The organism is Muricoprocola aceti (assembly GCF_025567005.1).
Lineage (GTDB): Bacteria > Bacillota > Clostridia > Lachnospirales > Lachnospiraceae > Marvinbryantia > Marvinbryantia aceti.
Window position 1 is genome coordinate 115,343 of sequence record NZ_JAOQKE010000004.1, and the last position, 57,671, is coordinate 173,013.

55 protein-coding genes and 1 pseudogene are annotated in these 57,671 nt (G+C 44.6%); 3 read left to right on the forward strand and 53 right to left on the reverse strand.

Annotated features, from left to right (window positions below; translation table 11 throughout):
• The first annotated feature begins 155 nt into the window (after positions 1-155).
• Positions 156-419 carry an autorepressor SdpR family transcription factor gene (locus tag OCV47_RS05675; protein ID WP_256296923.1) on the forward strand — a complete coding sequence of 88 codons (264 nt, stop codon included), beginning with the start codon at positions 156-158 and terminating at the stop codon, positions 417-419.
• Positions 420-423: 4 nt separating this feature from the next.
• Entirely contained in the window at positions 424-1,065 is a 642-nt protein-coding gene (locus OCV47_RS05680) for an SdpI family protein (RefSeq protein ID WP_256296925.1), read from the forward strand.
• A 14-nt stretch (positions 1,066-1,079) separates the two neighbouring features.
• Here OCV47_RS05680 and OCV47_RS05685 read toward each other — a convergent pair whose 3' ends face one another.
• From OCV47_RS05685 to OCV47_RS05765, 17 genes and pseudogenes are all read right to left on the reverse strand, one after another.
• Positions 1,080-2,282 (reverse strand): class I SAM-dependent rRNA methyltransferase, encoded by a 1,203-nt coding sequence (locus tag OCV47_RS05685; RefSeq protein ID WP_262654274.1) that lies wholly within the window; start codon positions 2,280-2,282, stop codon positions 1,080-1,082.
• A 9-nt stretch (positions 2,283-2,291) separates the two neighbouring features.
• Complete coding sequence (locus tag OCV47_RS05690; protein WP_256296929.1) at positions 2,292-2,762, reverse strand: HD domain-containing protein; 471 nt, start codon at positions 2,760-2,762, stop codon at positions 2,292-2,294.
• Positions 2,763-2,768: 6 nt separating this feature from the next.
• A complete protein-coding gene (locus tag OCV47_RS05695; RefSeq protein WP_262654275.1) occupies positions 2,769-4,439 on the reverse strand; it encodes a hypothetical protein in 1,671 nt (556 codons plus the stop codon).
• 64 nt (positions 4,440-4,503) lie between these two features.
• A complete protein-coding gene (locus OCV47_RS05700; protein ID WP_262654276.1) occupies positions 4,504-6,519 on the reverse strand; it encodes a GGDEF domain-containing protein in 2,016 nt (671 codons plus the stop codon).
• Between the two features lie 212 nt (positions 6,520-6,731).
• Positions 6,732-6,905, reverse strand: coding sequence for a hypothetical protein (locus OCV47_RS05705; protein ID WP_262654277.1), 174 nt, complete (start codon positions 6,903-6,905; stop codon positions 6,732-6,734).
• Between the two features lie 200 nt (positions 6,906-7,105).
• Positions 7,106-7,756: a phosphate signaling complex protein PhoU gene (gene phoU / locus OCV47_RS05710; RefSeq protein WP_117447735.1), complete on the reverse strand. Its 651-nt coding sequence runs from the start codon at positions 7,754-7,756 to the stop codon at positions 7,106-7,108.
• A gap of 1 nt (position 7,757) precedes the next feature.
• A complete protein-coding gene (pstB, locus tag OCV47_RS05715; RefSeq protein ID WP_256296937.1) occupies positions 7,758-8,507 on the reverse strand; it encodes a phosphate ABC transporter ATP-binding protein PstB in 750 nt (249 codons plus the stop codon).
• A 17-nt stretch (positions 8,508-8,524) separates the two neighbouring features.
• Complete coding sequence (gene pstA / locus OCV47_RS05720) at positions 8,525-9,361, reverse strand: phosphate ABC transporter permease PstA (RefSeq protein WP_262654278.1); 837 nt, start codon at positions 9,359-9,361, stop codon at positions 8,525-8,527.
• A gap of 2 nt (positions 9,362-9,363) precedes the next feature.
• Positions 9,364-10,227, reverse strand: a complete 864-nt coding sequence (pstC, locus tag OCV47_RS05725; RefSeq protein WP_262654280.1) for a phosphate ABC transporter permease subunit PstC — start codon at positions 10,225-10,227, stop codon at positions 9,364-9,366.
• A gap of 24 nt (positions 10,228-10,251) precedes the next feature.
• Positions 10,252-11,079 carry a substrate-binding domain-containing protein gene (locus tag OCV47_RS05730; protein ID WP_262654366.1) on the reverse strand — a complete coding sequence of 276 codons (828 nt, stop codon included), beginning with the start codon at positions 11,077-11,079 and terminating at the stop codon, positions 10,252-10,254.
• Positions 11,080-11,341: 262 nt separating this feature from the next.
• Positions 11,342-11,473 (reverse strand): annotated as a pseudogene (locus tag OCV47_RS15995) (metal-sensitive transcriptional regulator); the annotation flags it as partial.
• Positions 11,474-11,475: 2 nt separating this feature from the next.
• Complete coding sequence (locus OCV47_RS05740; protein WP_256296953.1) at positions 11,476-12,381, reverse strand: dihydroorotate dehydrogenase; 906 nt, start codon at positions 12,379-12,381, stop codon at positions 11,476-11,478.
• On the reverse strand, positions 12,374-13,093 hold the full coding sequence (locus OCV47_RS05745) for a dihydroorotate dehydrogenase electron transfer subunit (RefSeq protein ID WP_262654282.1): 720 nt from the start codon (positions 13,091-13,093) through the stop codon (positions 12,374-12,376). Before OCV47_RS05745 ends, OCV47_RS05740 begins: the two co-directional genes overlap by 8 nt.
• A 20-nt stretch (positions 13,094-13,113) precedes the next feature.
• Positions 13,114-14,379: a dihydroorotase gene (locus OCV47_RS05750; RefSeq protein ID WP_262654283.1), complete on the reverse strand. Its 1,266-nt coding sequence runs from the start codon at positions 14,377-14,379 to the stop codon at positions 13,114-13,116.
• A gap of 56 nt (positions 14,380-14,435) precedes the next feature.
• Positions 14,436-14,879, reverse strand: coding sequence for a YwiB family protein (locus tag OCV47_RS05755; RefSeq protein ID WP_117447726.1), 444 nt, complete (start codon positions 14,877-14,879; stop codon positions 14,436-14,438).
• 61 nt (positions 14,880-14,940) lie between these two features.
• The gene (murI, locus tag OCV47_RS05760) at positions 14,941-15,765 is read right to left on the reverse strand and encodes a glutamate racemase (protein WP_262654284.1); all 825 of its coding nucleotides are present in this window, start codon (positions 15,763-15,765) and stop codon (positions 14,941-14,943) included.
• A gap of 86 nt (positions 15,766-15,851) precedes the next feature.
• Entirely contained in the window at positions 15,852-16,496 is a 645-nt protein-coding gene (locus OCV47_RS05765) for a YigZ family protein (RefSeq protein ID WP_262654286.1), read from the reverse strand.
• A gap of 167 nt (positions 16,497-16,663) precedes the next feature.
• Between OCV47_RS05765 and OCV47_RS05770 the strand changes: the two genes are divergently transcribed.
• The gene (locus OCV47_RS05770; protein WP_262654287.1) at positions 16,664-19,450 is read left to right on the forward strand and encodes a transglycosylase domain-containing protein; all 2,787 of its coding nucleotides are present in this window, start codon (positions 16,664-16,666) and stop codon (positions 19,448-19,450) included.
• 172 nt (positions 19,451-19,622) lie between these two features.
• On the opposite strand, the gene OCV47_RS05775 is transcribed toward OCV47_RS05770, so the two are convergent.
• From OCV47_RS05775 to rpmJ, 36 genes are all read right to left on the reverse strand, one after another.
• Positions 19,623-20,555 (reverse strand): ROK family glucokinase, encoded by a 933-nt coding sequence (locus OCV47_RS05775; protein WP_317244140.1) that lies wholly within the window; start codon positions 20,553-20,555, stop codon positions 19,623-19,625.
• Positions 20,556-20,575: 20 nt separating this feature from the next.
• The gene (hprK, locus tag OCV47_RS05780) at positions 20,576-21,511 is read right to left on the reverse strand and encodes an HPr(Ser) kinase/phosphatase (RefSeq protein WP_256296973.1); all 936 of its coding nucleotides are present in this window, start codon (positions 21,509-21,511) and stop codon (positions 20,576-20,578) included.
• A gap of 98 nt (positions 21,512-21,609) precedes the next feature.
• The gene (gene uvrC, locus OCV47_RS05785) at positions 21,610-23,451 is read right to left on the reverse strand and encodes an excinuclease ABC subunit UvrC (protein ID WP_117447721.1); all 1,842 of its coding nucleotides are present in this window, start codon (positions 23,449-23,451) and stop codon (positions 21,610-21,612) included.
• Between the two features lie 21 nt (positions 23,452-23,472).
• Complete coding sequence (locus OCV47_RS05790; protein ID WP_262654290.1) at positions 23,473-24,735, reverse strand: N-acetylmuramoyl-L-alanine amidase; 1,263 nt, start codon at positions 24,733-24,735, stop codon at positions 23,473-23,475.
• 67 nt (positions 24,736-24,802) lie between these two features.
• The gene (gene ftsZ / locus OCV47_RS05795; RefSeq protein WP_256297300.1) at positions 24,803-25,957 is read right to left on the reverse strand and encodes a cell division protein FtsZ; all 1,155 of its coding nucleotides are present in this window, start codon (positions 25,955-25,957) and stop codon (positions 24,803-24,805) included.
• Between the two features lie 109 nt (positions 25,958-26,066).
• Positions 26,067-27,113: a cell division protein FtsQ/DivIB gene (locus OCV47_RS05800; protein ID WP_262654292.1), complete on the reverse strand. Its 1,047-nt coding sequence runs from the start codon at positions 27,111-27,113 to the stop codon at positions 26,067-26,069.
• 31 nt (positions 27,114-27,144) lie between these two features.
• Complete coding sequence (gene murA, locus OCV47_RS05805; RefSeq protein ID WP_117447718.1) at positions 27,145-28,413, reverse strand: UDP-N-acetylglucosamine 1-carboxyvinyltransferase; 1,269 nt, start codon at positions 28,411-28,413, stop codon at positions 27,145-27,147.
• 46 nt (positions 28,414-28,459) lie between these two features.
• The gene (locus tag OCV47_RS05810; RefSeq protein ID WP_256296981.1) at positions 28,460-29,512 is read right to left on the reverse strand and encodes an FtsW/RodA/SpoVE family cell cycle protein; all 1,053 of its coding nucleotides are present in this window, start codon (positions 29,510-29,512) and stop codon (positions 28,460-28,462) included.
• 42 nt (positions 29,513-29,554) lie between these two features.
• Positions 29,555-30,922 carry a UDP-N-acetylmuramoyl-L-alanine--D-glutamate ligase gene (gene murD, locus OCV47_RS05815; protein ID WP_256296983.1) on the reverse strand — a complete coding sequence of 456 codons (1,368 nt, stop codon included), beginning with the start codon at positions 30,920-30,922 and terminating at the stop codon, positions 29,555-29,557.
• Between the two features lie 58 nt (positions 30,923-30,980).
• Positions 30,981-31,937, reverse strand: a complete 957-nt coding sequence (gene mraY / locus OCV47_RS05820; protein ID WP_256297302.1) for a phospho-N-acetylmuramoyl-pentapeptide-transferase — start codon at positions 31,935-31,937, stop codon at positions 30,981-30,983.
• A 77-nt stretch (positions 31,938-32,014) separates the two neighbouring features.
• The gene (locus OCV47_RS05825; protein ID WP_262654296.1) at positions 32,015-33,763 is read right to left on the reverse strand and encodes a peptidoglycan D,D-transpeptidase FtsI family protein; all 1,749 of its coding nucleotides are present in this window, start codon (positions 33,761-33,763) and stop codon (positions 32,015-32,017) included.
• A gap of 59 nt (positions 33,764-33,822) precedes the next feature.
• Entirely contained in the window at positions 33,823-35,943 is a 2,121-nt protein-coding gene (locus OCV47_RS05830) for a peptidoglycan D,D-transpeptidase FtsI family protein (protein ID WP_262654298.1), read from the reverse strand.
• Positions 35,944-36,020: 77 nt separating this feature from the next.
• Positions 36,021-36,551: a hypothetical protein gene (locus OCV47_RS05835; RefSeq protein WP_256296989.1), complete on the reverse strand. Its 531-nt coding sequence runs from the start codon at positions 36,549-36,551 to the stop codon at positions 36,021-36,023.
• 12 nt (positions 36,552-36,563) lie between these two features.
• Positions 36,564-37,502, reverse strand: coding sequence for a 16S rRNA (cytosine(1402)-N(4))-methyltransferase RsmH (gene rsmH, locus OCV47_RS05840; protein ID WP_117447712.1), 939 nt, complete (start codon positions 37,500-37,502; stop codon positions 36,564-36,566).
• A 15-nt stretch (positions 37,503-37,517) separates the two neighbouring features.
• Positions 37,518-37,949: a division/cell wall cluster transcriptional repressor MraZ gene (gene mraZ / locus OCV47_RS05845; protein WP_256296991.1), complete on the reverse strand. Its 432-nt coding sequence runs from the start codon at positions 37,947-37,949 to the stop codon at positions 37,518-37,520.
• Positions 37,950-38,244: 295 nt separating this feature from the next.
• Complete coding sequence (locus OCV47_RS05850) at positions 38,245-38,394, reverse strand: aspartyl-phosphate phosphatase Spo0E family protein (RefSeq protein ID WP_256296993.1); 150 nt, start codon at positions 38,392-38,394, stop codon at positions 38,245-38,247.
• Positions 38,391-39,290: a prolipoprotein diacylglyceryl transferase gene (gene lgt, locus OCV47_RS05855; protein WP_262654300.1), complete on the reverse strand. Its 900-nt coding sequence runs from the start codon at positions 39,288-39,290 to the stop codon at positions 38,391-38,393. Before lgt ends, OCV47_RS05850 begins: the two co-directional genes overlap by 4 nt.
• A 4-nt stretch (positions 39,291-39,294) precedes the next feature.
• Complete coding sequence (gene ychF / locus OCV47_RS05860) at positions 39,295-40,392, reverse strand: redox-regulated ATPase YchF (protein WP_262654302.1); 1,098 nt, start codon at positions 40,390-40,392, stop codon at positions 39,295-39,297.
• A gap of 167 nt (positions 40,393-40,559) precedes the next feature.
• Positions 40,560-41,207, reverse strand: coding sequence for a thiamine diphosphokinase (locus OCV47_RS05865; protein ID WP_262654304.1), 648 nt, complete (start codon positions 41,205-41,207; stop codon positions 40,560-40,562).
• 23 nt (positions 41,208-41,230) lie between these two features.
• Positions 41,231-41,887 carry a ribulose-phosphate 3-epimerase gene (gene rpe / locus OCV47_RS05870; RefSeq protein ID WP_262654306.1) on the reverse strand — a complete coding sequence of 219 codons (657 nt, stop codon included), beginning with the start codon at positions 41,885-41,887 and terminating at the stop codon, positions 41,231-41,233.
• 1 nt (position 41,888) lies between these two features.
• Positions 41,889-42,767 carry a ribosome small subunit-dependent GTPase A gene (rsgA, locus tag OCV47_RS05875; protein WP_262654307.1) on the reverse strand — a complete coding sequence of 293 codons (879 nt, stop codon included), beginning with the start codon at positions 42,765-42,767 and terminating at the stop codon, positions 41,889-41,891.
• Positions 42,768-42,770: 3 nt separating this feature from the next.
• On the reverse strand, positions 42,771-44,723 hold the full coding sequence (pknB, locus tag OCV47_RS05880) for a Stk1 family PASTA domain-containing Ser/Thr kinase (RefSeq protein ID WP_262654309.1): 1,953 nt from the start codon (positions 44,721-44,723) through the stop codon (positions 42,771-42,773).
• A complete protein-coding gene (locus tag OCV47_RS05885; RefSeq protein ID WP_256297005.1) occupies positions 44,723-45,460 on the reverse strand; it encodes a Stp1/IreP family PP2C-type Ser/Thr phosphatase in 738 nt (245 codons plus the stop codon). Before OCV47_RS05885 ends, pknB begins: the two co-directional genes overlap by 1 nt.
• 15 nt (positions 45,461-45,475) lie before the next feature.
• Positions 45,476-46,522: a dual-specificity RNA methyltransferase RlmN gene (gene rlmN / locus OCV47_RS05890; protein ID WP_256297007.1), complete on the reverse strand. Its 1,047-nt coding sequence runs from the start codon at positions 46,520-46,522 to the stop codon at positions 45,476-45,478.
• Between the two features lie 10 nt (positions 46,523-46,532).
• Positions 46,533-47,888 (reverse strand): 16S rRNA (cytosine(967)-C(5))-methyltransferase RsmB, encoded by a 1,356-nt coding sequence (rsmB, locus tag OCV47_RS05895; protein WP_262654312.1) that lies wholly within the window; start codon positions 47,886-47,888, stop codon positions 46,533-46,535.
• The gene (locus OCV47_RS05900) at positions 47,881-48,606 is read right to left on the reverse strand and encodes a zinc metallopeptidase (RefSeq protein WP_117447703.1); all 726 of its coding nucleotides are present in this window, start codon (positions 48,604-48,606) and stop codon (positions 47,881-47,883) included. Before OCV47_RS05900 ends, rsmB begins: the two co-directional genes overlap by 8 nt.
• Before the next feature lie 31 nt (positions 48,607-48,637).
• Positions 48,638-49,573, reverse strand: coding sequence for a methionyl-tRNA formyltransferase (fmt, locus tag OCV47_RS05905; RefSeq protein ID WP_256297013.1), 936 nt, complete (start codon positions 49,571-49,573; stop codon positions 48,638-48,640).
• A gap of 34 nt (positions 49,574-49,607) precedes the next feature.
• The gene (gene def, locus OCV47_RS05910; protein WP_117447701.1) at positions 49,608-50,090 is read right to left on the reverse strand and encodes a peptide deformylase; all 483 of its coding nucleotides are present in this window, start codon (positions 50,088-50,090) and stop codon (positions 49,608-49,610) included.
• A gap of 94 nt (positions 50,091-50,184) precedes the next feature.
• Positions 50,185-52,407 (reverse strand): replication restart helicase PriA, encoded by a 2,223-nt coding sequence (gene priA, locus OCV47_RS05915; RefSeq protein ID WP_262654315.1) that lies wholly within the window; start codon positions 52,405-52,407, stop codon positions 50,185-50,187.
• A 34-nt stretch (positions 52,408-52,441) separates the two neighbouring features.
• On the reverse strand, positions 52,442-53,920 hold the full coding sequence (locus tag OCV47_RS05920) for a UDP-N-acetylmuramoyl-L-alanyl-D-glutamate--2,6-diaminopimelate ligase (protein WP_262654316.1): 1,479 nt from the start codon (positions 53,918-53,920) through the stop codon (positions 52,442-52,444).
• Between the two features lie 120 nt (positions 53,921-54,040).
• Positions 54,041-54,577 carry a bL17 family ribosomal protein gene (locus OCV47_RS05925; protein WP_262654318.1) on the reverse strand — a complete coding sequence of 179 codons (537 nt, stop codon included), beginning with the start codon at positions 54,575-54,577 and terminating at the stop codon, positions 54,041-54,043.
• 74 nt (positions 54,578-54,651) lie between these two features.
• On the reverse strand, positions 54,652-55,611 hold the full coding sequence (locus OCV47_RS05930; RefSeq protein WP_262654320.1) for a DNA-directed RNA polymerase subunit alpha: 960 nt from the start codon (positions 55,609-55,611) through the stop codon (positions 54,652-54,654).
• Between the two features lie 86 nt (positions 55,612-55,697).
• Complete coding sequence (gene rpsD / locus OCV47_RS05935) at positions 55,698-56,291, reverse strand: 30S ribosomal protein S4 (RefSeq protein WP_117447697.1); 594 nt, start codon at positions 56,289-56,291, stop codon at positions 55,698-55,700.
• 16 nt (positions 56,292-56,307) lie between these two features.
• Entirely contained in the window at positions 56,308-56,703 is a 396-nt protein-coding gene (gene rpsK, locus OCV47_RS05940; RefSeq protein ID WP_117447696.1) for a 30S ribosomal protein S11, read from the reverse strand.
• 27 nt (positions 56,704-56,730) lie between these two features.
• The gene (gene rpsM, locus OCV47_RS05945; RefSeq protein ID WP_117447695.1) at positions 56,731-57,099 is read right to left on the reverse strand and encodes a 30S ribosomal protein S13; all 369 of its coding nucleotides are present in this window, start codon (positions 57,097-57,099) and stop codon (positions 56,731-56,733) included.
• A 321-nt stretch (positions 57,100-57,420) separates the two neighbouring features.
• Positions 57,421-57,534 (reverse strand): 50S ribosomal protein L36, encoded by a 114-nt coding sequence (gene rpmJ, locus OCV47_RS05950; protein ID WP_003497809.1) that lies wholly within the window; start codon positions 57,532-57,534, stop codon positions 57,421-57,423.
• Positions 57,535-57,671: the final 137 nt, after the last annotated feature.

Below are 57,671 nucleotides of genomic sequence, written 5' to 3' on the forward strand. Positions count from 1 at the left end.
TTTAGGAATGAGGATGTTGACAGGGCATCCTCATTTTCCCAAATTAGTATTTAGATATTATTCTAAATAGTTGTTGACTTTTTATCACTCCATGTATATACTGTATTTAGAAATATTTCTAAATAGTTTTTAAACCATTTGAAAGAGGTGATGCTATGGCTTTTGCGGATACCTTTAAGGCTCTGTCTGATCCGGTGCGTCGGGAGATTTTACAGCTTCTGAAATCCGGTAAAATGTCTGCCGGGGAAATCGGCAGTCATTTTAACATGACGGGTGCCACTGTCTCCTACCATCTGAAGATTCTGAAAAAAGCAGATCTGATATGGGAAACCAAAGTGAAAAATTATGTCTATTATGAATTGAATACTTCGGTTGTAGAAGAGCTTCTTCTATGGCTGAAAGACCTGAAAGGAGAATGATCTTATGTTGAATATGATAAAAAAATATAAATGGTCGCTGCTGTTTGGCAGCCTGCTTTCTCTAAGCCCGATACTGATAGGACTGCTTCTTTGGAACAAACTTCCGGCACAGATCCCTACCCATTTTTCCACTGGCAATGTACCGGATGGCTGGTCTAATAAATCTACTGCTGTCTTTGGTCTTCCTGCCTTCCTGCTTGTACTTATGTGGTTCTGTATTCTGATCACCAGCGCAGATCCAAAGCGCCAAAATATCAGTTCCAAACTGATTCGGGCACTGATCTGGTTCATGGCTGTCCTTTCGCCAGCTGTCGTATGTTCCAGCTACGCTATCGCCCTTGGGATCCATGTGAACATCTCGATGATCGTCTATCTGATTATCGGAGTCATGTTCCTTATAATTGGAAACTATCTGACAAAAGTAAAGCAGAATTACACTGCTGGAATACGAATTCCATGGACACTGTACAGCGAAGAGAACTGGAACCGCACTCACCGTATCAGCGCCTGGACATTCGTTATTGCCGGGATTGCCATGATCGTCAATGCATTTGTTGATTCTGATATCATTCTGTTCACAATCATTATTGCATTGCTTGCAATACCCTATGGATATTCTTTTTTCCTTTACAGGAAAGGGATTTAATAATTGCCTGTTTTTTACTTCTCATCTACTACTTGAAAAATGTAGAACTTAAGATAATAGGACTCGTCTGCCGACCACAAAATCGGATGGTCTGCCGCCTGCGTACGGAACTCCACCTGACGCAGGCGCTTATGGGCACTGGCCGCTGCCTGATGAATGACCCTGGTAAAATTCTCATAATCCATATAATGAGAACAGGAACAGGTGGCAAGATAACCGCCATCTTTCACCAGCTTCATACCACGGATATTGATCTCCCGGTATCCTTTCATGGCATTTTTAATGGTATTTTTTGCTTTGGTAAAAGCCGGTGGATCCAGGATGACCACATCGTATTGTTCCCCTGCCGCTTCCAGCTTTGGCAGTTCATCAAAGACATCCGCTGCCCGGAACTTCACGACATCCTGCAGTCCGTTGCGGATTGCATTCTCGGTCGCCTGCTGCACTGCGTATTCTGAAATATCCAGTCCGGTCACTTCTTTTGCTCCGGCAATCCCTGCATTTAAAGCGAAAGTTCCCATATGGGTAAAGCAGTCCAGCACACGTTTGTCTTTGCAGATCCGCTGAATCGCCAGACGATTGTATTTCTGATCCAGGAAGAACCCTGTCTTCTGTCCGTCTTTCACATCTACCAGATACTTCACTCCATTTTCCACAATCTCCACATTGGTATCAAACTCTGGTCCAATGAAGTCTTTCACTATTGGCATGCCTTCTTTTTTCCGTTCTTTGGCATCACTGCGCTCATAGACACCACGAATCTCAATACCATCTTCTGCCAGAACTTCTTTCAGAAGACTCACGATCGTCTCCTTCATCTGCTCCATGCCAAGTGCCAGGCACTGCACCACCAATACTGTTTCGTATTTATCTACTACCAGCCCCGGAAGAAAATCTGCCTCTCCGAAGATCAGCCGACAGCTGGATGTATCTACGGTATTCTTACGATATTCCCAAGCATTTTTCACCCGCATACGAAGGAATTCTTCATTGATCTCCTGATCTGCCTTTCTGGTCATCATCCGGATGCGGATCTTTGAATTCTGATTGATAAATCCACGCCCCATCGGGTAACCGTCAAAATCATGCACCAGCACAATGTCTCCGTTTTTAAAGCTTCCTGTAATCGTGGCAATCTCGTTATCGTAAATCCAGAGACCTCCGGATTTGATGGTGCGTCCTTCTCCTTTTTTTAGGGTTACAATTGTATGATTCATGCTTTTCTCCTACCTTCTTCGAATAGTCTCTTCCAGTGCACTCAGCTTGTCTGCAAGACAGACCAACACACTTTCTTTATACTTTGGCGGCTTCAGATTCAGCGGAAACATATGCTTCTGAATCACATCCTGCTCAATCTCTCCCAGCTGAAAATCCTTTTTTGCATTTTTCAGTGCTGCTCTGGCATGAGAAAATCCATGCCATCTGTGACTGTCATCTTTTTCATGCCAGTCATACAGGAAATAATCATGAAGCAGAGCCCCCCGCATCATGGCCTCTTCGTTTACCTTCACCCGCAGCAGCTCTGCCAGAAAAAGGCTCAACACTGCTACTCGCACAGAATGAGTATACACCGACACTTTTCCGTGTTGAAGGAACTTTTTTTCCTTTTGCATATTGGCAGACTTCAATATATCTGCGCCCCTCTTATGCACCATTCGCTCCCAGTGTGCCCGGCGCTTTTTCCAGTGCTCGAACATCTCTCTCTACTCCATTTCCTTACTTTTTATCTGATATACCTGCAGATAGCCAGCTTCTTTTACCAGTTCTGCCTCCACATTTTTCTGGTAATGCTTTTGGATATATTTCACAGTCAGATCAATCTTATTATCCACCAGATAAACGTGCTCTTTGTCTGTCAAATCCCGATAAGGATTCACGATGCCATACTCTGCCATTTTGTTCTGCCACAGTGGATTTCCCATTTCCCATCCACCATACCATACCACATTTTCAAATCTTCCTTCTGGAACTGCATCCAAAATGCCATATCCAGTATAGGTAATTGTTCCCACTTTTGCAAGGTATAATCCTTCCGGATCCGTCTCCACAGCCTCTATGAAAGAGTCCCGTAGATAGTCCCGATCCACTTCCTTCTGCACGGTCAACGCTCTCCAGCATTCCTTCCAGGTGCTCTGCCCTGCCAGTAACAGACCTCCCAGTGCAATCAGCGCATATTTTTCCGTGATTCCTGTCTTCCTTCTATCATAAAACCAGATCACCACCAGTGTAATCGCAAACCAAAGTCCGGTTTCCACCCGATTCTCAAGATACCGTCCTGCATAGTACAGATAAAAATCAATTGCTCCCATGGCACAAATCTCATATCCTACAATCACCCAGACCTTCCATCCCTTTTGTCTCCAGAACAACCACAGAAATGCCAGCAAAAGGAAACCATAAAATGTTGGTATTTTCAGGTATCCGATCGGGAATTCTTTGAAAAAGTTCATTACCAGCAATTTACTCAGCCGATTTCTCGGACGCAGCTGCTCAATTTTTTCTACGGTCTCCAGTGGAAATATATCCGGATCATAAAAATTCAGTCCATTTTTGAAAATACGGTATGCTGTCTTATCGATCCCCATCTCCTGATAGGCCTCTTCATTTCCCTTATAAGGTGCCATGCTGTAATCTGTCAGATTACTGCGCAGATCATTATACTTCATATAGGTATTCCATTTCGGATCAGAAGCATAGATCTGATGATCGAATACTTCTGTCCCCACCATCAAAAGTCCAGTCAGCCCAAATACAGCGATCAATGTAATCAGTTTTTTCCTGGTCATAAGAAAATAAAGTCCAATTCCTGCCATCAACACACAACAGATCGCTGCTTCTTCAAATCGGTACAGAGATCCTGCCACAGCCAGTATAATCCCCCAAATCATTCCTCTGACAGAAGCTTTCTCTTTTTCCACCTCATAAAACAGCAACAATGCTCCAGCTGCCATCATAATCCCAGCTGTTTTGGTATATTGCATCCGGATATAACATTCATATCCAAAATAAATCAGCAGAATGCCATTCACCAGCCAGGCCTGTGCCCGCTGCAACTTCTGGAACCAGACCCATGTTACAGTTGTCAATGCAGCAAAAATCGCCGCAAACTGTATGATGGCATACCATGGTATCCGCCCATGCCCAATTCTGTAAAACAGGCTATACAGCAGCCCCAGCAGATAATTCTGGCAAATAACATGAGGATCATGCACACCCCATGCGCCATTTACAATCATAGAAATACTGATATCATCATTTGTTTCAAATGCCGATCGAAGCAGAAGCATCATTCCTGCCAACACTGCCAGATTAAAAAAACAGGAAAACCAGACTGCTCCGGCTTTCCTGTCCAACCACTTTGCAACTTTTTTCATCTCAGGCTCTCCGTCTCTTCTTGTATTTTTCTCGCCTACTTATCATACCTATTTTATGGACGGATTACAATTCATTATTTTTCTTTTTTATGGATTTTCTTCTATTCTTTTTTGCTTCATACAGAATCTGGTCAGCACTGATGTTCGCCAGCTGAATATCTTCATAGTTTTCCAGTTCAAAGGTCTGAATTCCAACAGACAGTTCCACATAATATGGCTTCCTGGAACGTTCGTTAAACTCCTTACAGGCCTGTATAATCCGATCCTTCAAAATGGTATCAAAGGTATCCATCTCAGAAAAGACCAGACAGGAAAACTCATCCCCGCCTATTCTTGCAATCATATCACTGCCACGGATACAGCTTTTCAGAATATCTGCACATGCTTTTATGGCAAAATTACCTTCTGCATGTCCCCAGGTATCATTGATCTCCTTCAGATGATCCAGATCTCCATACAACAGATGTGCCTTGCGCCGCTTGCCATCTTCGCAGATCTTCTTTGTCCTCTCTGTAAAGCCACGCAAATTCAGCAAACCTGTCAGCTGATCATAAGCAGACTTCATATCCAGTTCTCTGTTCTGTTCTCTGATCCTCTCCATGTCCTGGAACAGCTGTTGTCTGTGTAACGCTTCGATCTTATTCAACTCATAATTGTGCAGTGCCAGTCCTATCTGAAGACTGACCACATAATAAAAGGAAAGATCCTTAATCGGCACCTCGCAGACCAACAGGCCATACTGTCTTTCGCTGGAAAACAGCAGGTATACCATATACTGATGGTCTCCTCCATCCTCTGTCATCTGTGCGATTCCACGTTCTCTGGTCACCAATGGCCGTTCTTCCAGTGAATAAGCAAAGGTCTCGCCATTCCGGCAATGGGCTGCAAGACGCAGATTCTCCGGACAGGTCCAGTCACTTTCGCCATCATAAACAATCGGCTGATCCAGCAGAAACAAATAACTGCTCGATACCCCCATTACCTTCATAGTGTCCATAATCCGCAGACAGAATCCCCTCTCATCGTCCACGCACTCGTTCAGCTCTCTGACCATCATCGGAAGCAACCAGGACTTTCTCTGGAATTCCACAAATTGCTGCTGTTTTTCAATAATCTCATGCCGCAGCCGCCCAGTCTCCTCAGACCTGTCTTCTTCACTTTGAATCTGTTCATTATTCTGGCGCATGCACCCACAGGATTCCCGAACCACCAGCTTGGTTGGATATCTGCAAAATGGGACCTCTTCCCCATTTAAAATACACATCATATTACGGACAGCCAGCTCTCCCATCGCCTTTCCATCCTGCAGAACCGTTGTCAATGGCGGATCTGTCTGTCTCGACAGCTCGCCGTTATCAAATCCGGTAAGAAGAATATCCTTTCCCACCTGCAATCCTCTTTTTCTACATACCCGACAGCCGGAATATGCCATCTCGTCATTAGCAAAAACAATTGCATCCGCATCTGGATTGTGGTCCAGAAGTTCTTCCACACTCTCATCTATAAATTCTGAATAATCGCCCTGCGCAATCATCTGTGGCTGCACCGTCAGGTCATGTGCCTTCATTGCATCCTGGTAACCCTGAAACCGCTCATTGGAATCTGTATTTCCCACTGGTCCTTTTACAAATAAAATTCTTTTGCATCCATGTTCCGTAATCAGATGTTCTACCACACTGTAAAGTCCCTGATAATTATCTGATATGATGGAATAACAGTTTGCCACATTAATCTTTTCTGTCAGAAATACAGATGGCAGGTCATTATAACGCTGTGCAAATATTCTTACATTGTTCTCTTTCAGATAGGTACCAATCGTACCATAGTTGATCAATAATCCCTGCAGACCTCCGATCTGACTGTAATCATAGATCGTATTGAACTGATAATCATAAAACGCATTACTGTGTTCTCCGAGTACCTGCTTCAAAAAAACCTTTGTCTGCATCCCCAGGAAGAAGAAGATATTTATATGTTCTTTTTCTGCCTCTTTTGAAATCCCCCGAATGATTTCTTTTGGGAAGTATGTATGAACGCCACCAATCAGGACCCCCAATGATGTATGCACACGGTTCTCCATAAAAAACACCTCAAATTTTGTCATTTTTCACAAACACTACTTTTTATATAGTATCATATTTGGGCAATGATTTCAATTTTTTCTGCAATTTTTTTGTTTAATTATCGCATTTGTATTTTACAGGGCGTGATTTCCTGTGAAATAAAAAATAACCCGGAGGATTCCTTTGAGGTTTTCTTCCAGGTTATTTTTATACTTTTTGGAATTGCTGTTTATAAATTCAATATCCAGATCAGAACCAGCACACCACTGACCAATGTCACCAGTGAAAGAATTGTGTCTGCGTAACACCATAAGCCAATCACCGAGATAAACGCCGCTGTCAGGATTACCACTCCGATCACCAGCAAAACTGCGGTAAGTAATGCTGCCGTTTCCTTTGACATTTTTATTTTTTCCTGCATAAATTCATACATCATTCTCATATTCGCCTGCCATTCCCTTTAACTTTGACCTTATTCTAGCAATGCCATGTAAAGTTCAATACCATTTTTATGTAAAATGTATGTAAGTTTTTTCTAAAAATGTCTTCTGTTCAGTACTTTCACAGTGGGGTCTGAGTAACTAGAAAATGCTTTCTGTTTCGTCATGCAATCTCCGGATGTTCTCCTGTGATATAAAACAGAACCCATTCTGCAATATTGGTAGCGTGATCTCCGATACGTTCCAGGTATTTGATGATCATTAAAAGGTCGGCTTCCTGTTCGCCCCCCTCACTGCTCTCATTGATCTGACGGATGATTTCTTTTTTAATATTAGAAAAATATTCGTCCACCACATCGTCCTGATGAATGACTTTCACTGCTTTCTGTGCATCTTTTTCAATGTAGGCATCCAGACTGTCTTTCAGCATATGCGTGGTCTCTTCAGCCATTTTCTTTACATTACTCAGGTCATGAGGATAACCTGACTGTACCAGCTGCAGAGTAATATCTGAGATATCTGCTGCATGGTCCCCGATGCGTTCCATATCCGTAACCATCTTAATCGCAGATGAAATCTGTCTCAGATCAGTAGCAACCGGCTGCTGGGACAGCAGAAGCTGCATACAGAGATCCTCGATCTTCTTCTGCTGATGATCCACTTTTTCATCATCTTGGATGATCTGCCTGGCCTTTTCCTGATCTTTCTGCAATAAAGCCGTCATAGCTTCTTCAATGGCCGCTTCGATCATCTGTCCCATCTCACTCATCAATTGTTCCAGTTCTGACAATTGTCTGTTATAATAATCTCTCATATCAACCAAACCTTCCTGTGATATAATCTTCTGTTCTCTTATCAAATGGCTTGGAGAACAGTTTCTGGGTGTTGCCATATTCTACCATTTCTCCAAGAAGGAAAAATGCAGTATTATCAGAAATACGCACAGCCTGCTGCATATTGTGAGTCACGATTACGATCGTGTAATTCTTTTTTAATTCCAGTGCCAGATCTTCGATCTTGGATGTGGAGATCGGATCCAGTGCAGAAGTCGGCTCATCCATCAGAAGCACTTCCGGCTGTACTGCCAGTGCTCTGGCAATGCAGAGTCTCTGTTGCTGTCCACCGGACATACCCAGTGCACTTTTCTTCAGACGATCCTTAGTTTCTTCCCAGATGGCTGCATCTCGAAGAGACTTTTCTACAATATCATCCAGCTTTTCTTTAGAACGGATCCCATGAGTACGTGGTCCATAGGCAATATTATCATAGATACTCATTGGAAATGGATTGGCTTTCTGAAATACCATTCCCACACGCTTTCTTAAAAGATTCACATCCATATCGCCATAAATATCTTCTCCATCCAGACGGATATCTCCCTCAATACGACATCCCTCTACCAGGTCATTCATACGGTTCAGGGATTTTAACAGGGTAGACTTTCCACATCCGGAAGGTCCGATAAATGCAGTAATTTTATTTGGTTCAATATCCAGATTCACGTCTTTTAATGCATGGAAATCTGAATAATAAAGGTTCATATTTTTTATCTCAATCTTGTTCATTCTAACTTTCTCTCCCGTCAGCTCTTCGCCAGTTTCTTTGCCACAAATCCTGACAGACTGTTAATCGCTACTACCAATATCAGAAGTACTACAGCTGTGGCATAGGACTCATCCACATGAAGTCCTTCACTGGATAAGTTATACATATGTACCGCAAGGGTACGTCCGGATCCCATCAGGAACTGTGGAATCTGTGCCACAGTTCCTGATGTATAGATGAGGGCTGCTGTCTCTCCCACAATTCGTCCCACCGCCAGAATCACACCGGCCAGAATACCAGGAATTGCGGTTGGTAATACAACACTAAATACGGTGCGAAGCTTTCCTGCGCCCAGTCCAAAGCTTCCTTCCCTGTAAGAATCCGGTACAGATTTTAAAGCTTCTTCTGTAGTTCTCATAATCAGTGGCAGAATCATAATTGCCAGAGTAAATGCGCCGGCCAGTATGGAGTTACCCCATTTCAGATAAGTGACAAAAAACAGAAATCCAAACAGACCATATACGATGGAAGGAATTCCAGAAAGTGTCTCTGTGGTCAGGCGGATCACTTTCACAAATTTATTGCCACGCTTTGCATACTCTACCAGATAGATGGCAGAGAAAATACCAAACGGTACGGCAATCACCAGGGACACCAGCGTCATAATCAATGTATTGATAATCGCCGGCATCATGGATACATTATCTGAGGTATATTCCCATGCGAACAGGGATGGCTTCAAATGAGGTACTCCCTTAATCAGAATATAGGCAATCAGAAACAATAATACGGAAAAGGTAATTACCGCTGCCAGGATCACCAGAATCACCAGAATCAGTGAACCGGGATGTCCTTTATATTTTTTTAAATTCATTTTTATGCATCCCCTTTCCGGTTATTCAGACAGGCAATGGTAAAGTTGATAATCAGAATAAAGATAAACAGTACCACTGCAGTTGCAATCAGTGCTTCTCTGTGGAGTCCTGTCGCATAGCCCATTTCCAGTACAATGTTCGTAGTCAGTGTCCGCACGCCCTGCAAAATGCTGTTCGGCACACGAGCCTGGTTGCCGGCTACCATCATTACTGCCATGGTCTCTCCAATGGCACGTCCGATTCCCAGTACCACACCTGCCATGATACCAGACTTTGCCGCCGGAATCATTACAGTAAAAATGCTGCGTTCCTTCGTTGCTCCCAGTGCCAGTGCTCCTTCAAAATAAGCTCTTGGTACTGTACGGATGGAGCTCTCTGTTACTCCAATGATGGTTGGCAGAATCATCATGCCAAGAAGAATGGAGGATGTTAAAATACTGCTTCCATTGGTTTTTCCCTGGAATAAAGTACGGATTATCGGAACCAATACTACCAGTCCGAAGAATCCATATACAATAGAAGGAATTCCTGCAAGAAGTTCAGTTGCCATCTTCAGAGGTCTGTAGATTTTCTTCGGGCAATACTCTGCCATAAATACAGATGTTAAAATACCGACCGGTACGCCGATTACAATGGCTCCGGCTGTTACATAGATACTTCCAAGGATCATAGGGAAAATTCCGTAAATATCATTTCCCGGTTTCCATTTTGTTCCAAGTAAGAATTTGAATACACCGATTTTTCCCATAGCCGGCAGACCATTTACGAACAGAAAAACGCAAATCAGAACAACTGCCAGTATAGAAGCACAGGCGGCAATGAAAAATACCGCCTGCATCAGTCTTTCTTTATATTTTGCTTTCATATGACTGCTCCTGTTTGGGTTTCCTTATTTTGTAAGGTCTCCCCATGTTGTAGTTTCACCTACATAGATGCTCTTTACCTGATCCACACTCAGATCATCTGTTGGGTTGTCATTGTTTACAATGATTGCAATACCATCATTTGCAATTGTGGTAGATGTAAGACCTGCTTCCAGTTCTTCGTCTTTCAGTTCTCTGGATGCCATACCGATATCGCAGATACCATCGATTGCAGATGTCATACCTGTGGTAGAATCACTCTGCTGGATTTCAATCTCTGCATTTGGATTTACTTCTGCATAAGCTTCTTTTAATTTTTCCATAACCGGTGTTACAGAAGAAGAACCAGCTACTACAACTTTACCTTCTGGCTGTGTGGATTCTGCATCTTTTACATCATCAATGGAAATATAGCCGTTTTCTTCAATGACTGCCTGACCTTCCGGGCTTAAGATATAGTCGATAAAATCCTGAGCCACATCGCTGACTTCTCCGTTTGTTGCAATGTTAAATGGTCTGGATACTTTATATTCTCCGGATTTGATGTTTTCTGCAGTTGCTTCTACTCCGTCGATCTTAACTGCCTTTACACTGTCATTTAAAGATCCAAGGGAAATATATCCGATGGCATCTACATCACCTGCTACAGTAGACATCATAACTGCTGTATTATTTGTAATTTCTGCTTCTTCTGTTGTATTATCTACTTTGTTACCATCTGCATCTTTTTCCTCTACGCCAAACAGTTCAATGAAAGCTCCTCTTGTACCTGATCCATCCTCACGGGATACTACTGTAATTGGATCACTGCTCATATCTGCTGCCATAGTTGGTACTGCCATTCCTGCTGCCATTACTGCTGCTAAAGCCATCACTGCTATTTTTTTCATAACGATTATCCTCTTTCTGCAGGGTCTCTAATTTTTATTATTCTTTTTTCGTTTTTCTTTTCTCTCAATCACCCTACGCCAGTTATATTAACAGTGCTATGTAAAATCCGTTATCAGCTGAATGTAAAATATGTGTAAGTTTGTGGTAAAACCTTTATATAAAGTGCATTAAAAAAGGCTGACTTTTGTGCAAGCACAAGTCAACCCTTTCTTTTCGATGTTGTAATTATGACATATTTGCAAATCTTTCGACCGCTTTGGTGAAGTCTTCTACTGTTTTATCGGCATCGCCGTGTTCGATTCCTTCTCTTACGCAATGTTCGATATGCCCCTCCAATACAATCTGTCCACATTGATGGCCTAAATGATCCCTCGAATCTCTTCGATACTTTCGTATCCGTTGTCTTCCAGATATTTTTCCATGCCTTCTATGATGTCCATGCTGATATCTGGCTTCATGAAAGTTGCTGTTCCCACCTGTACTACAGTAGCACCTGCCAGGATAAATTCGATAGCATCCTGCCAGGAGGTGATGCCTCCCAGTCCCATTACCGGGATGTTGACTGCATGGCTGACCTGATGTACCATGCGCAAAGCAATTGGCTTGATAGCCGGACCGGAAAGACCGGCATAAGTATTGTTAAATACTGGTTTTTTCTTCTGCAGGTCAATAGCCATAGCCAGGAAGGTATTGGTCAGGGATACCCCGTCTGCGCCTTCCTCCTCACACATCTTTGCCAGTGAAACGATATCTTCGGCATTTGGTGATAACTTTACAACAAGCTTATGTCTGCAGATTTCACGAATTTTTCGAACAATCTCTCTTGCCACTTCGGTTTTGGTACCGAAATTCATACCACCACTCTTTACATTCGGGCAGGAGATATTCAGCTCCAGAATATCCAGCTCCACCTGATTCAGCTTTTCCATTCCTTTCAGATAATCTTCGATAGAGTGGCCGCCCAGATTCACAATATTCACCAGATCCTTGCTGTTCACCCAGTCCAGATCTTTTTCAATGAACGCATCTACCCCAGGATTCTCCAGCCCAACACTGTTCATAATACCGCTTGGAGTCTCCCAGATACGGATTCCGTCATTTCCACCATGGGGATGTTCCAACAGTCCCTTGGAACATAAGCCGCCCAGGCGTTCGATATCAAAGTATTCATTCAATTCTCTTCCGAATCCACAGGTTCCGGAAGCAAGTACCACCGGATTCTTAAATTCCACTCCGGCAAAAGTTGTCTTCAGTCTGTTACTCATTTCCAAATACCTCGCTTCCCAGGAATACTGGTCCGTCCTTGCAGACCTTCTTGTTACCGCCGGATGTCTTACAGGTACATACCAGGCAGGCTCCAATACCACATGCCATACGGTTCTCCATAGATACATACAGAGGAGCGGCTGCTCCCACTTTCTGGCATTTGTCATATAATACTTTCATCATGATGCCAGGGCCACAGGTACAGATGGCATCGTATTCGCATGGATTAATGTCATCCGTTACAAAGCCTCCCACATTCACAATTACCTGGTCTGCCACTTTCTTATACTCATCAATCAGAATCGGTTCACCGGAAAATCCCAGATACACATCCACCTGCGTTTCCGGATCTGCTGATTTGTAGGTCTTTGCAGCCAGAAACAACGGTGCAATTCCCACGCCACCGCCTACCAGAGCAATCTTTTTCTTGCCGGTCAGCTCAGGGAAACCGTTCCCATGAGGTCCATCAAGGGTAATCTCTTCTCCTGCTTCCAGTTCAGAAAGCATCTTTGTTCCTTTTCCGATTACCTTATATAAGAAGCTTACAGTCTGTCCGTCTGCATCAAACACACTGATCGGTCTGGACAGTACCGGATAGGTATCCCATGCCCGAAGCATATAGAACTGTCCCATACGTGCTTTATTTTCCTGTTCTACTGTCATCAGGTAAAAATCCTGATCTACTTTTTCATTACTGCGTATCTTTCCCATTTTATGTTTTCTCCCATCTGTTATCTTTCAAAAATCACCTTACCACCACAGATGGTATACTGCACCTGACCGGTCAGTTCCATGCCGATGAATGGTGAATTGGATGCCTTAGAATAAAACTGCTCTTCAACTACCCATTTTTTCTCCGGATCAAAGAGCACCAGATCTGCCGGTCCCCCCTCTGTCAGCCGTCCTGCATTCAAATGATACAACATAGCAGGATTGATGGTCATCTTTTCCAGCAGATCCATCAGCTCCAGCTCGCCAGTCTTCACCAGATTCGTAATTCCCAGTGCGAGAGAGGTCTCCAGTCCAATCATACCGCTCGGTGCATCTTTGAGATCTTTTGCTTTCTCCTCCCTGCTGTGAGGCGCATGGTCTGTGGCGATGATATTCAATGTGCCATCCTTCAGACCTTCTATAATGGCCTGCCGGTCTGTTTCCGTCCGAAGAGGTGGATTGACTCTGGCCAATGCTCCTTTTTCCAGCACCAGATCCTCTGTTGCAGAAAAATGTTGTGGTGTCACCTCTCCGTAGATCCGACCGCCCTTTTTCCAACACTGGCGCACTGCCTCCACAGACTCTGCACTGCTGATATGCTGAATCACCGTCCTGGCTCTGGTCTGAAGTGCCAGTTCACAGTCCCTGCGTACCATCTCATATTCTGATTTGGCAGGTGCACCGCCATAATGAAGCTTCTCAGAGACTTTTCCCTGGTTCACTCCAGGGGATACTATCAACTCTGGATCTTCCTCATGAAGGCTGATCGGCACATCCAGTGCTGCCGCCATCTCCATGGCTGCCTTAACCGTCCCGGCATCCTTAATTGGAATTCCGTCATCGGTAAATCCAATGGCTCCTGCCTGAAGCAGTGCCTGAAAATCTGTCAGATTCTTTCCATCAAAAGACTTTGTCACTGCTGCCGTAGTATAGACATGAATATTGGTCTTTTTCCCTTTTTCCACCACATAAGATACGGTATCCACGTTATCTCCTACCGGTTTTGTGTTGGCCATACAGACTACCGAAGTAAAACCTCCTGCTGCCGCAGCGTGAGCACCGGTATAAATATCTTCCTTATAAGTAAGTCCCGGATCCCGAAAGTGTACATGGGTATCCACCAGCCCCGGTGCAGCTATCAGTCCGCTTCCATCCAGGATCTGATCTTCTTTTCCTGCTTTCACGCTGCCGATCGTCTTAATCTTTCCATTCTCTATGCTGATATCCCCGGTCATATCGGTTGCCGATGCCGGATCCAGAATTCTTACATTTTTTATAATTAACATCTGTATACTCCTTCGTGTTTTACTGACATCAGTGTCAGCAGCCATCTGGTGAATATCTAATTCAGATGGAACTCTCCGTTATTCTTGGACTTAATACTCATATTCAGGGTACAGTCTGCCATATGCTCATAATTCACATCCAGCACATAGCGCACCTCAATATCCATATTCTCCTCTCCATTTGTCACATCAATATTGGTGGCAGAAATGCCAACCAGCAGATTGCCAAACGGGGTCTCATAACAGGTCATATTCTTTTTATCTTTTTCAAATACCATATGCACATTGGTCAGTCCCTTTTTGGTGACCTCCATGCCATTCTCGTCCAGTTTAATCAGGTTCTGAATCGTGCCTTCCATACCTTCTACCACTTCTTCATAGGTGATGTAGTGCTTATTGCCTTTCTTCAGATACTTTCCACTGGTCACAATCTCTACCTCATCCTGATCTTCCGGCATCATCTGCATGCCTTTGATCGTTACCAGAACTTCTTCTGTCATATGTTTTCCTTTCGTATCTGTTCAGCCACTTCACAGTGGGTTCTGAACAGTTGCATTCTCTTTAATACTCTTCTATGTTAATCTTCTTCGCACGATCAATATCGATCGGCAGAATCGCATTGGCAAAATCCCGGAAGCTCTCTGCTGCATCACTGACGTAAAATTCATATGGATTCTCCCCCTGCGGCTTCGTATCACTGGCAATTCCATGTTCCTGCAGCAGTTCTTTCAGTTGCAGTGCAGTCTCATACGCCGGATTCACCAGTGTTACCTGATCCCCCATAATATCTCCGATCAGGGATCGAAGAAGCGGATAGTGGGTGCATCCAAGAATCAGTGTATCAATATCCTTATCTTTTAATTCTTCCAGATAACGGGCCGCCACCTCTCTGGTTACCGTATCCTTACGCCATCCTTCTTCTACCAGTGGCACAAATAACGGACAGGCCTTGCCGATCACCTCAGCCTCCGGACGGATCTGATGAATAAAATCTGTATACAGACCGCTGGAAATCGTTGCCTTTGTGGCAATGACTCCGATTCGATTATTCCTCGTAGTCTTGCAGGCTACCTTTGCACCAGGCTTCACCACACCGATAATCGGTATATCTACCTCTTTCTGTATCGTCTCCAGTGCCAGTGCACTGGCTGTATTACAGGCAATCACCAGTGCCTTTACATCTCTGGTCTGCAGAAAATGCAAGATCTGTCTGGAAAATCTGATAATGGTTTCTCTTGATTTATTTCCATATGGAAGTCTGGCCGTATCTCCAAAGTAGATGATTCTTTCATCTGGGATATTACGCATGATCTCCCGTACAACCGTCAGACCTCCAATACCAGAATCAAACACTCCGATTGCCTTATCTTTTTCCATTTCTAACATGGTTACTTTCCCCTTATCTATTTTAAATCCATATTCATTTTGAGTATACTGCACGTCCACTTAAAATTCAACCGCAGGACTGCAGTTCAGAATATGACAGGTTCCTTCTCAACAAATGCAAAGGAAACTCCCTTTTCCTCTTCCCATCCGGCTCTTCCGCTGGTCGCCTCCGTCACCGCCTCATGGAGCTCTGTGACTGTAGATTCTTCCACCAGAAGCTCCAGCTTTACCACGTCCGTATACTGGGAATCTACAATCGGAATTCCCCGCTGTCCCAGCAGATACTGCAGCTTTCCAACCCCGTTGTAATCCGTCTGAATCGTGATCCGGCTCCCCTTTGTCTTCTCAATAATCGTACTGGCTTTCAGCCCCAGCTGCACACTTCTGGAATAAGCCCGTACCAGTCCTCCGGTTCCCAGCAAAATTCCTCCGAAATACCTGGTCACTACAACAGCTGCATTATGCACATCTTCTCCCAGCAGTACATCCAGCATCGGTCGTCCGGCTGTCCCCTGCGGCTCCCCGTCATCACTGCACCTTTGGATCTCCTGTTGCTCCCCGATCACGAAAGCAAAACAGTTATGTCTGGCATTCCAGTATTTCTTTTTTATGGCAGCAATGAATTCCAATGCTTCTTCTTCTGAATCCACAGGCTTTACAGTCGCAATAAAGCGGGATTTTTTCTCAATCAGTTCCTCTTCCCCACCATCAAATACAATCTTTGTTCCCATATATACTCCTACATTTGTATCTTGTTCCCATCTGTTTTGTGAACAATCATTTTATTTTAACATATTTTTTCCGGTTCGAACAGACCTGCTCTTTTTTTTATCCGCATATTTTGTTATACTATAGGATATATTACTATTCACAGACACGAAAGCAGGTTATTTACCATATGAGATACGGAAGACAGGATATTCAAAAGAAAAAGCGGAATATGACAGCTGAAAAGATTGAACAGAAAGCCGGTATGACTCTCGCCCGCCTGATGATTCTTGCAGCCGTTACGCTTCTGGTTGGGCTGATCTGTGGTGGCTATGGCATTATGCAGGGCCTGATCAAAAGTGCACCAGATATTACAGATCTAAGCACCGCGCCGGTGGAAGCAGCCACTTATATTTATGATACAGACGGCCATCAGCTGCAGAAGCTGACTGCCCCTACTTCCAACCGTACTCCGGTCTCTATCAGCCAGGTGCCGGAGAATTTGCAGCATGCCGTAGTTGCCATTGAGGATGAACGTTTCTATGAGCATAATGGAATCGATGTCCGGGGCATTCTCCGGGCCTTTGTCGTAGGAGTCACAGGGGGAAGTTTTTCTGAGGGTGCCAGCACCATTACCCAGCAGCTTCTGAAAAACAGCGTCTTTACCAACTGGGTCAGTGAATCTTCTCTGATCGAGAGTTTTAAACGGAAGTTTCAGGAACAGTATCTGGCACTGGAACTGGAAAAAAATATGGAAAAAACAGCTTCCAAGTCAGAAGTAAAACAAAAGATCCTGGAAGATTATCTGAATACCATTAACCTGGGCGCCGGCACTTACGGGGTGCAGGCTGCGGCCAAACGCTATTTTAATAAAGATGTATCCGAGCTGACACTGTCGGAAAGTACGGTGATTGCCGGTATCACTCAGAATCCTACCGGATACAATCCCATCACCAATCCGGAGGCAAATGCCAGACGGCGGGAAAAAGTTCTAAATGCCATGCTGGAACAGGGCTACATTACAGAAGCTGATTATCAGGCAGCAATGGACGATGATGTCTACTCCCGGATCCAGGAAGCTTCTTCTGAAACGGAAGATAACGGCGTCTACTCTTATTATACCGATGCCATGATCGAGCAGATTCTGGAAGACCTGATAAAGGAAAAAGGATATTCCAGTACCCAGGCTTACCGTGCACTTTATTCCGGCGGTCTTCGTATCTATAGTGTGCAGGACGCCGCAATTCAGCAAATCTGTGATGAAGAATTTGCCAACAGTGCCAACTATCCGACAGAAACCCTGATCGGTCTGGATTATGCGCTGAGTATTCAGAAGACTTCAGGTGAAACGATTCATTATGGCAGCAACGATGTACAAAACTACTTTGAACAGCAGGACGATTCTTTCAATATGATGTTTTACGATGAAGATACTGCCCGTTCTTATGCCGAACAGTTCAAATCTGCTATGACAGCCGAAGGAGACACTGTTCTTGGTGAGCGAATCTCACTGGTTCCACAGCCGCAGGCTTCTGTGGTCATCATTGATCAGTCTACCGGCTATGTAAAGGCTATTGTAGGCGGACGTGGTTCCAAGGAAGCCAGTCTGACTCTGAATCGTGCTACCGCCACCAGACGACAGCCAGGGTCTACGTTCAAGCCAATTGCCGTCTATGCCCCGGCTATTGAACATAATGGGAAAACACTTGCTTCTGTGTATGACAATGCTCCGTATCAGTATGAATCTGGTGCGGAGCTGAAGAACTGGGACAGTGATTATGGATACAGCGGTCTTGAGACCATTCATACTGCACTGATGAAGTCGATTAATGTGGTAGCCGTCAAAGTACTGACGGAAATTACCCCACAGGTAGGTCTGGATTATCTGGAACAGCTTGGCATCACCACCCTATATGATAACGATACCGACGCGGATGGCAATGTGCTCACCGATGCCTATCAGCCACTGGCTCTTGGCGGCATCACCGATGGGGTGGTGAACCTGGAACTGACTGCCGCTTACGCTGCACTTGCCAATGGTGGCAGCTATATCAAACCAAAGTTCTATTCCCGTATTGAAGACAGCAATGGAAATGTGATTTTGGACAACACCTGCACTGCCACTCAGGTATTCCAGCCAACGACCGCTTACCTGCTGACCAAAGCCATGCAAGATGTGGTACAAAATCCTCTTGGTACTGCATATCAGACTATCAGCCTTGGAGATATGCCGGTTGCCGGGAAAACCGGAACCACAGACTCCTCCAAGGATATCTGGTTTGAAGGTTATACTCCATATTATACCTGTGGTGTCTGGGGCGGCTATGATAACAACGAAGCGCTTCCAGACACGGATAAGAGCTACAGCAGATATGCCAAAGTTTTATGGAATGCCATTATGACTCGCATTCATGCAGAACTTTCGGTGGCAGATTTCACTCAGCCGGAAGGCATTACCACCGCACAGATCTGTAAGAAATCCGGTAAGCTGGCTGTCAGTGGTCTGTGTGACGCAGATCCGCGGGGCTCCCAGATTATGACCGAATATTTCACTACAAATACCGTTCCAACGGATACCTGTGATGTTCATGTTTCTACAAAGATCTGCAATCAGACAGGGCTCCTGGCTTCTGCTACCTGCCCATCGACTACCACAAAGGTCTTTGTCAAACGTCCAGATGGCAGTACCGGAACCACCGATGATTCCAATTACACTGCACCGACTGAAGTATGCCCAGGTCATGGATCCGGCGTTAAGATTGAAGGAAGCAGTGAAGCTCAGAGTGAAACACAGAACAATAGCTCCCAGGATGGTATCATCGATATCGGAAACGCAGGGAATCAAACCGGAGGCACAACAGATTCCTCCGGAAGTTCCTCTAACCCGGTAGAAAATGGTGCAGCCAGTGGCGGCAATTCCTTTGAGGACATTCCATCGGATGATTATTATGACGACGGAATTATACGAATCTACTAGCCATTGGGGACGGTGTTTTCTGGCTTTCTTTAAGACTTGATCGACATCTAAAATAAGCAAAAAAACGGCAGGGATGAAAATGTAGTATGTTAACTCCACATCTTTCTTCCCTGCCGGGTTTTTTGACGCTTATTCATTTCACAAAGAGCCAGAAAACTCCGTCCCCAGTGGTCTACAGCAGCATCTTTGCTGCGCCATAGATTCCTGCGTCATTTCCAAGCTTGGCCAGTGCAAAACTTGCCTGCTTACAGGTCATGAATGCATACTGTGCATAGTATTTCTTAATGTAATCCAATATTATCTGTCCGGCTTTGGATACCCCGCCGCCAATCACAAAGACTTCCGGATCAGCCACACAGGCAACTGAGGCCAGTGCTGTTCCGAGATATTTGCCAAATTCTTCTGCGACTTCTTTTGCCAGTTCATCTCCTGCTTTTACTGCATCGAATACCGTCTTGGCATTTACTTCGCCACCTCGCAGCATGGATGGTCTATCGTCTTTTTTCAGTCTGCGATTTGCCAGATAGGTAATTCCAGTAGCGCTGGTTACCTGTTCCAGACATCCATGATTGCCACAGTTACAATTGCATTCCACATCATCCGTCACATGAATATGACCGATCTCTCCGCCTGCTCCATGAGCACCGGTTACGATTTTTCCATTATTGATGATACCACCGCCGACACCGGTTCCCAGTGTTACCATAACAATACTCTGGCATCCGGCACCGCCGCCCTTCCACATTTCTCCAAGTGCTGCTACATTGGCATCGTTACCGGCTTTTACCCTTAATCCGGTCATTTTTTCCATGTCACCGGCCAGATTCACATACCCCCAGTGCAGATTCACGGCACCTGGTACTTCGCCCTGTTCATTTACCGGTCCTGGTACACCGATTCCGATTCCTGCGATCTCTTCTTTCGCCAGTCCCTTTTCCTGAATCTTCTTCAAAACAGTATCTGCCACATCCGGCAAAATCGCTGCTCCATTATTCTCGGTTCTGGTTGGAATCTCCCATTTTTCCAGCAATTCTCCCTTCACAGTAAATAACCCACATTTTACAGTCGTTCCCCCGATGTCAATTCCAAATACATATTTTTCCATTATGTAAAAGCCTCCCGTTTTTAGTTTTCTCTTCTCTTTACCAGATTCTGCTGTACTCTATTGTACAATTCCTGTGCTGCATTATATCCCATCTTTTTCTGTCTGTGGTTGACCGCTGCGGTCTCAACAATAATTGCAAGATTTCGTCCCGGGCGAATCGGAATGGAGTGGCATACAACTCGATTTCCCAGGAATTCAGTATATTCCTCTTCCAGCCCCAGTCGATCATATTCTTTATCCCGATCCCACTCTTCCAACTTGATCACCATGTCGATCGTCTGGTTATCTTTTACACTCTCCACACCATACAATGTCTTGACATCGATGATACCAATTCCACGCAGTTCAATAAAATGCCGGGTAATATCCGGTGCTGTTCCCACCAGAGATACATCGCTGATCTTACGGATCTCTACCACATCATCCGATACCAGACGGTGTCCACGCTTGATCAGTTCCAGGGCGGCCTCACTTTTACCGATACCACTCTCCCCCATGATCAGCACGCCTTCGCCAAATACATCCACCAGTACTCCGTGAATAGATATACACGGTGCCAGTTCTTCATTCATCCAGCGAATGATCTCTGCCATGAAATTAGAAGTGGCTTTTTCTGTCCAGAATACCGGTACTCCATAGATATTGCACAGATTCAACAATTCCGTATCCGGCTCTGTCTTGGATGTAAATATAATACACGGTATCTTGAACGATACAAACTTCTCATAAATGGGAAGTTTTTGCTCCATTGGAATTCCCAGCAGATAGGTATACTCCACATATCCTACGATCTGTACACGCTCATAAGCGAAATGATCAAAATATCCTGTCAGCTGAAGTGCCGGACGATTAATATCCGGAACATGTACTTTTATCTGAGAAATGTCGATCTCCGGAGTCACATTCTTCAGATTCATCTGTTGTACCATTTTTGTCAGCGGAATACAGCTTGCCATTTGATTTCTCCTTACTTCATTACATACTTTCCATTTTTCAGATCTCATTTTTGTGCGATCTGACTATAGTTTCAGTATAACACATCCCTATTTTAACATCAATGAAAGAAATCATATACTTTCTCTGCTGCTGCCCTGTTCATGGATTCTGTCTGTTCCAGTTCCTCCAGCGAGGCATCACGTATTGCTTCCAGGGACTTGAATTTTCGCATCAGTGCTTTTCGTCTGGTTTCTCCGATTCCTTCGATATCATCCAGCACAGAATGTACCTGCTGTTTTCCTCTCAAAGAGCGATGATATTCAATGGCAAACCGATGCGCCTCATCCTGGATTCTGGTAATCAGATGAAAGCCCTCCGATCTGGTGTCAATCGGAATTTCTTCATTCTGATAATACAGGCCACGGGTTCTGTGATGATCATCTTTGACCATGCCACATACAGGAATCGCCAGTCCCAGTTCGTCCAGCACCCGAAGTGCCACATTTACCTGGCCCTTTCCACCATCCATCATGATCAGGTCCGGGAAACGGCTGAACTTGCCATAGGCTTCTTTTCCTTCCTGCTGCTCTGCCATACCATGGGTAAATCTCCGGCGTAATACTTCTTCCATGCTGGCATAATCATCTGGTCCCTTGACCGTTTTTATCTTAAACTTTCTATAGTCACTCTGTTTCGGTTTGCCTTTCTCATAGACAATCATGGATCCTACCGATTCAAAACCGCTGATATTGGAAATATCAAATGCTTCTACCCGCATCAGATGCTCCAGTCCCAGCCAGTTTCCGATCTCTTTTAAGGCTCCAATCGTACGACTTTCTTCCCGCTTGATTTTTTCACTGTCCTGAATGAGTACCATACGGGCATTTTTTTCTGCCAGTTCCACCAGTTTTTCCTTTGTACCTCTCTGTGGAACACGAATATAAACTTTTCCGTTTCGTTTTGTGCTAAGCCACTGCTCAAGCACTTCCCGATCTTCGATTTCTTCCTGCAGCATGATCTCTTTCGGAATAAACGGTGTACCGGAGTAAAACTGCTTCAGAAAGCTATTGATGATTGTACTCCGGTTGTCGTGAGGCGCCACCTGCAGATAAAAATGTTCCCGCCCGATGAGTCGTCCATTCCGGACAAAAAATACCTGTACCACAGCTTCTTTTCGATCTGTAGATACCGCAATGACATCCTTATCTTCTCCATCACTGGCTGTAATCTTCTGCTTCTGAGCCACCTGTTTCACACTGTTTAACAAATCCCGCAGTTCAATAGCCCGTTCAAAATCCAATGCTTCTGAAGCTTCCATCATCTGTTTCTCCAGCATCTGCAAAATAGGCTTATAATTGCCATTGAGAAACTCCAGTGCCTGATCTACCTGTTCGCGGTATGCTTCCCTGCTGATATATCCCTGGCACGGCGCATCGCACTGCTTGATATGATAATTCAGACATGGCCGTTCCAGCCCGATATCCCGCGGCAGATTCCGATTGCATACCCGCAGACGAAAGAGCTTATTCATCAGTTCAATGGTGTCTTTCACTGCCCCTGCACTGGTATAAGGTCCAAAATATCTGGACTTATCTTTTTTCATAGTTCTGGAAAAAAGAATGCGCGGAAACTCTTCGCCTACTGTCACTTTAATATAAGGATAAGTTTTATCATCCTTCAACATGGTGTTATATTTCGGTCTGTGTTCTTTGATCAGATTGCATTCCAGTACCAGAGCCTCCAGCTCAGAGTCCGTGACAATATATTCAAACCTGCGTATTCTGGTCACCATCTGTTCAATCTTTGGTCCTTTATTTCGGCTGCTTTGAAAATACTGCCGGACACGGTTTTTCAGACTGATCGCTTTTCCCACATAGATAATGGCATCTTTTTCATCATGCATAATATAAACTCCCGGCTTAGCCGGGAGTTTTTTTAATTCTTCCTGAATATCAAACATCTCTGTCTCCACATTCATTCCTTATTTATTCGTACATACACCCTTTTTATCGAAAGTATATTTCTTACCCTTAATGGTCTTCTTGCAATTCAGATACGGGGTACCGTTCTTATTCAGATAATACCATTTGTTATTATATTTCAGCCAATAATTCGTTAAGAGACGACCGTTGGTCTTACTGAAATAATAACGCTTTTTCTGAATGGTCACCCATTTCTTTTTCATTACTCCTTTACTGGTAAAGTAGTACTTATACTTTCCGATCTTCTGAAGGCCAGTCTTTGCTGCCCCGGTCTTTTTATCAAAGTAGTATTTCTGGCTGTTGATCTTCTTCCATCCCAGGGAAAGCTTTCCTTTGGCTGATGCATAGTAATAATGGTTCGCATATTTTACCAGACCTTTCATGGTCTTACCGTTTTGATCATAGAGATATAGTCTGTTTCCCTGTTTTACCACACCTTGCTTTTCTGCCGTATTACCAGTATCTGCATTGTTGTTATTATTATTCGTGTTGTCAGAACTTCCTTTTTTGCTTAAGCCGTAGTATTTGGCAATTCCAGCTGCATCCGCCACACCCAGCTTCTTAATCTGTGCATCGGAATTGATATACTTCTTGCAGTCATTCTTATTGTTTACAAAGCAATGCTCCACAATAAAACTTGGAATCTTGGTATTAATCGTACTCTTGGACATTCCCCAGCTGGCTGCCTGTGCTGCTGAATAGTTACTCTTCTGTCCAAATACAATGATTCCCAGTTCATCATCGATCCAGTAACCGTTATTCTTCAATCCCACCTGGCTGTTCAGTTCTTTCAGAATGGTGCTGGCCAGCGCTCTTGCTTCTTTTGCTGTCTCACTCTTGCTGTCCGGATACTTGCTCCTGGATGGTACACAGCAGTATGCACCGGTACTGGAAGACTGGGCATCCGCTCCTGTTGAATTGATATGTAAGCTGACCAATGCATCTGCGTTTCTCTTTTTTGCAATATTCAGTCTGGTCTCTCGATCCTGACTGGGCTGTGTTACACTGGTTCTGGTCATGTAGACCGTTACTCCCTCATAAGTCTCCAGTTCTGCCTTACAGTAATTAGCAATCTTCTGATTAATCACTTCTTCTTTATAGGTCTTCCCATTCCAGCTGCGGGTAGCTCCTGCTTCACTTCCTCCATGCCCCGGATCCAATACAATCACTACATTGGCCTGTGCCTTTGCCTGTGGCATCACACACCATGTGCACACCAGAAACAGCAGAGCCAGTCCAATCTTTTTTTTCCACTCTCTCATTTTCTTTTTCCTTTCCTATCACCATAAAACGAAAAGAGGCTGCCCATACAGCCTCTTCTATACCTTTTTATCTTCTCTTTAAGAAATCCGGAATCTGGATATCTCTTTCCTGTACTTTGCTCTCCGGTGCTTTTAATCTTCCGGCACTGCTCTGCATAGACGGCATGGATGTATTCAGATTTGGCATCTTCATAGACTGCATAGATGCAGTCTGCTGACTGAATTCTGGTACAATTCTCTTATTCGCCGTTGTCTTTGTAGTCTTCTTCGGCTCTTCCAGAGTCATATCTGTCAATCCTGTGGCAATAACAGTAATCGTAGCTTCATCGGCATATGTATCATCATACATAGCACCGAAGATAATGTTGGCATTCTCACCGGCCATCTCCTGTACATAGCTGGCTGCATCATTCGCATCCATCAGGGAGATATCACCTGAAATATTAATAATTACATGGGAAGCACCTTCAATAGTAGTCTCCAGCAGTGGGCTGGCAACTGCCTGTTTTACAGCCTCAAGTGCCTTGTCATCACCCTTGGCCTGTCCGATACCGATATGGGCAATTCCTTTATCTGTCATAACTGTCTGTACATCTGCGAAATCCAGATTGATCAGTGCCGGCAGATTGATCAGATCTGTGATGCCCTGTACTGCCTGCTGAAGCACTTCATCTGCCTTCTTCAGGGCTTCCGGCATAGTCGTACGTCTGTCCACAATCTCCAGAAGCTTGTCATTCGGAATGACAATCAGTGTATCGACATTATCTTTTAACTTTTCGATACCTGCAATGGCGTTATTCATACGGGTCTTTGCTTCAAAGCGGAAAGGCTTTGTTACCACACCTACCGTAAGAATCCCCATCTCTTTTGCAATCCCTGCTACGACTGGTGCTGCACCTGTACCGGTTCCACCACCCATACCACAGGTAACAAACACCATATCTGCACCCTGGATTGCTTCTTTGATCTCTTCTGCGCTCTCCTCAGCTGCCTGCTGGCCAACCTGAGGCTTTGCTCCTGCGCCCAGACCTTTGGTTACCTTCTCACCAATCTGAATCGTGTGAGGTGCTCTGCAAAGATCCAATGCCTGTTTATCTGTATTTATTCCGATGAATTCTACACCGGCAATTGTCTCGTCTACCATTCTGTTCACAGCATTATTACCTGCACCGCCTACGCCGATGACGATAATCTTGGCAGCTGCTTCAGCTTCATTTGACATAATTTCTAACAAGGTACTTCCTCCTTCTGTCCTGCTGTCCGACGACAGTATTTTCCACTATTTCTTCTATCATATAGTTTTTTTTTTCATTAATCAAGTATTTTTTTTATTAATTCAGAATATAAGCTCCTGTATACGGGTCAATATATCCATATCCATCTGAAATAATCTCCCCATCATCTCCCAGATACATCTGCTCCATATTATTGGTGACATTTCCACTGGCATCTGTATAGGTATCGTTTCCACTGGCATCCGTAGAAAATGTTCCACTGTTTTCGCTGTATCCGCTTTTTTCGCTTTCTTCCGTACTTTCTTCTCCATCTGCATCGGTGGAAGCTTCATCCGTATTTTCCTCGCTGGTGCCCTCTGGCTGATTGACATTCATCAACAGTTCCTCTTCGCCCTTCTCACCCTTCTTAAAGGTGATAGTTGTAGTTCCTGCCGTATAGTTCTCCATATGAAGCGTTCCGGATAATTCTTCCATCTGTGGCATCAGAGCCTGCAAGTTAGAAAGTTTTTCTTCCATATAAGAATTATCTCCAAGCATGACTCTGTTATTCGCAAAATATAGAATCAGCTGCTGTTTGTCATCATAATGAATCTCTTTTGGCACAATTCCATTCTGGCAGAGAATCTCCTGAATCATCTGCGCCTCTGAGATAATATCATCCAGAAAATCTTCATCGTCTACCGGAATCTTTTCTGATATCTTCGGTTCACTGATGGCAATACCGGAATAAGCCGGGATGCCTTCCCTGCTCTCCTGGGAAATCTCCACTACTACTCCATCTTTATCAAAATATAACATGGAACCTGAATACATCAGATATCCCACAATGCTCTTTTCATATACTTTAATCTGCACATGAAAGGGATTGATCATGGTAACATCCACTGCACTTAAAAAAGTCAGATTCTCTGCCGCATCTGGCTGGCTGTACTTCCAGGTCAGATACAGCGAATTCTCACTTAACGAATCCGACATCACCATTTTCTGGATCTCATCCGCAGAATAATATTCATTTCCAATCACATCCACCTGCCGGATATGAAACAGGCCGAATACTACAAACAGTCCAATCACAATGATGCTTACCAGAATCATGGACATGATATATATTGGTTTGTTTGCTTTTTTCTTCTGTAGCTGCATCGTCTTTTACTCCTTCTTTCAGTCAGGCACTTTATCCGCCAAATCTGCGGATCTCTCCTCCCAGTTCTCTCAGATCCTTATCAATATGTTCGTATCCTCTTCTGATATAATCATCCGGTTCAATCTCACTGACCCCCTCAGCTGCCAGTGCCGCCAGTACAAGTGCTGCGCCGCCCCGCAGTTCACGGGACTTCAGGTTTGCTGCATTCAGTCTGCGAATGCCCCGTATATATGCTTCATTCTGACAGATCTCAATCTCTGCCCCCAGTTTTTTCAATTCCTTTGCGATTACAAAACGATCTTCAAACAGATTCTCCCTGATATAGCATTCCATATCAGGAATTGCCGTCACTGCTGCCATCAGCTGTGATTGAAGATCTGTCGGAAATCCAGGATAAGGTGCTGTTTCAACCTGAAGCATCTGCGGTCTGCTCTGCCTGCAGTCTATCGAAAGCGCCCAGCCTGTTTCTTCTTCTTTTGCTGATAATCGGACACCTGTCTGCCGCATCAGATCCAGAAGTGCCTTCATGTGATCCAGAGGAACTCTGTGCAGGCAGATCTGTCCTCTGGTGGCTGCTGCCGCCAGCAGATAAGTTCCGGCTACAATCCGGTCAGGCATCAGGGTATATTCACTGTCTCTTAAACACTGTACCCCGGTTATACGGATGTTCTCTTCTGCCAGATGAATCTGCGCACCTTTTTCCTGCAGAAAACGGCACAACTCTCCAATCTCTGGTTCTCTGGCACCTGACTTTAATTCTGTTATTCCATCTGCCAATGTTGCAGCCAGAATGCCATTCTCGGTAGCTCCTACGCTTGGGAAGCACATGGAAATCTGTGTTCCCCTTAGTTTCTTTCTCCTCAGTATCATCCGATTATCCTGGCATATCACTTCTGCTCCCAATGATCTCATCATATCCAGATGATAATTCACGGGTCGTTTTCCAATGACACAGCCACCCGGAAACGGAAGAATCACTTCTCCCATTCTTCCAAGAAGACTTCCCATCAGTAACACGGATCCACGCATTCGTGCTGTCAGTTCTGCATCCGGTTCTGTCTTGCGAATGACACTGGCATCAATATACATCGTATGATTTCTGAATTCAGTCTGACATCCCAGATCTTCCAGCAGCAGCCTCATACATGATACATCCGCAATATCCGGGCAGTTGTGAAGTACTGTCGTCCCTTTATGAAGTAGTGCTGCCGCCATCAACGGCAATGCTGCATTTTTTGCTCCCTGTATGGCAGTCTCTCCGACAAGCGGCTTTCCTCCGGATACCTGAATTCTGCCCATTCTATGCCTCCTGTATACGGAGTGCTATAGATTATTATATGCATTTTTAATCATTCTGCCACCGGCTTACGGACAGGGCAAGCCCCATTTCTGCCAGCAGAAACAGCGAGGATGTTCCGCCATAACTGATAAAGGGCAGTGTAATTCCTGTATTCGGTATGGTGTTCGTCACTACCGCCACATTCAAAATGACCTGTATGGCAATGTGTGCCATAATCCCTGCTGCCAGGAATGCCCCCAGTCTGTCTCTCGCATGTGTGGCAATCACCATAAAGCGCCACAAAAGAATGCCAAATAAGACCAGCAGCAACATCGCACCTATCCATCCTGTCTCCTCACAGATAATGGAAAAAATCATATCATTCTGTGCTTCTGGTACAAACCCCAGCTTCTGAACTCCATTTCCGAATCCGACTCCAAACAGCCCTCCGGAGCCGATGGCATATAGTCCCTGTATCGTCTGAAATCCTTTTTCATGAGCCTCTGGATTCTTCCAGATAACCAGGCGCTCCAACCTGTACTGTTCCATCATCAGAAATATGGTAACCACTCCCGTACCAGCCAGACCAATCCAAAGGAACTGTGCATACCCTGGTCTGGATACAAAAGCCAGGATCACCGCAATTCCCAGGATAATGATCGCAGTACTTAAATTATTTGTTCCTACCAGCGCCACTATTGGAAGTACCAGCATGATACACCAGATCAGAGAACCCAGTCCGTTTCCCACTTTTTCTTTTTTACTGATAAGATGAGACAGGAACAAAATCACTGCCGGTTTTGCAAATTCCGAAGGCTGAAAGGACAATGGTCCTATAGACAGCCAGCGTCTTGAACCATTGTAGGCATCTCCTACCAGCAGCACTGCACCGGATAAAATCCAGGAACCTATATAGGCAGCCGGGGCAAATCGTGCGATCCGATGGTAGTCGATCCTGGAGATCATTGTCATCACAGCCATTCCAAGCACCGCTGCAAACAACTGTTTTTTCAGATAATAACCCTCATCTGCAAATCGCACCTGTCCGTTATAGGCACTGGCACTGTACAATATCAGCAGTCCCGTGATTTCCAGCACCAGGACGGCTGTCAGAAGCATGCGATCCTGCTTTCCAGCTTTTACGGCTACCACTTCCCTGTTTTAATCTTTATTTTTCAACTGATACACCAGTTCCTTGAATCTCTTTCCCCTCACCTCGTAGTTTGGGAACATGCCCCAGCTTGCACATGCCGGGGAAAGCAGTACCGCATCTCCCGGATTGGCATGTTCTGCGCAAAAGCCAACGGCTTCTTCCAGTGATTCTGTCATAATCACATGTTCGAACCCACACCTTCCTGCAGCCTCTGCGATCTTTTCCTTTGTCTGTCCCAGAAGAACCAGGTATCTTACCTTTCCGTCAAAGGCATTAATCCATTCCTCATACGAAGAATTCTTATCATATCCGCCGCCTATCAGCAACGTTGGCCGATCCATGGCCTGAATGCCCTTAATTGCTGCATCTGGGTTCGTTCCCTTGGAGTCATTATAATAAACAACACCATTTACTTCGGTCACATATTCAATACGGTGCTCTACCGCCTTGAACCGTACCAGTACGTAACGGATATCTTCCAGACTGATGCCGTAGGCCAGAGCCATAGCTACTGCTGCGCAGACATTCTCATAATTATGTCTTCCCGGCAGATTCAGTTCCTTCACACTGCAGATGGTCATGATACCGGTACCATCGTTGTATTCGATCATCTCTCCATTCAGGTAAATGCCCTTTTCTAATGTACGCAGACTGCTGAAAAATATAACCTGACACTTCAGTGTTTTTCCAAATTCCCGCAAAACTTCATCTTCATAGTTCAATACACAGGTATCTTCTTCTGTCTGATTCTTTGTAATCAGTTCTTTTACCCGGATATATTCTTCCATAGTATGATGACGGTTCAGATGATCCGGTGTAATATTCAGAATGGCACTCACCTTTGGCCGGAACTGTTCAATCGTCTCCAGCTGGAAACTGCTGATCTCAGCCACTGTAACGGAACTCTCTTTTGTCTCTTCTACGATCTGTGTATATGGGATTCCGATATTTCCCACAATAAATGCAGATTCTTTTGCATGCTGCATAATTGCCCCCAGAAGGCTGGTGGTCGTGGTCTTTCCATTCGTTCCTGTGATCGCCAGCACATCGCCCCTGCTACATTCATAGGCCAGTTCAATCTCACCCCAGATCTTTAATCCAGCCTCTCTCAGACGATTTACCAGTGGCAGATCTGTCGGTACACCAGGGCTTAACACGACCAGATCCAGGCTCCGGATCTGCTCATCTGTCAGATCCCCTAAAAGGATCTCTGCCTTGCTTCCTTCCGGCAGCTTTGCCCGGATGGCCTTTTCTTCTAATTCGGCATTTCCATCAAATAATACCGGATGTGCACCTTTGTCTTCCAGCAGACCTGCTGCTGCGATTCCACTGATACCGGTGCCGAATACCAGTACATTTTTATTCTGCAAATTCATATTTATCCTCCAAATAGCTGCTGATGCAGCTTCTTTCCATCTTAACTAATTTTGCCTTTTATAATCCGTACAGACAGATCAGGCAAAGAAGTGCTGTTACAACAGTAAACAGTGCTACGATCTGCGTTTCTGACCATCCGCATAATTCAAAATGATGATGAATCGGTGCCATTTTAAAGAAACGTTTTCCTCCGGTCTTCTTAAAATATGTCACCTGGATGATCACAGAAAGCACTTCAATCAGATAGATCAACCCAAATACCGGAATCAAAATCGGGATCTGCAGTACATAAGCTGTACCTGCCACGAAACCTCCCAGTGCAAGGGAACCGGTATCTCCCATAAATACTTTGGCCGGATGGGAATTGAACATCAGAAAGCCCAGAAGTGCTCCGGTGACTGCTGCCGTAATCGGTTCAATTTCTGCATGGGTACCGATGGCTACAACTGTAAAAAATACTGCAACCATTGTCGTAACACCTGTAGCCAGTCCATCCAGTCCATCGGTGAAATTCACACCATTTACCGTGCCAAGTACCACAAAATATACCAGTGGTACCGTAATCCACTTACAGTCAAAATACATACCATGGGTAAATGGCAGCAGCATCACCAGACAGTCTGGATCTACAACCAGTATGTATACAACAAATACGGTAGTCACTACCACCTGCAGAAGGAACTTCTGCTTTGGCAAAAGTCCATCGGATCTGCGCAGAACTACCTTCAGGTAATCGTCCAGGAATCCAATGATTCCAAATCCCAGTGTCAGGAACAGAATCGGAATGATTCTTGGATATCTTCCTACAAATAATAAAGAGGTGATCAGTACACTGATCAGTATGATCAGACCTCCCATAGTTGGTGTCCCTGCCTTTTTCAGGTGTGACTGTACCCCTTCTTCCCTCTCTGTATTTCCGATCTTCAGTTTTCTTAAAAATGGAATCACGAACGGACTCAACAATACGCTTATTGCAAAAGCAATAAGTAACGCCAGAATCACTTCTATGCTTATCATTTTTTCTTCCTCCAAAAGACTATATATACATGAATTATACGTCTTTTTATAGTATCTGGCAACCGAAAGTTGTCTCACTCCACTGCTGTTGTTTCTGCCGTATCCTCCACCACTTCTTTTTCCATGCCCAGATAAGGCAGAATATTTGAAAAAATATCCCGTATCACCGGTGCCGCTATGGTACCTCCATAGTAAACTCCCTGGGGATTATGAATGATACAAAGCCCCAGCACCTGAGGATCATCCGCCGGTGCAAAGCCAATAAATGAGGAAATGTACTGATTGGCACTGCGGGGCAGCGTCTCAGAAGTTGCTGTTTTTCCACCGATTCTGTAACCTTCTATATAAGCATTTTTTCCACTTCCTCCATCCACTACCTGTTCCAGCACATACCGCAGTTTTTGAGATGTTTCCCCGGACAGGATCTGTTTTCCTTCCGGATACTCCAGCTGCCCAAGCAACGCACCTTCTCCGTCCCGGATACTGACTCCCAGATGGGGTGTAATCCGTTTTCCCCCATTGATCAGGGAAGATACCGTGGCAGCCAATTGCACCGGTGTAATCTGAAAGGACTGTCCGAAAGCCACGGTAGCCAGTTCCACCTGCCCCATCTTTTCTGGATTGTGCATGATCGTACCGGCTTCCCCTGGCAGATCAATTCCTGTCTTTTTCAGCAATCCAAATTGTTTAAAATAATGGTAGTAACGTTCCACTCCCAGACGCAGTCCCACTTCGATAAAGACTGGATTACAGGAGTTCTGTGCTGCCTGAACAAAATTCTCCGATCCATGGCCCCCAACTTTGTGACAGCGGATTCTCCGGTCATCTACTATTTTATAGCCCGGACAGAAAAAGGTATCCTGAAGGGATACTACCCCCTCCTCCAGCCCCGCTGAGGCTGTGATGATCTTAAACGTGGATCCCGGTTCATAAGTGTCATTGATACAGTCATTTCGCCACATCTGATTTCTGGCATCCTGTATTTCTGATTCACTCATTCCTTCCGTAGCAACTGGAAGGGTGAAAGGATCATTCAGATCATATTCCGGTACATTCACCATGGCCAGGATTTCTCCATTTTCTGGTTTCATAATCAGAATCGACACGCCATCCGCCTGTTTCTTTTCCATCACCTGCAAAGCAGCCTGTGTGGCATACATCTGAATATTCACATCCAGACTGGTCTGCAACGTGTGACCACTTTCCGGTTCCTGCCTGCGCTCTCCTGCATCTGGAAGTTCTACGCCTCTTGCATCGGTCATGGTCAGGATTTTCCCCGGTTTTCCCTGCAACACCTCATCATATGTCACTTCCAGTCCCACAATCCCCTGATTATCTCCTCCGGTAAACCCGATGACCGTCGAAGCCAGATCTCCATAAGGATAAAACCTTTTATAATCTTCATCCACTTTGACTCCCGCAAGCTCCATCTGACGGATCCGGTCACCGGTTTCTTTTGGCACATTGGTGCGAATCCGCTCTATGGAACTTCGTTTTTCTACTCTGGCTCTTATTTTTTTCTCATCCATCCCCAGTTCTTCTGCCAGCACATGAATCACATTTTCCGGGTCTGTGATCTGACTGTGTATGACCGATATGGTACATACTGTCTGATTGGCTGCCAGCACCGTTCCATTCCGATCCCAGATTTCTCCTCTCTCAGCCTTGATGCTTCGTTCTCGTTCATGCAGATCCTGGGCCTTTTTTCCGTAATACCCGGACTTGCCCAGCATCAGCCAGCCCAGCCGAATCGTCAATATCATCAAAAGCAGTGCCGAACCGACAAATACCAGCAAGATTTTTCTTTTATGAAAGGTATGCATAAAAAATCCCCACAGTGTCCTTTCTTTTAATCTATGAAAGTCACTGTGGGGTATTCATTTTATTGTGTTCCGATCTGCAAATCCTGATCTGTTACGCCATCCGACCAGTTCTCATCGATCTGTTGTTCTCCCTGAGGCTCCGGAGGTGTTACGTTTCCATATAGGCTGCCATTATCGCTGGTATCCTCACTCTCCGAAGATACCACATTGCCATTTTCATCCACTTCTACCATCTCGGTCATTGGCTCCCAGGTGGTCTCATCGTATACCAGGTTGCCATATTCATCATAAACATACTGAGATACCCACTGGGTATCACCGCCTTCTTTCTCCACCTGAATGCCAAGAGACTGACGTTCCTCTTCTGTGATCTCCTCAGTTGGATAAATGCCAAGATATGGTAAAATCTCTGTCAGGATATTTCTTGCCAGATCCTTGGTATAGCTTCCGTCTTCCTGATTCTCAATGTTCGGCTCATCAATTACCGTATACACCACTACCTGTGGATCATCAATTGGTACTGCACAGATGAAAGAAATAATATAACGGCCATCCCCACGAGGAAGTTTTTCCGCAGTTCCGGTCTTTCCGCCAATACGGTATCCGGGAATCGCTGCGCTGGTCGCTGTACCATCGGTCACAACTGCCTCCAGATACTCTCTGATCAGAGACGATGTCTTGGAGGATACCGGCTGTGCCATCAGCAAAGGATCAATATTTTTCACCACACCGCCGTCGGAATCCAGCACCTGCTTCACTACATGTGGCTTATACAGGTAACCGCCATTGACATCTGCACAGAAAGCCTGCAGTTCCTGAATCATCGTTGCCGTAAATCCCTGTCCAAAAGAGCAGGTGGCCAGTTCCATGGTTCCCATGGTATTGGTATTATACAGATAACCGGCATTTTCATTTGGCAGGTCAATACCCGTTCGCTTTCCAAATCCAAAGATATCCTGATATTTACAGAAGGTATCAATCCCCATCTGGAAACCGATGGTCATCATACCCGGGTTGCAGGAATTCCTGATAATATCCTTTAGGCTTTCCTCGCCATGAACACCGGTACAGGCGATCGGATCCTCATTGGTCAGCGGCTGCAGATATCCGATACAGGTCATACCGAAGTCCTCCGTGACGCTTCCTGAATCCAGAGCGGCCGCCACCACATTGGGCTTGTAGGTAGAACCCAGCTCAAAAGCTTCGGATACACAGAAGTTGTACCAGAGACTGCTCAGTGCTTCGCTTTTTTCCTCTTCCGTCATGGTCTTCTGCGTTTTTTCATCGTACCATCCATCCAGATTCTGTGGATCATTCAGGTTGAATGTCTTATCCGTTGCCATTGCCAGAATCTCTCCGTTATTCGGATCGGCCACAATCACGCCGGTGTTCAGACTGGCATGTCCTGCCGTCTTTTCCCTTGGGCCATTCTTGTTTTCTTCTTCCAGCTGTGCGATATACTTTTCCACAACCTGCTGAATATTCATGTCGATGGTGCTGACAATGCTGTTGCCATCTTCCGGTTCGATGATGTTCTCTTCCAGCTCCATATCCTGATTCAGATATCCGTACTCCCTGCCATCAACTCCGTTTAATACATCGTCATAGTAAGATTCCAGTCCGGAGATTCCATCATTCAGCTTATTAGAAAAGCCGACCACCGTACAGGCCAGCGTATCCATCGGATAAGTCCGGACATAGTCTTCTTCAAACCATACGCCCTGTACATTTTCCAGTTCTTCTCTCTTTGCCTGGGACATAGACTTATCTTCTGAGGTATCCACATAGTCCTCAAAAGCCTTCTTTTCTTCCACGCTGATCTCTTTTTTGATTACCTGGTACCGGCTGTCCTTCGTTTCCTCGCTGCAGATCACATCACGTACCGTTGCAGAATCCAGATCAAACTGTTCCGATACTGCTGCAATCGTTGGTTCTATATAGTCTTCCACACTGTTAATGGCATAACAGTCCAGAATGACATTATACACTTTTTCGCTCTTTGCCAGTACATTTCCATTTCGATCCTGAATCTCCCCACGTCGATATGGAATTGTTCTGCTGTCATAGGTCTGCTGAGACAATACCTGCTTGGCGTATTTATCCCCGTTTGTCACATTGATATGTGCAATCACCAGATTCAATGCAACCAGCAGTAATAAAACAAATGCAAATACAGCCATAAGCTTTATTTGCATTTGCCTCGTAAATTTCTGTTCTCTTTTTCGTTTTGTTCCCAATTCGGTCACCCGCCTGTTTTCTACTCGGTTGGGATCTCCGTATACTGACGGATATAATCCCCATCCTGATTACTATAGATTATAATCTGTCCCTCATCGGCATAAGTCATTCCAAGATCGTTCACTGCAATATTTTTGACATCTTCCATATTCACAGAAGATAACGCTTCTTCATACGCATTGTCATTGGCCAGCTTCTGTTCTGTAAGCTGACTCTCCAGTGATGCGATTTCATTCCGGTAACTGATCCCTTCAGACTGAAGCTGAAGGAAGTTCACGCAGACAAACACGGTTGCTACGGATACGGCTGTCAGGAAAGATACATACGGCACATTCATGCGAAGCGCACGTTCTCTGTTCTTTCTGGCCATAACTCTGGCTTCCTGGCGTCTCTCTTCCTGCTCCCTTCTCCGACGGTCCGGCCGCCTCTGTGGAACTGCTTCCACGTGACGGATTACATTCCCGTCTATGTAAGTGTTGGTATAGCTTCGTCTCTGCGGAGCATGATTCGTTCTTCTATTCGATTGTATGCTTCTTTCTGACGCAGCCATTGCAATCTCCTTCTAGATACTTCTTTCAAATACTCGTAATTTTGCACTTTTAGATCTGGAATTCTCTTCCAGTTCCTCTTCGCCTGGCAATATCGGCTTTCTGGTTATGACTTTTCCTTTTGAGATCCGTCCACACACGCAAACCGGGAACTCTTTCGGACAAATACATGGATTCTCACTTGTCCGGAAATGATTCTTCACGATCCGGTCCTCCAGTGAGTGGAATGTAATGATACAGAGTCTTCCTTTGTCATTCAGCAGATCCACCATATCATCTAATGAGTCCTTCAATACTCCCAGTTCATTGTTCAGTTCAATTCGAATAGCCTGGAATGTCTTCTTAGCCGGGTGTCCTCCCACTGCTCTGACTTTCATCGGTATCGCCGCCTTTATTGCCTGGATCAACTCCCCTGTTGTTTCCAATGGCTTTTCCTGCCTTGCCTGCACAATATGCTTTGCAATATTCTTTGCGAACTTATCCTCCCCATAGTCTCGGATGATGCGATACAGTTCCATCTCACTATAATCGTTCACAATATCTTTTGCAGTACGTGCCTGCCGCTGATCCATTCTCATGTCCAGCGGCACATCTTCCCGATAGGTAAAGCCGCGCTCTGCTGTGTCCAGCTGGTAAGAGGAAACACCAAGGTCTAAAATGATTCCGTCTACTGCCGTCACTCCAATGCTATTCAATTGACGTTTCATCTCGCAGTAATTACTGCGGATGATCGTTACTCTATCTTTAAACTCCCCTAAGCGCTCTGTTGCAGCTTCTATAGCCGCTGCATCCTGATCGATCCCGATCAGCCTTCCTTTGTCGGACAGTCTTTTACAGATTTCATAAGAATGTCCTCCACCGCCGAGTGTACCATCTACATAAATGCCATCCGGTTTGATCTGCAATGCATCGATTGTCTCATTCAGTAACACAGATTTATGACTAAACTCCATATAGTCCTCCCCAGGTTATATGATCAGCCCCAAGTCCGTCATCTGTTCTGCAATGTCATCCATATCATCAAATGAATTGTTTTCCATCCATTTATCCTTGCTCCAGATCTCGATTCGATTCAACATTCCAGTCAGTACGACTTCTTTATCCAGACCAGCAAATTCTCTCAACGTTGCCGGTAAAAGAATTCTCCCCTGCTTGTCCAGTTCACACGGTGTGGCTCCTGCCACAAAGAAACGTGAGAATTGTCTTGCGCTCTTATTGGTAAGCGGTAATGCACGAAGCTTTTCTTCAAACTCCTGCCATGCCTGATTTGGAAATACAAAGAGACAGCCATCCAATCCCTTTGTCACCACAAATTCATCTCCGAGTTCATCTCTGAATTTGGAAGGGATGATCAGTCTGCCTTTGGTGTCGATCGTATGATTATATTCACCCATGAACATAAGGATAACACCTGCTTTCAGAAAATCTCTTTCACTTTGTATGACCTGTGGGATCGGAACCACTTTTGCTCCATTTCATTCCACTAATCACCACTTTTCTCCACTTACTCTTTAATAATATAGCATTCATTCAAAAAACACAAGTATTTTTTCAGTAGAATCTAAAATTTTTATTAACGATTTTCGACAAAAACTACTGTTTATCCGTAAAAAAAGAACACCCGTTTTTCCTTACGAGTGTTCCCTTTTTGCTTTTCTACTTTATGATATTGTTTTCAAAAGATACCCTGCACCACTAATTTGCAATGTCCAGATAGTTCTCAATCATGCGGTCCAGCTTCTGGCTCTGCTCAATCACCTCAGACATTCCCCTGGTTACCAGTAGTTCATTCAAGATTGCCCGTTCCTTTTCAATTTCTCTTTTCAGTGTTTCCAGACTGTTCATTTGTATCCTTTTCCTTTCTTTCCCTGTGTGGGAGTAGCAGTTTTGCTTTGTTGTCTGTGCTTCTTGATCATATAAATCACAGAACACAGAATCAGTATCCCCGAAACGACCTGAGATACCGGTATCCGAATTACCGGCAGCAGAAGCTGATCTGTCCGCAGGCTCTCGATCCAGATTCTTCCCAGACCATATCCCACCAGATAGCAGGCTGCTATCTGTCCGTCATACTTTCTATGTTTCCACAACATCAGCAGGCAGAACAACAACAGCAGATTCCAGAGTGACTCATACAAAAAAGTTGGATGTACCTGTATGAATTCTACTCCATCTATTACTTTTAAGTGTTGCAGCATCTGGGCTGTAATCTCTCCCTGCCGCACCGCATCACGCGGAAGCGCCATAGCCAGCAATCCATCGCTGTAGCCACCAAAAGCCTCTCTATTAAAGAAATTTCCCCATCTTCCAATGATCTGGCCAACTACCAGCCCCGGGCAGACCGTATCCATCAGAAGCCAGACACTCTGCTTTTTGCGCCTTGAAAAAAGAAAAATTGTCAGGATTCCGGCCAGGACTCCCCCATAAATTGCCAGTCCTCCTCCACGAATATGGAAAATCTCCAGCAAATGATCCTTGTAGTCTTCCCAACTGAACAGCACATAATAACCTCTGGCTCCAATAATAGAGCAGACAATCGTCACCAGTGTCAGATCCACATACAGATCCTCACTTTGCCCACTTTTTCTTGCCAGATAAAAAATCAGTGAAATCCCCAGTGCCATGCCAAGCGCAATCACGATACCGTAATAGGCAACTTCAAATCCACCGACAGAAAGACTCTTTCCTACATGGGACAGGGTCAGATTCAGGTGGGGAAATAATATGGATGTCTGATTCATGGCATTAAACGTTAAACCGGAATAAGATCACATCGCCATCTTTTACCACGTAATCTTTTCCTTCCAGTCCTACCAGACCTTTCTCCTTCGCTGCGGATAAGCTTCCACAGTCCAGAAGGTCTTTATAGTTTACTACTTCCGCACGGATAAAACCTCTCTCAAAGTCAGAATGAATCTTTCCGGCTGCCTGTGGAGCCTTGGTTCCTACTTTGATAGTCCATGCTCTGGTCTCTGTCTCTCCCGCAGTCAGGTAACTGATCAGTCCCAGCAGACGGTAGCTTGCCTTGATCAGTTTTTCCAGACCGGATTCTGAGAGTCCCAGATCTTCCAGGAACATCTTTTTTTCATCATCTTCCAGTTCTGCAATCTCCTGCTCGATCTGAGCACAGATGACAAATACTTCGCTGTGCTGCTCCTTTGCGTGCGCTCTTACTTCCTGTACATATGGGTTGGATGCTCCGTCATCTGCCAGGTCATCTTCTGATACATTTGCTGCAAAAATAACAGGTTTGGAGGTCAGCAGATTATACTCAGCCAGCCACTTCTGTTCATCTTCATCGTCTGTCTGGTAGGTAATGGCCAGATTTCCCTCTTCCAGATGTTCTTTCAGACGGTTCAGCAGTTCCAGTTCTTTGGCCAGTGTTTTGTCGTTCCGTGCTCCTCTGACCGTCTTGGCAATTCTTCTCTCCAGGATCTCAATATCAGAAAAGATCAATTCCAGGTTGATTGTCTCAATATCTCGCACCGGATCAACACTTCCGTCTACATGAATAACATTCGGATCTTCAAAGCAGCGTACTACATGTACCACTGCATCTACTTCACGAATATTAGCGAGGAACTGATTTCCCAGACCTTCTCCCTTCGATGCACCCTTTACCAGTCCGGCAATATCTACGAATTCAATCACTGCAGGTGTCACCTTTGCGGAATGATAAAGATCTGCCAGCAGCTTCAGACGTTCATCCGGCACCATAACTACACCTACATTCGGATCAATCGTACAGAACGGATAGTTTGCTGATTCTGCTCCTGCCTTTGTTAATGAATTAAATAATGTACTCTTTCCAACATTTGGAAGTCCCACAATTCCAAGCTTCATGTCTGTTTTTTCCTCCTACAGCCAATTCCTTTTTTTCTTTTATTTTCACGGAATTTCTGCATTTTTCTTTCTTATCTTTGATTCCCACACAGTTTAGCACAGAAAACGACATAAATGCAAGATATTCCGACCGCAAATATCGACATTTGTCAACATCTTCTTTTTCTTTAATCTCTGGATTCTATCACCAGCAGCGTGCCTGTGCGAAATGAGATTTTTGCTTCTTCCTCTACGATCTCATTGCTGATGCCCAGTGCAGATCCTGCTTTCATGGTATAATCACGGAGCGGATAATAAAATCCCTCCAGTGTAATTCCTTCTGCTGCCCCTCCAAAGGCCAGAATGGATACATATTTTCCATACTGTTCTTCTTTTTTGATCCTGAGTTCCTGACGTATCATACGGATGCGGTTGTGAGCATCCACCAGACTGCATGGGACTCCGGCTTTCAATGGCAGTGTCAGATTGGAAATACTGCCCAGCACATGATCCATTCTTGTACCGGTAGCCCCCAGTACCGTGATCTCACTGCTACCTCTTTTCATCGCCAGACTCATGGCGTTTTCCATATCTGTCTGATCCTTTTCCGGTTTATAGACATGCACCGGGATATCCTGACTGTCAAAGTAATTCTTCACTTCCGGATCTACCGAATCAAAATCCCCCAGTATTTCATCTGGCCAGATTCCATTTTTACGGCAGAATTCCATTCCTTTATCTACCGCGATTTTATAATCAAATTCCTCTTTCTGCAAAAAAGGGAGGGCAAAATCCTCCTCGATATTGCCCCCATTTATGATCAGTGTTCTTTTCATGTTCTCACCTTTTTCGATTTTTCTTATTTCTGCTCCATTATGTTTTTTAAATTCCGTACATTCTCTGCAATATTCCCTTTGAATACGGCAGATCCTGCAACAATCACATTTGCCCCGGCCTCCAGAACACCTGGAAGCGTATCTGCATTGATACCACCATCCACTTCAATATCTGTATGAAGTCCGGCTGCTTCCATGCGGCTCTTAAGATCCCGGATTTTTCCGTATGAGCTTTCGATAAACTTCTGCCCGCCAAAACCAGGGTTGACTGTCATGATCAGGACCATATCCACTTTATCCAGCACATAATCCAGCGCACTTAAGGAAGTTGCCGGATTCAGTGCCACACCGGCTTTTTTCCCTTTCTGGTGAATCTGGCTGATTACCCGGTCCAGATGTCTGCAGCTCTCTGCATGCACCGTAATCAGATCTGCACCACAATCAGCAAATTCATCCACATATCGCTCCGGGTTTTCAATCATCAGGTGTACATCCAGTATCCGCTTTGTTGCTTTACGTACAGATTTTAATACCGGCATACCAAAGGAAATACTCGGCACAAACAATCCATCCATCACATCAAAATGCAGATACTCTGCGCCTGCTCTGTCCACCTCACTGATCTGTTCCCCCAGTCTGGTAAAATCCGCTGCCAGAATGGATGGTGATAAAATATTCATGCTAATATCTCCTTTTCTCTTTCAGTTCTGTATACATCTCTGTATAATTCCGATACCGCTCAGGGCTGATGTCACCGGCTTCCAGCGCTTCTTTTACAGCGCATCCCGGTTCATGTGTGTGCGTACATCCCAGAAAACGGCACTGTCCTTCATATTTGGCAAATTCGTGAAAACATTCCTTTAATTCTTCTTTTTCCATATCCCACACTGCCAGAGAACTAAATCCAGGTGTATCGCAGATAAACGTATCTGTTCCGATCGGTAAAATCTCAGAATGCCTCGTGGTATGTTTTCCACGATCTATTTTCCTGCTGATCTCTCCGGTCTCCATCTGTGCATCTGGTGCCAGAAGATTCACCATGGAAGATTTTCCCACGCCAGAAGGTCCTGCTACTGCAGTCGTCTTTCCTTCCAGGATGTTTCTTATATCTGCGATTCCCTCTCCTGTCCTGGCACAGGTAAATAACACCTGACATCCGCTGTTCTCATAGATACGCTTCAGCTGCGTTCTTTCTTCCGACTCTACACAGTCCTGCTTGTTAAAGCAGATCACTGCCGGTACCCCCTGTCTGTCCATAGATACCAGGAAACGATCCAGCAGATTCAGGTTTGGCTTTGGACTGGCTGCAGCAAAAATTACCAGAACCTGATCGATATTCGCCACTGCCGGCCGAATCAGTGTATTCTTTCTTGGAAGAATCTCATCCACATTTCCTGTTTTCTTTGCTTCATCGGTAACGGAGAGCTCCACATTATCCCCTACCAGAGGCTTGATCTTTTCTTTACGGAAAATTCCTTTTGCCTTACATTCATATAATCCGGATTCCTTTGTCTGTACATAATAGAATCCGGCGATTCCTTTTATTATTTTTCCCTGCATGTGCTAATTTACCTGACTAAATGGAATATTGTCATAAGTTACCAGAAGCACATAGTCTCCGGCTGCGTCATCATACACATACAGATAAACCCGTCCGGTGCTGACATTGGCCGCTCCCTGTACATAGAGATCATATGGGAACGTAATTGCTGTGCCTTCTGACAATACCGTCTGATTTCCATTCTGCTCCAGTACCAGACGTACCGCTTCTCCATTATAATTAGACGGTGCTTCCAACTGAGCATTACACATCCAGGTACCAGCAGAAGACGAGCCATCATCTGGTCCGCTGCTCACAATCAGTATCACCGTACTGCCTGGTGTTGCATTTCCTGTCATACTCTGACTGATTACTGTTCCTGCTGCTACCGTATCACTGGCATCGTCCTGGCGTGATACATAAAATCCGGCCTGCATCAGCTGATCATATGCGGTATCATAATCCATTCCTGTCACATTTGGTACGGTTGTACTTCCGCCTTCGATCTGAATCGGAGACTCCGTCTCTGCCTCTGTGGTAGATGCTGTCGTCTCGGTCTGTTCTTCTGTCACCGTAGTCTCAGCATCCGTCTGATCCTGAGAAACCGCTCCTGTTCCATTATTCTGCTGTACTTCGCCTGTCGAAGAATCCGCACTGCTTCCCGTCGTCTTTGTTCCAGCCTGTACTTCCGTTGTCTTTGTTGTCTTCTGCGTAAACAGCCCTGGCAGGCTAAATTTGAAAATGCCCAGTGCATTGGCAATCAGCCCAAGGAAAATCGCAGCAATTAAGACAGCAATAATTACACTGCCCACTGTCATGATTTTTTCTAGCTTTGGATTCAAAATACCGTCCTCATCCTCCTCATCGTACTGATAAGTTCTGTTCTTATCAAAATTCTCTCCCTGATAATCATAGCCACGATTACCATACATTCTGGAATCCACACCATAAGTGTACGGATCATAGCCAGACTGATACTCCTGTCCGAATTCCTCTGAACCTGGTGCTCCGTTTTCTGCCGGATTTACGGTATGATAAATATTTTCCTGTGATGCTCTCGCACTGTTATAGCCATCTTTGATTGCTCCAAGTTCTTCCTTGGAGATCACGACGGTTCTCCCACCTGCATTACTGGCAATCTGTACAAAATCGCCATCCGGATTCACCAGTGATTCCTTCAGATCCCGAATCAGTTCTGACATATTGGCATAACGGCGATCCGGACTTTTCTGGGTACATTTGTAGATAATCTGTACCGTACTTCTTGGCAGATCTGCCACATATATCTCCGGTGACTTCATCTCTTCCTGCAGATGCTTGATTGCAATAGCTACCGTAGACTCTCCGTCAAACGGTACATGCCCTGTGAGCATCTCATACAATGTAATCCCCAGCGAATAAATATCACTTTTTGCATCGCTGTATCCGCCTCTTGCCTGCTCCGGTGATGTATAATGCACTGATCCCATTACCGCTGTACTGATCGTATTATTCGTTGCCGCTCTGGCAATTCCAAAATCTGTCACCTTTACTTTTCCATCTGTGGAAATGATGATATTCTGTGGCTTCACGTCTCTGTGAATGATCCCACTGTTATGTGCTGCTTCCAGCCCCTGGGATACCTGTATAGCGATACTGGTAGCTTCCCTGACAGCCAGCCTTCCCTTTTTGGCAATATATTCTTTTAGTGTAATGCCTTCCACCAGCTCCATTACTATAAAATAGACGCCTTTTTCTTCTCCAACATCATAGATATTGACAATATTCGGATGTGCCAGTCCAGCTGCAGCCTGGGCTTCCGCCCGGAACTTTGTAATAAACGCTTTATCATCACGGAATTCTGCTTTCAGTACCTTTACAGCCACAAAACGGTTCAGCTTATGGTCTTTTGCCTTATATACATCTGCCATACCGCCGGTTCCGATTTTTCCGACTATCTCGTATCGTCCCTGTATAAACATGCCTTCCTTCAACATTATTTCACCTCATTACTTTTCCTGCTAATCAGTAGAACTGTAATGTTGTCTCTTCCACCATTACGGTTTGCTGTCTCAACAAGCAATTCAGCAGCCTTCTGCAGGTTTTTTTCTGTCTTTATAATCTGTTGAATCTGCTCGTCGCTGACCATATTGGTTAGTCCGTCAGAGCATAATAAAATAACATCCCTGATGCCAATTTTTTCTTCAAAGCAATCAACTGCAACTGTCTCCTTCACACCGATTGCCCTGGTAATAATATTCTTATCCGGATGGTTCCGTCCTTCCTCTTCCGTAAGTTTTCCCATCCGTACCATTTCCTCTACCAGTGAATGATCATGGGTAATCTGTCTGATTCCGTTTCCGATCACATAAAGACGACTGTCTCCCACATTGGTAATATAAAGTGTGTCTTTTAAAATGGTCGCCGCTACCATGGTTGTCCCCATTCCACGGCATCTTTCTTTTGTCATAGCTTCCTGATATACGCTGTCATTTGCATGCTCCATCGCGTATCTCAGTACTTTTACCGGGTTGCGTTCCTTACTTTTACGGATATTGGCCAGAAGTACTTCCACAGCATAACTGGATGCTCTCTCACCTGCGTTGTGTCCGCCCATTCCGTCTGCAACCACAAAAAGATTCGGGAGTTTGCCAATCGGTCTCTCTGATACGAACACATAATCTTCATTCATGCTCCGTACCCGGCCGGTATCCGTCAAACTGTAACTCTTCATGTTCCTTCCTCTCCTTTAGGTTTCCAAATCGCCATCTATGTAGCTTTTTCTCAACTGTCCACATGCGCCGCCAATGTCGCGGCCCATTTCCCTTCTAATTGTAGCATTTATTCCGCATTTTTCAAGTTTCGTTTTGAAATTTGCCACGACTCTGGCATTCGACTGAACATAACTTCTTTCTTTGATCGGATTCACCGGGATCAGATTGATGTGACAGTTCAGACCACTCACCAGCCCGACCAGCTGCTGTACATCCCTGTCCGTATCATTGACTCCACCCACCAGACTATACTCAAAGGTCAGTCTGCGGCCAGTCTGTTCATAATAATACCGGCAGGCTTCCAGTACTTCGCCCAGTTCATATTTATATGCAATCGGCATAAGCTCTTTTCGCTTCTCCTGTGTTGCTGCATGAAGGGACAGAGCCAGAGTAATCTGAAGCTTTTCTTTCGCCAGATCATAGATTCGCGGTACAATGCCGCAAGTGGATACTGTAATATTTCTCTGGCTGATATTCAACCCGTGTTCATCACTGAGCATGCGGATAAACTTTACAACATTATCATAATTGTCCATCGGTTCCCCTGTGCCCATCAGCACCAGATTAGATACCCTCTCTCCACTGTATTTCTGAATCTGATAGACCTGATCCAGGATCTCCCCTGTCTGAAGATTTCTGGTCAGTCCACCCAGGGTAGACGCACAGAAACGGCATCCCATCCGGCATCCTACCTGGGAAGACACACATACAGAATTTCCATGTTTATATTTCATCAATACACTTTCAATCACATTGCCATCCTGAAGCCGAAACAAGTACTTCTGCGTTCCATCAATTCCAGAAGTAAACACATCAATCATCTGCAAACTGCTGCAGGTATAGGCTTCTTTCAGCCGATCTTTCAGCTTTGCCGGAATATTTCCCATCTCATCCGGTGTACTGACCAGCTTTTCATGAAGCCACTGATAGATCTGTTTTCCACGAAACGGCTTTTCTCCCATCGCCGCCATCTCATCCAGCATTTCCTGATAACTCAGTGATTTCAGATCTTTCTTTTCCATTCTCTTATTCCTATCTTATTCTTTTCAATCTGGCAATAAAGAATCCATCGGAGCTGTGTACACCAGGCAGAAGCTGCAGATAGCCCGCTTTTGTAGTCTTACTGCGCAGTTCCTCGCAGATATATGGATCAATAGAATCCAGCTGGAACGGATAATTCTCCAGAAACCATTTTACATTGTATTGGTTCTCATCTGCCCCAATGGTACAGGTACTATACACCAGTGTTCCTCCTACTTTCACGTATGACCACACTGTATCCAGGATCTTGCGCTGAATTTTCACCAGCTCCTGCTGCCTGGCCTCTGTCATTTTATAACGAATATCCGGCTTTCTTCCCATCACCCCAAGGCCGGAACAGGGAAGATCTGCCAGTAAAATATCTGCTTTGTCCACAGAATTTTCGTCAAACACTGTAGCGTCCTGTTTTACTGCTTCCATGTTGATCCTCTTTGTTCGTTCCAGGTTCTCTTTCATCAGCTCCACTTTATAATCTGTCAGGTCTCTGGCTTCCACATAACCACTTCCAGCCAGCTTATCTGACAGATGCAGGCTTTTGCCGCCAGGTGCCGCACAGACATCAATACAGTAATTTCCCCATTTCGGATCAGCAATCTCTGCTACCAGCATAGAACTGACATCCTGTACCTGAAACAGCCCTTCTTTGAACGCATCAATAGCCTGAAGATAATTATAATCTGATATTTCCAGTGCATAATCCAGATATGGCACTTCTTTCACCGTAATATGCTGTGCCTTCAGGCTCTGTATAATCTCTTCTTTTGTTGCTTTGCTCAGATTACACCGGATGCAGGTCGGACTCTCTTTACGCATGCTCTGGCACATAGCCTCCACGGTCTGTAAATCAAACTGTGCCAGCCATTTTTTCAGAATCCATTCCGGCATGGAATACGTCACAGAAAGATACTTTCTGGGTGTCTTTTCTTTATCCGGATATACAACCTGATCCAGCTTTCTCGCTACGTTACGCAATACCCCGTTTACGAAGTTCTTTAACGTATAAAAGCCCTTTTTCTGCGCAAGCTTGACTGCCTCATTGCAGACAGCCGAATCCGGCACACTGTCCATATACTTTAACTGATAAACGGACATCCTGAGAAGATTTCGGATAAAGGGTTTCATATCCTTTACTTTTACAGTCGAAAACTGTTCCAGAATATAATCCAGCTCAATCAGATTTTCCATAGTTCCTTCTGTGACTCTGGATATAAACGCTCTGTCTCTCTTTTCCAGATACTGGTATTTTTCCAGTGTCTCTCTTATCACAACGTGACTGTATCGTTCTTCTTCTGTAATCTCCCACAGAATTCCAAGAATGATCTCTCTGGTATTAACTGGTTTAGTCACGATCGTTCCTCCTTGCGATTAAAATCAGTCTCAACAGCTGCAGCAAAGAACTGGCCAGTGCTGCCACATAAGTCATAGCTGCTGCCCGAAGTACTTTTCTTGCTCCGTCCATTTCCTGGCTTCCCAGGATTCCTCCCTGATCCAGAATCTCCAATGCTCTGGAAGAGGCATTAAACTCTACCGGAAGAGTCACCAGCTGAAACAGCACTGCCAGACAGAATAATACAATTCCCACCGTCACCAGTGGACGCAGGGAAAAGATCAGTCCGGCAAAAAATACCGGCCATGCCAGCTGCGAGCCAAGGTTGGCTGCAGGTACCAGAGTACTGCGAAGTACCAGTGGACCATACTGCTTCTGATCCTGCATCGCATGTCCACATTCATGGGCAGCTACACATACTGCTGCCACTGAAGTACTTCCATAGGTACTATCTGACAACCGTAACACTTTATCTCTTGGATCATAGTGATCCGTCAGTTTGCCGGAAACATGTTCCACACGAACATCATAGATGCCTGCCATATGCAATACCTTTTCAGCTGCCTGTGCCCCGGTCAGTCCCGCCATACATCTGACTTTGTTATATTTTGCAAACGTTGCATTTACCCTGGATGAAGCAATCATGGTTAACACCAGACCAATCAATGCCAGTATCATCGTTGGATCATAATACATTCTTCCATATCCATAATAAGAACCTGCATAGCTTAATAACATCCTGCTCACTCCTTTTATGCTTATTCAGCGGTTATCCCAGCTTTGTTCCATTCTCCAGCTGATAGCCACGCAAAAATGCATCTGCGGTCATTCTCTTTTTTCCTTCCAGTTGCAGCTCCAAAATCTCCAGCACACCGTCACCTGTCTGAATTCCAAAATGCTTTTTATCTTCCAGGATCACGCTTCCTGGTTCTTTTTTCTGTTCCCTGGATGGACGAACCGCCGCTTTCCAGATCTTTACTGTTTTTCCTGCCAGATGAGTATAGGCACTTGGCCATGGATTTAAGCCCCGAACCAGACGCTCAATCTGAACTGCACTTTGAGACCAGTCGATCTCTCCCATTTTCTTATTCAGCATAGCAGCATAAGCTGTCGTACTTTCTGCCGGCTGCTTCTGTGGGGTAACGGCAGCATTTTCCAGCGCATCCAGCGTCTTCAGTAAAAGCTGTGCTCCTACCTGGCTCAGCTTATCAAAAAGGCTGCCACCTGTTTCTTCCGGATCCAATGTAACCTCTTCTGTCAGAAGCATATCACCGGTATCCAGTCCTTCATCCATCTGCATGGTGGTCACACCTGATTTCTCTTCTCCGTCAATCACGGCCCACTGGATCGGTGCTGCCCCTCTGTACTTTGGAAGCAGAGATGCATGCACGTTCACACATCCATACTTTGGCATTTCCAGGATCGATTTGGGAATCAGCTGTCCAAAAGCAACCACAACGATGACATCCGGGTGATAACTTCTCAGTTCTTCCACAACTGCTTCTTCTCTTACCTTCTTTGGCTGCAGTACCGGAATTCCAGCCTCTGCTGCCACCTCTTTAACGGGCGTAAACTGCATGGCTTTTCCTCGTCCCTTCGGCTTATCTGGCTGTGTTACGACTGCCACAACTTCATGTTCGGACTGTAAAAGTGCCTGTAAGGTTCCAACCGCAAAATCCGGTGTTCCCATAAAAATTACTCTCATTCGGATCCTCTCCTTTTATCTGGTCTCTTTGTTCCTACTCTTCTTCATTCTGGCAGAGTTCTTCATTATCATAAAGTTCCCCTTCTACCAGTGAAGTGTACATAATTCCATCCAGATGGTCACATTCATGACAGATAGCTCTTGCCAGCAGTTCCTCACCTTCCAGGACAAACTCATCCATGTTCTCATCGTAAGCACGTACACGTACATGCATTGGTCTTGTGACAATTCCACTTTTTCCCGGAAGACTTAAGCATCCTTCGTATCCTGTCTGTGACCCTTCTTTCAGTTCGATCACCGGATTGATCAGAATGTATGGACCATCTCCAATATCGATCACTACTATACGCTTCAGGATTCCTACCTGAGGCGCAGCCAGTCCCACCCCATTTTCCTCATACATGGTTTCCAGCATATCGTCGATCAATTCACGAATCCGTGGTGTTACCTCTTTGACTTCTTTACATTTTTTTTCCAGAACGCTGTCGCCCTGAATTCTTATTTCTCTAATTGCCATCTTTCCTCCTATACTGGGGATTGCTCCTTTTTTTCTGCGTAAGTCTTTCAATCTGCTGCTTTGAGCAATCTCTTTTTCTTTTGTATTTTATCTGTCAGTTTTCCAGATCAAACTGTATCTGTACCGTTCGATATCCTTCATTCATTTTGATGTATTTTTCCAGTTTGTTCTTTATCCCGGTCAGTATCTGCAAGTCTTCTCCCTTGATATAGATCACCTTGCGGTACTCATCCTGTATTTTCCCGATGCTTTCCGCAGTTGGTCCCAGGACACGTATCCTGGCACTTTCCGGCATACGCTGCATCATTTTAACCAGATAATCCATAGCCGTCTGCAGATGAGCTTCGTCCTTTCCAGTTCCATGCAGGGACATCATATACACAGCAGGTGGATAACCTGCCAGCATACGATAACTCATCTCTTCTTCATAGAATCCGCAATAATCCTGCCTGGAAGCAGCTGTAATACAATAATGTTCCGGATCATAACTTTGTATAATGACGTTTCCACTTTTTTCTCCACGTCCGGCTCTGCCGGCAGCCTGTGTCAACAGCTGAAATGTCCGTTCCCCTGCTTTATAGTCTTGTGCATACAGAGAAAGGTCTGCCGCCAGAATTCCTACTAGTGTAACATTCGGGAAATCATGTCCCTTCACAATCATCTGTGTCCCAATTAAAATATCGGCCTCCTGATTCTGAAATGCAGCCAGAATTTTCTCATGTCCATCTTTTTCTCTGGTGGTATCCATGTCCATACGCAGTACTCCTGCTTCCGGGAACATTTTTTTTACCACCTGTTCCACTTGCTGTGTCCCCGTTCCAAAAGTGCTGATAAAAGTGGAACCGCATTTTGGGCACACAACAGGCTTTTTCGCCTCATATCCACAATAATGGCAGACCATTCTCCCATGATTGTGGACAGACAGAGAGACATCGCAGTGTGGGCACATCACCACATGACCACAGGATCGACAGGACAAAAATCCTGCATATCCTCTGCGGTTCAGGAACAGCATCATCTGCTCTTTTGCCTGTAGTTTCTCTGTCATTGCCTCTTTCAGACTCTGACTGATCACACTTCGATTCCCGTTTCGCAGTTCTTCCCGCATATCCACGATTTCCACATCAGGAAGCGCACTTCCTCTGGCACGCTTCGTCATCGTATATAATGCATATTTTCCCTGTTTGGCCCGATAATATGCTTCCAGCGATGGAGTTGCTGAACCAAGCACTACTTTCGCCCCTTCTAGCTTCGCACGTTCAATAGCCGTTTCTCTTGCGTGATAACGAGGCGTTGTCTCGCTTTTATAAGATGGCTCATGCTCCTCATCTATGATGATCAGACCCAGTCTGGAAAATGGAGTAAACAGTGCGGATCTTGGACCGATCATAATGTCAATGTCTCCATTTTGGGCACGCTGAAACTGGTCGTATTTTTCTCCTGCTGACAATCTGGAATGAATGATCGAGATTCGTTCTCCAAATCTGCGATAAAACCGCATAACCGTCTGATATGTCAGGGAAATCTCCGGAATCAGCACTATAGCCTGTCTCTGCTGCGCCACTGTACGGGCAATCAGCTCCATATACACTTCGGTTTTTCCACTTCCTGTTACCCCGTGAAGCAGAGAAGTTCTGTGCACTTTGTCATTCCAGATGCCATCTACGACCTTTCTCTGTTCTTCGTTCAGGGCAATATTATAAGCTCCCTGATGTTTCTGATGCAATGGATTGCGATAGACCAGCACAGATTCTGTTTTTAAAATTCCCTGTTCCGCCATGGTACGAATGACTGAAGCAGACAGATTCAATTTTCCCACAGCCAGTTCATAGGGAATCTCTTTTTCTTCCAGCAGTGCTTCCAGCAGACGATATCTGGCTTTTTGATTCTTTTTCGCATAAAATCGAAGTTTTTCTTCAGCTTCCGCATCGGACAGCAGCAAGATCAACGTTTTTCTCTCTTTTTGTCTGATCTTCTTTTTTATGGGAATAACAGTCTTCAATGCCTGAATCATGGTCGATCCATATGTATTTCTCATCCATGCTGCCAGTGCAATCAGCCGATCCTCTCCGGTTGTCTGATCGGTTCCCACCAGAATCTCCTGTACAGGCTTCATTTTACTTATCTGGTACTGGGTAGTACCCGTCAGTTCTACCACATATCCTTTGGTTAAACGATTCCCTTTTCCAAAAGGTACTTCCACCACATCTCCTATATGAATCAGATTCTGCATGGTCTCCGGAACCAGATAACTAAACGTTCGATCCAGTTTTTCCTGAGATATATCCACGATAATATTGGCATACAATTGTCCCATGCATCCTCCTTTTTGTTACTGACTGTTCTTTTTCTTATTCTTGCACTTTTTTTACCGCATCTTCTGCCAGAATCTCCTGTATCAGAACCCTTTCATCCATCGGGTGTTTTACTCCACAGATTTCCTGATAATCCTCATGCCCTTTACCTGCCAGAACAATCACGTCTCCTGGCTGACCATGATGGATTGCATAAGCGATAGCCTCTTTTCGGTCTGTAATCTTGATATAAGCTCCATCAGTCCTGGAAATCGCAGATTCAATGTCTGCCAGAATTGCTTCCGGTTCTTCGTATCTTGGATTATCCGATGTGATAATGGTAAAATCTGCCAGCTTTCCGGATACTTCTCCCATCTCATAACGTCTGGATTTAGAGCGGTTTCCACCACATCCAAACAGGCATACCAGTCTCTTAGGATGATATTCCTTTAAAGTAGTCAGAAGACTTTCCAACGCCATAGCATTGTGCGCATAATCAATCATCAGGGTAAAATCATCGGACACCCTGATCATCTCGATACGCCCCTTGACCTTTGCCTGGCTCAATGCTGAAATGATATTTTCGTCTGTAACACCATAATGATCACATACTGCAATCGCCGCCAGAGAATTGTATACACTGAATTTTCCTGGAATATCAATCTCTACTTTAAAATTACGTTTTCCGCTTACCTGATAATCAATCCCCAGGTATCCAGGTGCTGACACCAGCCTGGTATCGGTTGCGCGGAAATCTGCTTTTTCTGAAAATCCATACGTCTCCACCTGGCAGGTATGTCCCTTCAGAATCTCCTCCAGATGTTTGTCATCTGCATTCAAAATACCAAGTTTACACTGCTTAAACAGACGTGACTTACATTCCAGATACTCTTCAAAGCTTGCATGTTCAGCCGGTCCGATATGATCTGGTTCCAGATTTGTAAAAATACCAATCTCGAATAGGATACCTGCGGTTCTGTGTAGCATCAGTCCCTGAGACGATACTTCCATAACAACACTGTCACATCCTGCTTTCACCATCTCTGCAAAATATTCCTGGATCGTTGTGGATTCCGGTGTAGTATTGCAGGCCGGTATTACCCTGTCTCCAATGATCGCTTCAATTGTACCGATCAGACCTACCTTGTGACCGGCAGCTTCCAAAATAGAACGAATCATATAGGTAGTCGTTGTTTTTCCCTTTGTCCCGGTAATCCCGATTACATGCAGCTTTTCTGCCGGGTATTCATACCATGCAGCAGCAACCAGAGCCATAGCATATCTGCTGTCAGCCACCCGTATCACGGTTACTGATTCTGGCACTTCCACCGGTTCCTGAACAATAATAGCTGCCGCGCCCTTTTGGGCCACATCCGATGCATAGGTATGCCCGTCTGATACTGCACCTTTGATACAGAAAAACAGGCTTCCTTCTGTTACTTTTCTGGAATCATTTACAATTCCGGAAATCTCTTTATCTATCTCACCCTGCAGGCAGGTATATTCCAAACGTTCCAGTAATTTTGTTAACTTCATGCTTTTCTTCCCCCTTTGATCGTGGTAATTGCATAGATAAATAGATTATAGGGCAATTGAATTAGACTGTCAACAAACGAAAAAAAGCGGCGTGAAACCACACCGCTTTTCGCACTACTCTTATACCAGTTCAAGAAGAACTTCCATTGCTGCATCACCTTTACGAAGACCAATCTTTACGATTCTTGTGTAACCACCGTTACGGTCAGCATATTTTGGTGCATATTCATTGAAGAGCTTTTCTGTAAGATCGATTTCTTTTGTATTTTTCTTCTTACCAGCTGCTTCTGTTGGAACTTTTTTTACAGTATACAGAACTTTTTTCATCTGTCTTCTAGCATGAAGTCTGCTAGGAGAATCTTTCTTGATTTCTTTCTGTACTTCATCGTATACAGTAACTTTCTTTCCGTCTACAACTTCTTTTACTCTCTTGCCTTCAGCATCTTTGCGAGGTACTTTAGCTGTAACTGTTACTGTTTCGTAATTATCTTTTTCTCTCACTGCCAGAGCAATCAGCTTTTCAGCTTCCTTACGGATTTCTTTTGCCTTTGCTTCTGTAGTAACGATTTTACCATGCTGAAGAAGAGCTGTAACCTGACCTCTGATCAGAGCTTTTCTCTGTGCTGATGTTCTGCTAAGTTTTCTATAACCTGCCATTTTATTTTCCTCCATCTTGGAGCACGCGGGAACGCTCTTCGGGCTTACTCCCCGTGCAACATCATTCTATTGTATTATTCTTCACTTGGATTTAACTGTAATCCCAGTTCTTTCAGTTTTGCCAGTACTTCTTCCAGAGACTTACGACCAAGGTTACGAACCTTCATCATGTCTTCCGGAGTTCTGTTGCAAAGTTCTTCTACGGTATTGATACCGGCTCTCTTCAGACAGTTATATGAACGAACAGATAATTCCAGTTCATCAATATTCATTTCAAGAACTTTTTCTTTTTCATTGTCTTCTTTTTCAATCATAATCTCAGCATTGTTTGCACTTTCAGACAGATTAACAAAGAGACTTAAATGCTCACTGAGCACTTTTGCAGCAAGGCTGACTGCTTCATCCGGAGCAAGTGTACCATTGGTATATACATCCAGAGTCAGTTTATCAAAGTCTGTAGCCTGTGCTACACGGGTATTTTCTACAGTCATATTTACACGTTCAACCGGTGTGTAAATAGAGTCAACTGCGATTACACCAATCGGCATATCCGGAGTCTTTCCTTCATCCGCACTGATGTAACCTCTGCCCTTAGTAATTGTGATTTCCATATACAGCTTGCTGCTAGGACCACCACTAAGCGTTGCAATTACCTGATCTTTATTCAGGATCTCCAGATCCTGATCTACCTGAATATCGGCTGCAGTAACCACACCTTCGCCTTCATATTCGATATAAGCGATCTTTGGTTCATTTGTCTCACTGGTATTCTTGATCGCCAGTGATTTTAGGTTCATGATAATCTCGCTGACATCCTCTTTTACACCTGGAATGGAGCTAAACTCATGCAGAACACCTTCGATCTTCACACGGCTGACAGCAGCACCTGGCAAAGATGAAAGCATAATTCTACGAAGTGAATTACCCAATGTAGTACCATATCCTCTTTCGAGTGGTTCTACAACAAATCTTCCATATTTATGGTCTTCAGAAATCTCAGCAATTTCAATTCTTGGTTTATTAAAATCGAACACTTCTTGCGCCCCTCCTTTTGGGTTGTTGTAATTGAGGGTTATAGCCAGGACCCGCATCAGCGAGTCCTGATTTTACTTCCTAATGCTTATTTGGAGTATAATTCGACGATAAGCATTTCGTTTACTGGAACATCAATTGCTTCTCTTGCAGGAAGTTCTTTTACAGTTCCTTTTAAGTTCTCCTGATCGCTTTCCAGCCATTCTGGAACCAGACGTCCGCCTGTTACTTCCAGGATGTCTTTGTATCTCTGAGATCCTTTGTTCTTTTCTTTGATTTCGATTACATCACCAGCTTTTACAAGGTAAGATGGGATGTTAACCTGCTTGCCGTTTACCAGTACATGCTTGTGGTCAACGATCTGTCTTGCTTCTTTACGGGTTCTTGCGAATCCAAGTCTGAAGATTACATTATCCAGTCTTGTTTCCAGCATGATCATCAGGTTAGGACCTGTCATACCTGGCATTCTTTCAGCCTTTGCATAGTAGTTACGGAAAGGTTTTTCCAGTACGCCGTAAATGAATTTTGCTTTCTGTTTTTCTCTTAACTGCAGACCGTATTCACTCATCTTACGGTTTGCTCTCTTTAATTCTCTATTGGACTTTTTATCGATTCCTAAATATACAGGATCCAGACCGAGGGATCTGCATCTTTTCAGGACCGGAGTTCTATCTACTGCCATCTTTATTACCTCCTAATTAGACTCTTCTGCGTTTTGGTGGGCGGCATCCATTATGTGGAACCGGAGTTACATCTGTGATGCTTGTTACATCAATACCGCATGCACTCAGTGCACGGATAGCTGCTTCTCTTCCTGAACCAGGACCCTTTACAAATACGTCTACTGTCTTTAATCCGTGAGGGATAGCTGCCTTTGCAGCTGTCTCAGCAGCCATCTGTGCTGCATATGGAGTAGATTTCCTTGAACCTTTAAATCCCAGACCACCGGCACTTGCCCAAGATAATGCATTACCTGCAGCATCTGTCAATGTAACAATTGTGTTATTGAAAGATGACTGAATATGTGCCTGTCCGCGTTCAACGTTTTTCTTAACGCGCTTTTTTGTCACTTTTTTCGCAACTTTTTTAGCCATGATAAACTAACCTACTTTCTTCCTATATTATTTCTTCTTATTAGCTACTGTTTTCTTAGGACCCTTACGTGTTCTAGCGTTTGTCTTGGTCTTCTGACCACGAACAGGAAGTCCTTTACGATGACGGATTCCTCTGTAACATCCGATTTCCTGAAGTCTCTTGATATTCAGAGCGATTTCTCTTCTCAGGTCACCTTCTACTGTATAATGTTCATCCATTACGTCACGGATTCTGGAAACTTCTTCATCTGTAAGATCTCTGACACGAGTATCAGGATTTACATTTGCTGCTTCCAGGATCTTGTTTGCGCTTACTCTACCAATACCGTAGATGTAAGTCAAACCGATTTCAATTCTTTTCTCTCTTGGTAAGTCTACACCAGCAATACGAGCCATGTAATTTTTCCTCCATTTTCTCATAAGCTACCGTTCACACGCAGCCCGCCATAGCCAGACGTCTGAAATGTTGTGCGCTGCCCGGTGCTCAGCTATATTGTCTTTAATTGGGGTTCTGGAATTGTTCCAGCACCCAGCCGCGAAATACGACCTTTCCGTATCATATACATGATCCGGTATTAGAAGCAATATAGGGGATGTATCTGCTGTGTAAACTCTCCAGCATTAAGAGTACTGCCGGATACATCGTCGCATATATTGTCATTAGCATGCAAAGCATGCTGCAGTCGTGTTCAAATCATCCACAAACGGATTGCCGGATTAACCCTGGCGCTGTTTGTGTTTTGGGTTTTCACAGATTACTCTGATACTACCTTTTCTTTTAATGATTTTGCATTTTTCGCAGATAGGTTTAACTGATGATCTAACCTTCATGTGTTAAATCCTCCTTTCCTATTTACTCGCCTTGTAGGGCATAATAACCCCTTTATCTAAAAAGGTACGCTAGAGAGTATAGCACCAGCGCACCTTTTTTGCAAGTATTATTTTCAATTTTTTCAAATTTTTTGAAT

Excerpts from the sequence above, each read along its gene's own strand:
- def (WP_117447701.1), bottom strand. The coding sequence starts at position 50,090 with ATGGCAATTAGAGAAATAAGAATTCAGGGCGACAGCGTTCTGGAAAAA.
- pknB (WP_262654309.1), bottom strand. The coding sequence starts at position 44,723 with ATGTTGAAGGAAGGCATGTTTATACAGGGACGATACGAGATAGTCGGA.
- OCV47_RS05900 (WP_117447703.1), bottom strand. The coding sequence starts at position 48,606 with ATGTTATTAAGCTATGCAGGTTCTTATTATGGATATGGAAGAATGTAT.
- rpsM (WP_117447695.1), bottom strand. The coding sequence starts at position 57,099 with ATGGCTCGTATTGCTGGTGTAGACTTACCAAGAGAGAAAAGAATTGAA.
- OCV47_RS05705 (WP_262654277.1), bottom strand. The coding sequence starts at position 6,905 with ATGTCAAAGGAAACGGCAGCATTACTTACCGCAGTTTTGCTGGTGATC.
- OCV47_RS05810 (WP_256296981.1), bottom strand. The coding sequence starts at position 29,512 with ATGCTTCTGACAGCCGTCCTGGTGCTGGAAATCACGGGACTGCTGATA.
- OCV47_RS05770 (WP_262654287.1), top strand. The coding sequence starts at position 16,664 with ATGAGATACGGAAGACAGGATATTCAAAAGAAAAAGCGGAATATGACA.
- OCV47_RS05885 (WP_256297005.1), bottom strand. The coding sequence starts at position 45,460 with ATGAAGAGTTACAGTTTGACGGATACCGGCCGGGTACGGAGCATGAAT.
- OCV47_RS05730 (WP_262654366.1), bottom strand. The coding sequence starts at position 11,079 with ATGGCAGCAGGAATGGCAGTACCAACTATGGCAGCAGATATGAGCAGT.
- murA (WP_117447718.1), bottom strand. The coding sequence starts at position 28,413 with ATGGGCAGAATTCAGGTATCCGGAGGAAAGCCGCTTGTCGGAGAGACT.
- pstB (WP_256296937.1), bottom strand. The coding sequence starts at position 8,507 with ATGAACAAGATTGAGATAAAAAATATGAACCTTTATTATTCAGATTTC.
- OCV47_RS05680 (WP_256296925.1), top strand. The coding sequence starts at position 424 with ATGTTGAATATGATAAAAAAATATAAATGGTCGCTGCTGTTTGGCAGC.
- pstC (WP_262654280.1), bottom strand. The coding sequence starts at position 10,227 with ATGAAAGCAAAATATAAAGAAAGACTGATGCAGGCGGTATTTTTCATT.
- OCV47_RS05695 (WP_262654275.1), bottom strand. The coding sequence starts at position 4,439 with ATGAAAAAAGTTGCAAAGTGGTTGGACAGGAAAGCCGGAGCAGTCTGG.
- pstA (WP_262654278.1), bottom strand. The coding sequence starts at position 9,361 with ATGAATTTAAAAAAATATAAAGGACATCCCGGTTCACTGATTCTGGTG.
- ftsZ (WP_256297300.1), bottom strand. The coding sequence starts at position 25,957 with ATGTCAAATGAAGCTGAAGCAGCTGCCAAGATTATCGTCATCGGCGTA.
- rpsD (WP_117447697.1), bottom strand. The coding sequence starts at position 56,291 with ATGGCAGTAGATAGAACTCCGGTCCTGAAAAGATGCAGATCCCTCGGT.
- OCV47_RS05835 (WP_256296989.1), bottom strand. The coding sequence starts at position 36,551 with ATGGCTGCGTCAGAAAGAAGCATACAATCGAATAGAAGAACGAATCAT.
- murI (WP_262654284.1), bottom strand. The coding sequence starts at position 15,765 with ATGTTAGAAATGGAAAAAGATAAGGCAATCGGAGTGTTTGATTCTGGT.
- OCV47_RS05790 (WP_262654290.1), bottom strand. The coding sequence starts at position 24,735 with ATGAGAGAGTGGAAAAAAAAGATTGGACTGGCTCTGCTGTTTCTGGTG.
- priA (WP_262654315.1), bottom strand. The coding sequence starts at position 52,407 with ATGGGACAATTGTATGCCAATATTATCGTGGATATATCTCAGGAAAAA.
- uvrC (WP_117447721.1), bottom strand. The coding sequence starts at position 23,451 with ATGTTTGATATTCAGGAAGAATTAAAAAAACTCCCGGCTAAGCCGGGA.
- rpe (WP_262654306.1), bottom strand. The coding sequence starts at position 41,887 with ATGAATATTTTATCACCATCCATTCTGGCAGCGGATTTTACCAGACTG.
- rsmH (WP_117447712.1), bottom strand. The coding sequence starts at position 37,502 with ATGGAGTTTAGTCATAAATCTGTGTTACTGAATGAGACAATCGATGCA.
- OCV47_RS05750 (WP_262654283.1), bottom strand. The coding sequence starts at position 14,379 with ATGTTAATTATAAAAAATGTAAGAATTCTGGATCCGGCATCGGCAACC.
- murD (WP_256296983.1), bottom strand. The coding sequence starts at position 30,922 with ATGAATTTGCAGAATAAAAATGTACTGGTATTCGGCACCGGTATCAGT.
- OCV47_RS05765 (WP_262654286.1), bottom strand. The coding sequence starts at position 16,496 with ATGGGAACAAAGATTGTATTTGATGGTGGGGAAGAGGAACTGATTGAG.
- rpmJ (WP_003497809.1), bottom strand. The coding sequence starts at position 57,534 with ATGAAGGTTAGATCATCAGTTAAACCTATCTGCGAAAAATGCAAAATC.
- fmt (WP_256297013.1), bottom strand. The coding sequence starts at position 49,573 with ATGAGAGTAATTTTTATGGGAACACCGGATTTTGCGGTTGGAACCTTA.
- rpsK (WP_117447696.1), bottom strand. The coding sequence starts at position 56,703 with ATGGCTAAAAAAGTTGCGAAAAAAGTGACAAAAAAGCGCGTTAAGAAA.
- OCV47_RS05740 (WP_256296953.1), bottom strand. The coding sequence starts at position 12,381 with ATGAGTAACAGACTGAAGACAACTTTTGCCGGAGTGGAATTTAAGAAT.
- OCV47_RS05865 (WP_262654304.1), bottom strand. The coding sequence starts at position 41,207 with ATGAAAAGAACACTGATCATAAATGGGGGCAATATCGAGGAGGATTTT.
- lgt (WP_262654300.1), bottom strand. The coding sequence starts at position 39,290 with ATGAATCAGACATCCATATTATTTCCCCACCTGAATCTGACCCTGTCC.
- OCV47_RS05830 (WP_262654298.1), bottom strand. The coding sequence starts at position 35,943 with ATGGCTGTATTTGCATTTGTTTTATTACTGCTGGTTGCATTGAATCTG.
- OCV47_RS05755 (WP_117447726.1), bottom strand. The coding sequence starts at position 14,879 with ATGACAGAAGAAGTTCTGGTAACGATCAAAGGCATGCAGATGATGCCG.
- OCV47_RS05800 (WP_262654292.1), bottom strand. The coding sequence starts at position 27,113 with ATGCAGCTACAGAAGAAAAAAGCAAACAAACCAATATATATCATGTCC.
- phoU (WP_117447735.1), bottom strand. The coding sequence starts at position 7,756 with ATGAGAGATTATTATAACAGACAATTGTCAGAACTGGAACAATTGATG.
- OCV47_RS05685 (WP_262654274.1), bottom strand. The coding sequence starts at position 2,282 with ATGAATCATACAATTGTAACCCTAAAAAAAGGAGAAGGACGCACCATC.
- ychF (WP_262654302.1), bottom strand. The coding sequence starts at position 40,392 with ATGAAGCTTGGAATTGTGGGACTTCCAAATGTTGGAAAGAGTACATTA.
- OCV47_RS05850 (WP_256296993.1), bottom strand. The coding sequence starts at position 38,394 with ATGAACAGTCTGGAAACACTGAAAAGAGAAATTGAAAAGGAACGGGCA.
- OCV47_RS05925 (WP_262654318.1), bottom strand. The coding sequence starts at position 54,577 with ATGGCAGGTTATAGAAAACTTAGCAGAACATCAGCACAGAGAAAAGCT.
- OCV47_RS05675 (WP_256296923.1), top strand. The coding sequence starts at position 156 with ATGGCTTTTGCGGATACCTTTAAGGCTCTGTCTGATCCGGTGCGTCGG.
- OCV47_RS05825 (WP_262654296.1), bottom strand. The coding sequence starts at position 33,763 with ATGCATACCTTTCATAAAAGAAAAATCTTGCTGGTATTTGTCGGTTCG.
- OCV47_RS05690 (WP_256296929.1), bottom strand. The coding sequence starts at position 2,762 with ATGTTCGAGCACTGGAAAAAGCGCCGGGCACACTGGGAGCGAATGGTG.
- rsgA (WP_262654307.1), bottom strand. The coding sequence starts at position 42,767 with ATGCAGGGAAAAATAATAAAAGGAATCGCCGGATTCTATTATGTACAG.
- OCV47_RS05775 (WP_317244140.1), bottom strand. The coding sequence starts at position 20,555 with ATGGAAAAATATGTATTTGGAATTGACATCGGGGGAACGACTGTAAAA.
- OCV47_RS05700 (WP_262654276.1), bottom strand. The coding sequence starts at position 6,519 with ATGGAGAACCGTGTGCATACATCATTGGGGGTCCTGATTGGTGGCGTT.
- OCV47_RS05745 (WP_262654282.1), bottom strand. The coding sequence starts at position 13,093 with ATGGGAAAGATACGCAGTAATGAAAAAGTAGATCAGGATTTTTACCTG.
- rlmN (WP_256297007.1), bottom strand. The coding sequence starts at position 46,522 with ATGGAAAAGAAAGATCTGAAATCACTGAGTTATCAGGAAATGCTGGAT.
- hprK (WP_256296973.1), bottom strand. The coding sequence starts at position 21,511 with ATGGCAAGCTGTATTCCGCTGACAAAAATGGTACAACAGATGAATCTG.
- mraZ (WP_256296991.1), bottom strand. The coding sequence starts at position 37,949 with ATGTTCATGGGTGAATATAATCATACGATCGACACCAAAGGCAGACTG.
- OCV47_RS05920 (WP_262654316.1), bottom strand. The coding sequence starts at position 53,920 with ATGAAGTTAACAAAATTACTGGAACGTTTGGAATATACCTGCCTGCAG.